This window comes from Pseudoxanthomonas koreensis (genome assembly GCF_041890415.1).
GTDB lineage: Bacteria > Pseudomonadota > Gammaproteobacteria > Xanthomonadales > Xanthomonadaceae > Pseudoxanthomonas > Pseudoxanthomonas koreensis_A.
In genome coordinates, this window is the sequence record NZ_CP169056.1 from 1,740,285 (window position 1) to 1,796,101 (window position 55,817).

Below are 55,817 nucleotides of genomic sequence, written 5' to 3' on the forward strand. Positions count from 1 at the left end.
CGGAACACCGCCGCGTCGGCCTGCATGGTGCGCTGCATGCGGTCGCGGATCACCGAGGTCGGGGTATCCCCCTTGGCGTGGCGCAGGCGGTCCAGCAGCGACAGGGCCTTGTCGCAGGCATCGGAGGCCAGCGGCTTGTGCGGCGCATCCTTCCTGATCGTCTCGGCGCAGCGGTTGGCCACCGCGCGGCCAAACACCACCAGGTCCAGCAGCGAGTTGGAGCCCAGGCGGTTGCCGCCATGCACCGAGACGCAGGCGGCCTCGCCGATCGCGTACAGGCCCGGGACCACCGTCTCCGGGTCGTCGCCGACCTTGCGCACCACCTCGCCGTGGTAGTTGGTGGGGATGCCGCCCATGTTGTAGTGCACGGTCGGGATCACCGGGATCGGCTGCCGGGTGACGTCCACGCCGGCGAAGATGCGTGCGCTCTCGGCGATGCCGGGCAGCTTTTCGTGGATCACTTCCGGGCCCAGGTGGGTCAGGTCGAGCAGGATGTGGTCGTTGTGCTCGCCCACGCCGCGGCCCTCGCGGATCTCGATGGTCATCGAACGCGACACCACGTCGCGCGAGGCCAGGTCCTTGTAGTGCGGCGCGTAGCGCTCCATGAAGCGCTCGCCGCTGGAATTGCGCAGGATGCCGCCTTCGCCGCGCACGCCCTCGGTGATCAGGCAGCCGGCGCCGTAGATGCCGGTGGGATGGAACTGCACGAACTCCATGTCCTGCAGCGGCAGGCCGGCACGGGCCACCAGGCCGCCGCCGTCGCCGGTGCAGGTGTGGGCCGAGGTGGCGCTGAAGTACGCGCGGCCGTAACCGCCGGTGGCCAGCACCACGCCGTGGGCGCGGAACAGGTGCAGCGAGCCCTCGGCCATGTCCAGGGCGAGTACGCCGCGGCAGGCGCCCTGCTCGTCGAAGATCAGGTCCAGGGCGAAGTACTCGACCATGAACCGCGCATCATGTGCCAGCGACTGCTGGTACAGGGTATGCAGCATCGCGTGGCCGGTGCGGTCGGCCGCCGCGCAGGTGCGCTGCGCCGACGGCCCCTCGCCATAGCGGGTTGTCATGCCGCCGAACGGGCGCTGGTAGATCTTGCCGTCCTCGGTGCGCGAGAACGGCACGCCGTAGTGCTCCAGCTCGATGACCGAGGGGATCGCCTCGCGGCACATGTACTCGATCGCGTCCTGGTCGCCGAGCCAGTCGCCGCCCTTGACGGTGTCGTAGAAGTGGTAGCGCCAGTCGTCCTCGCCCATGTTGGCCAGGGCCGCGGCGATGCCGCCCTGGGCAGCCACGGTATGCGAACGGGTCGGGAAGACCTTGGTCAGGCACACCGTCTGCAGGCCCTTCTGGGCCAGGCCGAAGGTGGCGCGCAGGCCGGCGCCACCGGCGCCGACGACAACCATGTCGTACTTGTGTTCGGTGATCTTGTAGGCGGACATCGGATCGGAATTCCTTTGCGTGGCGCGCTCAGCCGGCCAGCGCGATGCGGGCCACGGCGAAGATGCTGACGATGGCGCCCAGCACCGCGATGAACTTGACGCTGACCTGCAGGGCCAGGGCGGCCAGCGAGTTGTGGATGTAGTCCTCCAGGATCACCTGCAGGCCGAGCTGGGCATGCCAGAACGAGGCCACCAGGAAGCCCGCCAGCAGCACCGCGTTCCACGGCCTGGACACCGCGTCGGTCGCGGTGAGGTAGTCGCTGCCGACCAGGCCCAGCACGAAGTACACGAACCAGATGCCCAGGAACACCAGGGCGGTGGCGGTCAGGCGCTGGTGCACGAAGTGCCCGGTGCCGGTCTTGGCCGTGCCCAGGCCACGGGCGTTCTTCAGCGGGGTGCGGAAGCGGGTCACGCGGCACCTCCATTCAGGGCGCAGGCCCAGATCAGCGCGGTGATGAGCAGGCTGCCGACCACCGACAGCCAACTGCTGCGGACGAAGGCCGGGATGCTGAAGCCGTAGCCGAAATCCTGGATCACGTGGCGGATGCCGTTGCACAGGTGATAGGCGAACGCCCAGCTCCAGCCGAACAGGAACAGCTTGCCGTACCAGGCGCCGGCTGCGGCGGTGAAGCATGCCCATTGCGCGGGGCCGAGCATCAGGCACAGCAGGCCGCCGGCGAGGGCCAGGGCGCCGGCGGTCAGGACGACGCCGGTGGCACGGTGCAGGATCGAGGTCACCATCTGGATCTGCCAGCGATACACCTGCAGGTGCGGTGACAGGGGGCGTTGAGTGCTCATTCGATGGCTCGTTGTCTCGGCTGTGCGGCCCGTGGGCACGCGTGGCTGATGGCGCGCGGTGTCAGAAATCGACGCAGCGCCCGTTCTTTTCCCAGTCTCCGTAGCGGGTCGGCTCCGGGCCTTCGCGGCCGCCGATTTCCCGCGCCGGCGCGTTGCCAGCGTCGGCGCCCGTGGTTGGTCGTGTTCCGGACGCGGGCTGCTCGGCCTGCTCGGGAACCACCGGGCTTTGACCTATCATGGGACTCCTTGCAATGCACAAAATATTAAGCCGCCGTCAACGTGCCTGACAACCAGCCATTCGCAATTCCGGCAAATCCAGCGGCATTGTTCGCCCTGGATGGCCATGCCGTGCTCGCGCTGGATGGCCCGGACGCGCTCGCCTTCGCCCAGGCCCAGTTTGCCAACGACGTGACCGCACTGGCCATCGGGCAATGGCAATGGAGCGCCTGGCTCACGCCCAAGGGCCGGGTGATGGCGGTGTTCGCGTTGCTGCGCACCGGCGAGGCCTCGCTGCGGCTGCTGTTGGCCGATGCCGACCCGGTGGAACTGGGCGATACGCTGCGCCGCTTCGTGTTCCGGCGCAAGCTCGCCATCGCCGCGCGGCCGGACCTGCACGCCAGCGGCGACTTCGCCGCGCCCACCCGGGCGCAGGGCGCGACCCTGGCCGGCCACGAGGACACGGAGCTGGAGCTGGATTACGGCGCGCCGGAACTTCCACGCACGCTGCGCCTGTCCACGGCCGCGACGCCGCGCGATGCCGCCGCGGCCGCCGCCTGGGATGGCGCCGACCTGCGCCTGGGCCTGCCGCGCCTGCCTGCCGCCCAGCGCGAACAGTGGACGCCACAGCAACTGGGCCTGGAGCGATTGCGGGCATTCAGCGTGAAAAAGGGCTGCTACCCGGGGCAGGAAATCGTGGCGCGCACCCACTTCCTGGGCCGGGCCAAGCGCGAGGCGCTGCTGTTGCAGGTGGACGCATCGGTCGAGCCGGGAGCGGCGGTAAGCCAGGCCGGCCAGGCCATCGGCAGCGTTGCCTGCACGGCCGGCCACGGGCCGCGCCTGGCGCTGGCGGTGCTGCCGCTGGAACGCACGGCCGAGCCCTTGCATATCGATGGTGCCATCGCCGTGGTGGTGCCCTTCGTCGACGGCCTGGCGCGCTGAGCAAGGCCCTCCGGGCCATCAGGCGTGCAGGCGGGTCCCGTCCTGCGGGTCGAAGAAATGCAGGTGCGCCGGATCGGCGCGCAGTTCCACGTGCGCGCCCTGTGCGGGCAACGCCTGCGGCGGCAGGCGGCTGACCAGCGCCCGGCCGGCCCCATCCAGGTGCAGGTAGGCCTCGCTGCCCACCGCTTCCACCACGTCCACCCGCGCGCCCAGGCCTTCGCCTGCGGCGGGGCGCAGGTGCTCCGGGCGCACGCCCAGCGCCACCGGCCGTCCCAGCCATGCCGCAGGCACCTGGACGCCCGGCAGCGGCAGGCTGGCCGCCGGCAGGCCGTCGGCCGTGGCCAGGGCCAGGCGCAGGCCATCGGCGGCGTGCAGTTCGCCGCGCAGCACGTTCATCGCCGGGCTGCCGAGGAATCCGGCCACAAACAGGTTGGCCGGGCGCTCGTACAGCGCCATCGGCGTGTCGATCTGCTGCACGTGGCCACCGTCCAGGACCACGATGCGCTGGCCCAGGGTCATCGCCTCGACCTGGTCATGGGTGACATAGACCATGGTCGCGCCCAGCCGCTGGTGCAGGCGCGCGATCTCGGTGCGGGTGGAATGGCGCAGCTTGGCGTCCAGGTTGGACAGCGGCTCGTCAAGCAGGAACACCGACGGCTCGCGCACCAGCGCCCGGCCCAGGGCCACGCGCTGGCGCTGGCCGCCGGACAGTTCGCGCGGGCGCTTGCCGAGCATCCCGTCCAGGCCCAGCATCTGCGCCGCCTCGGCCACCCGCCGGTCCACGTCGGCACGGGGCAGGCCGCGCAGGTTCAGGCCGAAGGCGAGATTCCCGGCCACGGTCATGTGCGGGTAGAGGGCATAACTCTGGAACACCATGGCGATGTCGCGGTCGCGGGGCGCCACGTCGTTGACCACCCGGCCGCCGATCCGCAGCGTGCCGGAGGTGATCTCCTCCAGCCCGGCGATCATCCGCAACAGGGTGGACTTGCCGCAGCCGGACGGCCCGACCAGCACCATCAGTTCGCCGTCGGCGATTCCGAAGCTGGCGCCGTGCACCGCAACCTGGCCGTTGTCGTAGACCTTGCGCACCTCTTCCAGTTGCAGGTCCGCCATGCGTCCTCCCGTGCCGCTGCACGACGCCCGGCATGATGTCACGCCGACCGGCGACGGCGCGAACGCCGCCGCGCGGCGCACCTGGCCTCCCCGCCAGGGCATGGTTCCAACCGCAACCACGCCGCGGCGCGATGCGCCCGCGGCCGCGCAAACCCGCCCGCCACCGTGCTTTGCCCTCCTCCGGCACGCAGCGGACGCCGCCCGGACAAGCGCCGGCTACTGGACAAGGACCGCGCTGCGCGGCCATATTTCAATGGTTTCGGCGCAGCCGTGCCGGAATGCTCGCCAGCCCCCCACCCGACCCCGACCGGTCGCGCCCAGGCGCGTCCAGGCGGTGCCACGAGACCTCAAGCGGAAACCCGATGCCACACCCTACGGAAGCCCCCCGGATGCATGACACCCTGCTGCTGTTCGGCGCCACCGGCGACCTGGCGCAGCGCTACCTGTTCCCCTCGCTGCTGCGCCTGCAGGGCGACGGCCTGCTGCCGGAGAACTTCCGCGTCCGCGCCATGGCGCTGTCGCCGCACGACACCGAGAAGTTCCGCGGCATCGTGCGCGAGCGCCTGGGCAAGCTGTCCGGCTACACGCCCACGCCCGAGCAGATCGAGTCGTTCCTGCAGCGCATCGACTACCGCTCGGTGGACATGCGCACCCCCGCCTCGGTGGCCGACGCGGTCCGTGACATGGTCGACCGCCCGTGCGTGAGCTACCTGTCGATCCCGCCGAGCCTGTACATCACCACCTGCGAGGGCCTGGCCCTGGGCGGTGCGTTCGCGGCACCGAACCGGCTGATGCTGGAAAAGCCGATCGGCCACGACCTGGACTCCGCGCGCCAGATCAACCAGACCATCGGCCGCCTGATCGACGAGGACCGGATCTTCCGCATCGACCACTACCTGGGCAAGGCGGCGGTGCAGAACCTGATCGCGCTGCGCTTCGGCAACACCCTGCTGGAGGCGGTGTGGAACCGCGACTACATCGACTCGGTGCACATCCTGGTGTCCGAGAGCGAGGGCGTGGATGGCCGCAACTCCTACTACGCCCGTTCCGGCGCGCTGCGCGACATGGTCCAGAGCCACATCCTGCAGCTGCTGTGCCTGGTGGCGATGGAGCCGCCGGCCTCGCTGGCCTCGGACCGGATCCGCGACGAGAAGGTCAAGGTCCTGCGCGCGCTGCGTCCGTTCAGTGCCGCCGAGGCCAAGCGCCACAGCGTGCGCGGCCGCTACATCGCCGGCACCATCGATGGCGAGCCGGTGCAGGCCTATGCGCCGCCGGATGACAGCGATGTCGAAACCTACGTCGGCGTCACCGCGCACATCGACAACTGGCGCTGGGCTGGCGTGCCGTTCCACCTGTGCACCGGCAAGCGCATGCCGGAGCGCTCCACCGTGGTCACGGTCACCCTCAAGCCGGTGACCCACTGGCTGTTCGAGCGCCCGGACAGCGCGCATGCCGCGCCTAACCGCCTGACCTTCCGCCTGCAGCCGCAGGAGGACATCGAGCTGGGCCTGATGAGCAGCCTGGCCGGCCCCGAATGGGGCACGCTGGAACTGCAGCCGCTGGAGCTGGAACTGTCCGCGCAGACCGGCCAGAACCGGCGCATCGCCTACGAGCGGCTGTTGCTGGATGCGCTCAACGGCAACCATGCCCTGTTCGTGCGCGACGACGAGGTCGAAGTCGCCTGGGCCTGGATCGACAGCGTGGTGGATGCGTGGCGCGATGCCGACGCACCGTTGCAGCCCTACCCCGCCGGCAGCTGGGGCCCGGAAAATTCGGCGGTGTTCCTGCCCGAGCAGTTCGACGCGGTGGCGCGGCCGAAGCAGCGCGGCGAATGAGCATGGCCGACCCGTTCCTGATCGCCGACATCGGCGGCACCAACGCGCGCTTTGCCCTGGCCGACCCCAGCGCGTCCTCGCCGCTGCTGGCCGACAGCGTGCGCGAGTTCGCGGTGGCGCAGTTCCCGTCACTGGCCGAGGCCGCGCGCCATTACCTGGAGCAGGCCGATGCCACGGCCCGGCGCGGCGTGTTCGCCGTGGCCGGGCGGGTGGACGGCGACCAGGCACGGATCACCAACCACCCCTGGGTGATTTCGCGCCAGCGCACCCGCGACATGCTCAGCTTCGACCAGGTCGAGCTGATCAACGACTTCGCCGCCCAGGCGATGGCCATCAGCCTTTATGGCCCCGACGACGTGGTCGCGATCGGCGGCGTGTCGTGGACGCCGGCATCGGGGCAGGATCCACGCACCTATGCCGTGCTCGGCCCGGGCACCGGCCTGGGCGTGGGCGGCCTGGTGGTACGCGATGGCCGCTGCTATCCGCTGGAAACCGAGGGCGGGCACGTCAGTTTCCCGCCGGGCACGCCGGAGGAGATCCGCATCCTGGAAATCCTTTCGGCCCAGTACGGCCGGGTTTCCAACGAGCGCCTGGTCTGCGGCCCCGGCCTGGTCAACATCCATCGCGCCCTGTGCGTGATCGCCGGCGTGGACCCCGGCCTGCTGGAGCCGAAGGACGTGACCGCGCGCGCTGCCCAGGGCGATGTACTGTGCATGCGCGCGGTGGACGTGTTCTGCGCGGTGTTCGGCGCCATTTCCGGTGACCTGGTGCTGACCCTGGGCGCCTGGGATGGCGTGTTCCTCACCGGCGGGCTGGTGCCCAAGATGCTTGATTCGCTGCGCCACTCCGGTTTCCGCCAGCGTTTCGAATACAAGGGCCGGTTCTCGCCGACCATGGGCCAGGTGCCATCGCTTGCGGTGCTGCATCCGCAGGCGGGCCTGCTTGGCGCGGCCGCGTATGCTGTTGATCTTGTACGAAGGGAGAGCCACGCATGATTTCCGATTCCCGCATTGAATGGATCGAGCATTCCGACCCGGAAAGCTGGGTGCATGCCGTGGCCACGGAGATGGAAACGGTGCTGGCCCAGGAGCTGGCCACCCACGGCAGCGCGCGCATGCTGCTGTCCGGCGGGACCACGCCCGCGCCGATCTATGCGCAGCTGGCGGTAGCGCCGCTGCAGTGGCCCAAGGTCACCGTTGGCCTGGCCGACGAACGCTGGCTGTCGCCGCAGGACAGCGCCAGCAACGCCTACCTGGTGCGTGAAAGCCTGCTCAATCTTGCCGAAGTGGGCCGCTTCGAGCCGCTGGTGCGCGAAGGCCTGTCGTTGGCCGAATCGGTGCACGCGGCCAACCTGGAAGCCGAGCATGCCCAGGATCCGTGCCTGGTGGTGCTGGGCATGGGCAACGATGGTCATACCGCCTCGCTGTTCCCCGGCTCGGTGGACCTCGAGCGCGCCCTGGCCAGCGAACAGCCCTATGCGGCGATGGATGCCACCGGCTGCGCGGTTGCCGGCGACTGGACCCGGCGCATCACCCTCACCCCGGCCGGCCTGGCCCGCACCCGCCGCCGCCTGCTGCTGCTGCGCGGCGCGGCAAAGCGCGAGGTCCTGCAGCGTGCACTGGGCGAAGGCGATGCGCGCGAACTTCCGATCCGGGTGATGTTCGGGCTCAAGGGTGAGCCGATGCGGGTACATTGGTGCCCATGACCGCCGTCGCCGGCGGGACCTGACGGGGCCTCCGGCACCGCGTCGGCGCGCACCCGCCGCGCCCCTGGCCTGCCGGACCCGGCACCAGACCCGTTTCCTCCCCTCGTAGCCCTACGCCAATGAGCCTGCATCCCAAGATCGAAGCCGTCACCGAACGCATCCGCAAGCGCAGCGCAGCACCGCGCGCCGCCTACCTGGCCGGGATCGAGGCCGCCCTGCGCGACGGCCCCAACCGCACGCCGCTGAGCTGCGCCAACCTGGCCCACGTGTTCGCCGCCTGCGGCGAGAACGACAAGGCGCGCCTGCGCGGCGGCGCCACGCCCAACCTGGGCATCATCACCGCCTACAACGACATGCTCTCGGCGCACCAGCCCTACGAGCACTATCCCGAGCGCATCCGCACCATGGCCCGCCAGCTCGGCGCCACCGCGCAGGTCGCCGGCGGCGTGCCGGCAATGTGCGACGGCGTCACCCAGGGCCGTGCCGGCATGGAACTGTCGATGTTCTCGCGTGACGTGATCGCGCAGGCCACCGCGGTGGGCCTGAGCCACGACGCCTTCGACGCGGGCCTGTACCTGGGCATCTGCGACAAGATCGTGCCCGGCCTGCTGATCGCCGGCCTGGCCTTCGGCCACCTGCCGGCGATGTTCGTGCCCGCCGGGCCGATGCCGGCCGGCATCCCCAACAAGAAGAAGGCCGAGGTGCGCGAGCGCTACGCCGCCGGCGAGGCCACGCGCGAGGAACTGCTGGAGGTGGAGGCGCAGTCCTACCACTCGCCGGGCACCTGCACGTTCTACGGCACCGCCAATTCCAACCAGGTGATGCTGGAGGCGATGGGCGTGCAGTTGCCGGGCAGCTCGTTCATCAACCCGGGCACCCCGCTGCGCGCCGCGCTGGACGAGGCAGCGGTGCGCCGGGTGCTGGAAATGACCGCGCTGGGCGACGATTACCGCCCGCTCGGCAAGCTGATCGACGAGCGCGCCATCGTCAATGCCGTGGCCGCGCTCATGGCCACCGGCGGCTCGACCAACCACACCATCCACTGGATCGCGGTTGCCCGCGCGGCCGGCATCGCCCTGACCTGGGACGACATGGACCAGATCTCGCAGGTGGTGCCGCTGCTGGCGCGCGTGTATCCCAACGGCGAAGCCGACGTGAACCGCTTCCAGGCCGCCGGTGGCGTGCCGTTCGTGTTCCGCGAACTGCTTGACGCAGGGCTGATGCACGACCTGCCCACGGTTGTTCCCGGCGGGATGCGCGAGTACACCCGCGAACCTCGCCTGGCCGATGGCGGCGTGCTGTCCTCGGAGCCGGCGGCTGCATCCTCGGGCGACGAATCGGTGGTGCGCACGGTGGCCGCGCCCTTCGAGGCCCAGGGCGGCCTGCGCCTGCTGCGCGGCAACATCGGCCGCGGCCTGATCAAGCTGTCGGCGGTCAAGCCCGAGCACCGCTTTGTCGAGGCCCAGGCGGTGGTGGTGGACGCGCCGCAGAAGCTCAACAAGCTGCATGCCGCAGGCGTGCTGCCGCGGGATTTCGTGGCGGTGGTGACCTGGCAGGGCCCGCGCGCCAACGGCATGCCCGAACTGCACTCGCTGGCGCCGCTGCTGGGCATGCTCCAGAACCAGGGCCGGCACGTGGCGCTGGTCACCGACGGGCGCCTGTCCGGTGCTTCGGGCAAGATTCCCGCCGCCATCCACGTCACCCCGGAGGCCGCGCGCGGCGGCGCCATCGGCCGCGTCCGCGATGGCGACATGGTGCGGGTGGATGCCGAGGCCGGCATCCTCGAGGTGCTGGTCGATGCAGCCGAGTGGAACGCGCGCGAATGCGCGCCCAACACCGCGCCCAACGCGCACGACATGGGCCGCAACCTGTTCGCGCACAGTCGAGCCCTGGTTGGCCCGGCCGACCAGGGCGCACTGTCGATCTCCTGCGGTCCGCCGGCGCACGATGGCGGCAACTGGAATTACGACGCCGAGTACGAGCTGGGCGGCGACGCCGAGGCGGCGATGGCGCCGCACGACTCCAAGGACGCCTGATCCCGCGCGGCTGCGTTGCGGGAAGCGGTGCGGCGGGAGGGCTTGTCGCGGCGGCACGGCACGATGCCTGCTGCCGCTCATGTCCCCCGGCTCGCACCACACCGTCCAACGTTCATTGGCCGCCGCATGTAGGAGCCGGTCTTGCCGGCGACCCGCCGCAGGCTGCGGCATCGCGACACACCACCCCGCACCGCGGTCGCCGGCAAGGCCGGCTCCTACAGGAGGCGTCCGGCCGGCCAGGCTGGAACGATTTGGCCTGCTTGAGCACGGCGATGATCTGGCTGTCTGTGAAGCGGGACTTCTTCATGGAACCTCCTCGGGAAAGGGTACGAGAAAATTCCACTTCTGGCGTCAGCTAACCCGCGGGGGGATTACCGTACGTCAACACTTCGCAGGGCGAAGGCGACATGCGTGGCCCGTGGAACAGCGACGACAACTTCGACTACGTGTCCGACCCGGAGCAGTTCACTGCGGTCGATGGCGGCGACGGGATCCCGGGCGTGGCCCTGGACCCGATGGAAGAGCGCACCGTGATGGCAATGGCCGAGCGCACCACGTCGGATCCGGCCTCCAATCCGGTCACTGGCGTGGAGCTTGGCAAGGCCGAGGGCACCATGGCCAAGACCACCAAGGTCCGGCTGGACGTCGATACGCTGGCCCAGCGCAAGTGATGGCACCGCTTCTCCCCGGCCCGGCGCCGGGGAGAACGGCCGGCTGCCGACGCCTGCCGTGGTCGGCTACACGACGCACGCGCTAGAATTGCCGGGATATCCCGCATCCGGAGCCGTCGTCCCACATGAGCATCGCCGATACCCAGGCCAAGGCCGAACAGTTGCTGCGCACCTCCGGCATCCTGCCGGTGGTCACCGCCGACAGCGTGGACGAGGCGCGCAAGCTGTCCGCCGCGCTGCTCAAGGGCGGGCTCACCGCGATCGAGCTGACCCTGCGCACGCCTGCCGCGCTCGAAGCGCTGGTGGCGCTGAAGAAGGATCTGCCGGACATCGCGGTGGGCATGGGCACGGTGACCACCATCGAGCAGATGCGCCGCTGCATCGAGCTGGGCGCCGATTTCCTGGTCACCCCCGGCACCACGGCCGAGCTGGCCGACGCCTTGGCCCAGGCCCCGATCCCGGCCGTGCCCGGCGGCGCCACTCCCACAGAGTTCCTGTCGCTGATGGCGCGCGGCTTCCGCGTGTGCAAGCTGTTCCCGGCCAGCGCGGTGGGCGGGCTGACCATGCTCAAGGGCCTGGCCGGGCCGATGGCCGACCTGAAGATCTGCCCCACCGGCGGCATCACCGAGGACACCGCGGCCGAGTTCCTGTCGCAGCCCAACGTGGTGTGCATCGGCGGCTCGTGGATGGTGCAGAAGTCCTGGCTCAAGGCCGGCGAGTGGGACAAGGTCGAGGCCAGCGCGGCCAAGGCCGCGGCAATCGTGGCAGGCGTGCGCGCCGGCTGATCCGGCGCCAGGACCGGAGCTGCAGTGGAAGGGCGACCCGCGGGTCGCCCTTTGCATTCGGAAGCGCGGCGGTTCACGGCATCGCGATGCGCACCGATGCACCCGCCCTGCCGATGCGCAGTTCGCCATCCTGCCATGCTGCCGGCTGGCCATCGATGACGGTCTTGCCCGGCGTGCCCGGGTACGGCCATGGCAGCACCAGCCCGCCCGGCGGCAAACCGGCGTCGGCGGCCACCTCCAGCCTCAGCTCGCCACCCACGCGCTGCAGCGCATAGCCCAGCCGTCCGTGCGGGGTGTGCAGGCCATCGACCGCGATGCCCTCGCCGTCCAGCCACGCCGCTGGCACGCCGGCGGCCAGCACCAGGCTGCGGTCGCGTTCGCGGGTGTAGGCGAACATGTCCAGCGCCGAGCGCAGGAAGTCCGATGCCACCCAGGCATGCGGCAGGTCGCCGACGAAAAACGGGGTGCGCGGGGTGGATGACACCACCTCGGCCCACTGGTTCCAGGCCGGCGGTGCGCGGTCGGCGAAGAAGTATCCGGTTGCCTCCCACGCCCGCTCGCGCCAGCCCAGGCGCACGAACGCGGCCACGTTGCGCCACTCGTAGGGCGTGTAGTCCTTCCATTGGCGCAGGCCGTCGCGGCGCTGCACGAATTCGTGCCAGTAACGCTCGAAGGTGTTTTCCAGCAGGCCGGCGGGCAGCCAGTCGCGTTCGCCGCCCGGGGCCAGGGCAATCGTGGTGGAGGTGGGATCGAAGTCACCCAGTTCGGCCGCACCCGGCAGGTAGTCGATGCCGTGCGCGGTAGTGGCCGCTTGCAGCGAGGCCGCCAGGTCGGCGCGGAACCGCGCGTGCGCCTGCGCCATGCGGCGCGCGGCGCTGGCCTTGCCCAGTACCCGTGCGATCTCCTCGGCGTCCTTGTAGCCGCGCAGCGCCCAGAAGTTGTCCCAGTACGAATGCATCGGCTTGGCCGAATAGCCTTCGTGGCTGATCGAGGCCGGCATCATTCCGAAGAAGGCCGGGTTGCGGCGGCGGTTTTCCGGCGTGCGCTCGCTGGCGCTCAGCTGCTCCATGTACTCGAACGCACCCAACACGTGCGGCCACATCCGCTCCAGGAATGCGCGGTCGCCGGTGTAGCGCCAGTATTCGGCAATGGCGAACACCAGCTCGCCATGGCTGTCGTTCTCCGGCACCGGGTCGCTGCCGCGCGCATCCACGCAGCACGGCACCTTGCCGTTGGCGAACTGGTAGGGCGCGTACCACTCCAGGTATTCGCGCACCACTTCCGGACGGCCGAGCCGCAACAATCCTTCGGCGATCATCGCGCCATCGCGGATCCAGCTGCGCGAGTACGAGCGCGTGCCCGGCTGCAGGCTGGGGCCGATGCGCGACACCAGCATGTGGCCCAGCGCGGTGTGCACGGTGTCGGCGAAATCCCGGCCAGCCGGCGGCAGGCGCAACTGCACCTGGCCCAGGTGCGCCTGCCACATCGCTTCGGTGGCGGCCGCTGCGTGCGGGGCGTCGAAACCTTCCGGCACGCGCGCCGGCCCGCTCAGCGGCACCACCAGCGCGACCTCGCGCACCTGTCCCGGTGCCAGGCGCCAGCGGTACAGCAGCATGCCCGAGGCCAGTCCGGTCGGGTCTTCCACCGCCGTGTCCGGCGGGAGGTCGCCCGACGCCAGGCGCATCACGTCCAGTCCGGCGTCGAACGTGGTCACGAACGCATCATCCGGCGCCTGCATCGCGAACACCCGCGGCCTGCCATCGACCCGCACCGTGGCGTCCTCGATCGCCAGCCGCTCGATCCTGCTGACGCCACCGACGGTGTTGAGGAACTGGCTGGGCGGATTGACCTGCAATGGCCGGATCGCCAGCGCCAGGGTGCAATCCAGCGACGTGTCCCCCGGGTTGGACAGCCGGTAGCGCGCCACCAGCCTGGAGTCGTCGGGCGTGCCGTGAGCGAAGGCATCCACGTCCAGCGCCAGGCAGGCGCCCTCCCCGTTTGCAGGGGCCTCCCAGGTCACGCCCGGCATCGGCAATCCCTGGCCGCGCAAGTGCTGCGTCGTGCGCACGTCGGCCCAGCTGCGCAGCCCCTGCGGCCCGACGACGAACGGCTCGATGCTGAAGCCGCCGCGCGCCACTTCCACCGCGCCGTCCTCGCCGATCAGGCCCAGCTCGGCCCCCCCATCGATGCCGACGATGGTCCAGTACGGCTGCTGCCCGCTGAACCCGCGCGGCAGCCAGCCACGCGGCAGGTCGGCGGCCACGGCCTTGATGAAGTCATTGGGGTGGGCGGAGAACGCCAGCGGCCGCACCTGCGCTTCGGCCAGCGCGTAGTGCCCGCCCTCCAGCACCAGCGCAATGCGCCGCGCTTCCGCTTCCGGCAAGGCGATCCAGTCGACATCGCCACGGCCGTGCTCGACCCGGCGCACCTCGCGCCAGCGGCTCTCGCCCTCGCCCTCACCATCGTCCAGTTCCAGCGCATAGCGCACAGGGCGCTGGTCCGCGGCCGCCCAGCGCAGCACCAGGCCACCGAACTCGCGCACCTGGCCCAGGTCCAGCTCCAGGCGCTGGGCGCCCTGCGCGCTCCAGACGGTCGAAAGGTCCCCATCGATGGCCTGCATCACCCTCCCGGCGTCGTTGCAACTTCCGGGCACGATGGCCGACACCGGTGCCGGCGGTGTCGCAGGTTCGGCCGGCAAGGGCTCGAACGCCAGTTCGTCGAAGCAGACACTGCCGTGGCCACCGGCATTGTTGTAGATGGTGAACTCGACCTTGGCACTGCGATGCAACGTGCGGTCAGGGTCGGGCCCCCAGGCCTTGTCGATATGGCGCTTGCGGTAGTGCACCTGCTGCCACTGGCGCGGGAAGTCATAGCGCGTGCGGTTGACCCACCACACATTGTCGCCGCTGGCATCCACCAGCTTGAACTGCAGGTCATTGGCGGGCGATTCGGCACGCAACCGGAACCCGAAGCGATAGTTCCCGGGGTAGTCGAGCTCCAGGTCGCGCTGGATGCCGGCATAACCGGACACGCCGTTGAAGTCGTAGTCCAGGCACAGCGCTCCGCCCTGCGCGCCCTCGACCCGGCGGATGCTGCCGCTGACCTGGTCGGACGCAACAACGCGCCAGGCGGAAGCGTCTTCGAAATCATCCAGCACGCGCGTGCTGTTGGAAGCGCCAGCTGGGGCGACGGATGCGAACGCAAAGACGCCGGCTGCCAAGGCAACGGCAACAGCCCTTGCGTGGTGGAGGGCGAAGGTGGCCACGGCAACGGCAACAGCGCTCGCGTGGCTGAGGGCGAGGGTGGCCAGCCTTGGGCGAAACACGCCGTGAATCCATCCATGGAGGCTCGAACGCGCCATCCATGGCGCGTACGGTTTCGCCCAAGGCCGGCCACCCTCGCCTTCATGCGGACATGACGACCGGAACGAAAAGCCGGCAGCATCCCCGCCCGCTCCAACACCACCGCCCATGCCGGCATATGCAGGCCGGATGGAAAGCATCAGCGCCATGTCGCTGCCGACGCTGTTGATGGCGGTGGTGCTGTTGTTGATGCTGTTGCCCCTCCCGTCCGATGACGGAATCACCCGGAGGGTCGGTGTGATGTCCCGGGCCGGGACCGTGCGCGCCATGGATGGCGCGCCCGAGCCTCCATGGATGGATTTACGGCGTGTCCCGGGCCGGGGCATCGCGGCGGCCCCCAAGCCAAGCACGCAAGCCGACGCTTCGGCTTTCGCTTCGGCTTTCGCTTCGGCTTCGGCTTCGGCTTCGGCTTCGGCTTCGGCTTCAGCCTCCGCTTCAGCTTCCGCACCAGCCTCGACCCCAGCCTCCGCCCCGCCCAAGGCTCGCGTCGCCGCCCACTCCAGCCACCGCAATGACATCATCGCCACCCGCATCACCCCTTCACGCTGCCCAGCAACAACCCCTGGATGTAGTAGCGCTGCAGCAGCAGGAACAGCGCCAGCACCGGAATCACCGTGACCACCGCCCCGGCCATCATCATCTCCACATCCTGGATGTGCTCGCGCGAAAGCGACGCCAGCGCCACCGGCAACGTGTAGTGCTCCTGGTCGGCAAGCACGATCAACGGCCACATGAAATCGTTCCATGCCGCCATGAAGGTGAAGATCGCCAGCGTCACCAGCACCGGCTTGAGCATCGGCAACACCACCGAGAAGAAGATCCGCCCCTCGCCGGCACCATCGATCCGCGCCGCCTCCAGCAACTCGTCCGGGATCGAGCGCGCGTACTGGCGCACCAGGAAGATGCCGAACACGCTGGCCAGCGCCGGCACGATCACCCCCCCGTAGGTATTCACCAGCCCCATCTGCTTCATCATCAGGAACAGCGGCAGCATCGCCACCTGCGCCGGCACCACCAGCGCGGCCAGCAGCATCCGGAACATCCGCTCGCGCCCGGCGAAACGCAGCTTGGCGAACGCGTAACCGGCCAGGGTATTGACCAGCAACGAACCCAGCGTGATGCCCGCCGACACCAGCAGGCTGTTGGCGAAGTTGCGGGCCATGCCGGTGCGCGCGAACAGCGCGTGGTAGTTCTCCAGCGTGGCCGCCGACGGCAGCAGTGGCGGCGGGAAACGGCTGGCCTGGCCTGGCGGCATGAACGAGACCGACAGCATCCACAGCAACGGCGCCAGGCTGAGCACGGCCAGCGCCAGCAGCGCACCGTTGACCAGCAGCGCATGCGCGCGCGATTGCCCGACCTCGGCGCTCATGCCGCGCCCTCCCTGCATGGCCGGCTCATACCAGATCCCTCCTGCGCCCGATCCGCAGCATCAGCATGGTTGCCGCCAGGATCACCAGGAACAGCATGAAGGCCACCGCCGAGGCGCGGCCCAGGTTCCACCACTTGAAGCCTTCCTCGAACATGAAGTACAGCACGCTGACCGTGCTCTGCAGCGGGTCGCCGCGGGTCATCACGTAGGGCTCGGCGAACAGCTGGAAATAGCCGGACACGGTGATCACGCCGACCACCAGCAACACCGGCCCCAGCTGTGGCAGGGTGATGTGCAGCAACTGCTGCCAGCGCGAGGCGCCGTCGATGCGCGCCGCCTCGTACAGGTCCTGCGGGATCGCCTGCAGGCCGGCCAGGAAGATCACCATGTTGTAGCCGAAGTTCTTCCACACCGCGAACGCGATGATGGTCGGCATCGCCCAGCGCGGGTCGCCCAGCCAGTCCACCGGCGCGATGCCAACATGGCCCAGCGCCCAGTTCACCAGGCCGTAGCCGGTATGGAACAGGTAGCGCCAGATCACCGCCACCGCCACCAGGGTGGTGACCACCGGTGCGAACAACGCGGTGCGGAACAGCGCCTTGAAGCGCGCCGCCGGCGCATGCAGCAACAGGGCCGCTCCCAGCGACACCGCAATGGACAGCGGCACCCCCAGCAACACGAAGTAGCCGGTGTTCCACAGCGACTTCCAGAAGATCGGCGTGCGCAGCAGCTCCAGATAGTTGTCCAGACCCACGAAGCGCAGGTTGGCCGGGTTGGCCAGCGCATACAGGTCGAAGTCGGTCAGGCTCAGCGCCAGCGCCGACAGGACCGGCAACCCGAAGAACACGCCGATCACCAGCAATGCCGGCGCGGCGAACACCCAGCCGGCGAGCGAACGGGTCATGGCGCGCGCTCCGCAGCGTCCGCACCGGCATCGGCATCGGCACGATCACGCGCCAGCATCCAGCGGCGTTTTTCCAGGATCGCATCGACCCGCGCATCCAGCTCGGCCAGTGCCTGGTCCTGCGCCTGTCCGCCGCGCACGATGCGCTCGGTGGCGATCCGCATCTCCTGCACGATCCGCTCCCACTCCAGCACCTTGGGTGCAGGCCTGGCCCGTTCCAGTTGTTCGCGGAACGCGCGCGAAAGCTCATCGCCCGCCAGCGCCGGATGCTCCCAGGCACTGCGCCGCGGCGGGAGGTCGCCGATCAGGGCGTGGAAGCGCTGCTGGATGTCGGGCCGCGACAGGAATTCGACCAGCTTCCAGGCGTCGTCCTTGCGCGGAGAACCACGGAACAGCACCAGGCTGGTGCCGCCGGCGATCCCGGCGCCGGGGCCGTCCGGGCCGGGCAGCGGCATGGTGCCCCACTGCCCTTCCAGCGCCGGCGGCTGGCGCTTGCGGAACTCGCGGATGTTCCAGGGCCCGGACAGGTAGAAGGCGTAGAAGCCGTTGAAGAATTCGTCCCAGACGTTGGAGATCTGGGTCTCGGACATCTTCGGCGCCCAACCCTGCTCGAACATGTTGGCGTAGAAGCCCACCGCACGGCGGAACCCGGGGCTCTGGAAATTGCCGCGCGTGGCATCGTCGCGCAGCAGCGGGTCGCCCTGCTGCAGGGCCAGCGACAGCTGCTGCTCGAACTCGTTGAGCGGCATCAGGATCGCGTAGCGATCCGGCCCGGCATCGCGCTTGAGCGCAGCCATCGCCTGCTCCCACTGCGCCCAGGTCTGCGGCAATTGCGTGACTCCGGCCTGGCGCAGCAGGTCCTTGCGGTAGAACAGCAGCCGGGTATCCACGTACCAGGGCACGCCGACCAGCTCGCCGTCGATCACCGCGGTGTCCCAGATCCCCGGGAAGTAATCGCCCTGGTCGACCACCGCCGACGCATCCACGTAGGGCTGCAGCGGTTCCAGGCTGCCGAGCACCGCGAACTCGGGAATCCAGGTGTTGCCCAGCTGGCATACGTCGGGCAAGGCGTCGGCGGCGAAGGCGGTCAGCAGCTTTTCGTGCGCCGCGCTCCACGGGATCTGCTGGATCTGCACCGCGATCCCCGATTCGCGCTCGAACTCGCGGACCAGCTCGGCGACCACCTCGGCCTCGCGGCCCATGGCCCAGAACCGCACCGGCTCGCGCCGATGATCGTCCGCGCACCCGACGGCCAGCGCCAGCCATGTGCACAGCAGCAGCCATGCACTGCGCAGCGGCTGCCGTGCCCGTGCGCGGCGCGCACTCACCGTGGTGGCTGCGCGCGGTTGGCCGAGGGGTTGGCGTCCTGGCGTTGCGCGGCCTGGCGCTGGGCCTCGGCCGCGGCCGCGCGCGATTCGGCCATGCCCAGCGCGCGCGCGTTGGCGGCATTGGCGTCCACCTGCATCGGCTCGGCCGGCTCGTCCTCGGGATTGAGCCAGCCACCGCGGAAACCGGCCCGCTCCAGGCCGGTGCGGATGTACGGGCTCTTCTTCATCACCGACCACACGAACTCGTTGCGGTAGTTGGCGATCATCGCCAGGATCGGGCCCTGGTCGATGCCGATGTAGTCGCTGGCCACCCAGCCGCGGCCCGGCACCAGGCGCCCGGTCTTGAGCGGGATGTCGTAGTTGAAACTGGGGTTGAACGAATCCAGGAAGCCGTAGCTGGAGTACAGGTAGTCGCCATAGCGCCGGTGCATCTCCTCGGTGGCGGGGATCACCACCTCCGGTGCGAACACGATCGAGGCGATCGCCGCGGTGGGGATGATGGTGCCGTCGTCGAAGTTCTCGCGCAGGCCGGCGCCACGCGCCGAGTAGTGGCGGAACTCGCGCTCCTCGCCGCGGTAGGTCTGGCGGGTGTTCTGCGGGCCGTCGCCGGCGGTCAGGCCCCAGACGTTCTCGCCGTAGTCCTTCCACTTCATCGGGTTGGCAATGGCGTAGTCGCGCTGGGCCAGCGTGGCGCGGCGGCTGTTGAGGAAGTAGTCGATCCCGCGCTCGCGCATGTACTGGTCCTGGATGTCGCGGAAATCGATCCAGACGTGGCTGTACTGGTGGCCGAACATCGGCCCGAAGCTCAGGTACTCCTGGCCGTAATACACGCCCCAGTCGTTGTTGTAGGTGCGCGCCCACACGGTCCACGCGTCCGGGTCGACCGGGTGGGTCGGCGAGCCCAGCGCCAGCACGTACAGCAGCATGGCCTCGTTGTAACCCATCCAGTCGTGGACGATGAAGCCGCTTTCGGGGAACCAGCCCATCGATACCAGCGGCGCGCGCACCTGCAGCCAGTTCCAGTCGACCCGGCGGTAGATCTGGTCGGCGATCTTGCGGATCTCCACCTCGCGCGGATCGTCGCCCTCGTAATAGGCCTGGGCAAACAGCACGCCCATCAGCAGCAGCGCGGTGTCCACGCTGGACAGCTCCACCCAGCTGTCGTAGCGGTGGCCGTCGCGCATGTCGATGAAGTGGTAGTAGAAACCCTTGTAGGCGCCCTTGCCGGTCGGCTGCGGCCCCTGCGGGATCTCGCGCAGGAAGCGCAGCGTGGTCAGGGTGCGGTCCACCGCCTGGGTGCGGCTGACCCAGCCGTTCTCGATGCCGATCGGGTACGCGGTCAGGGCAAAACCAATCGAGGCGATCGAGGCGAACGGCCGCGACGGGTAGCGATCCGGGGTCAGGCCGTTCTGCTCGTTGGTGGTGTCCCAGAAGAACTGGAAGGTGCGCTTTTCGATGTCGCGGAACAGCGGCGGCAGCTCCGGCCGCGGCGGACGCTCCGGCAGCACCGGTTCGATCAGGATCACATCGGGCTTCGGCGGCGGCGGCGCAGCCGGTTCCGGCGCCGGTGCCGGCGCTGGCCCGCAAGCGGCCAGCAGCACTGCCAGGCCGGCCAGCCATCCCCAGCGCGTTCCCACTGCCTGCAACTTCATCCCGTCATGACCTCCAGAGCCTGGCCCCTATTCTGGCCATCCCGGCGCCCGCTGGGGAATCCCCCACGTGCCGGTGTCCGGACGCCGGTCACGGACGGCGCCGGGTTCACCAGTCGAAACCGATGGACAGCTTGAAGGTGCGGGTCGGCAGGAACTGGCTGTTGGGCGTGCCGAAACCGGCGCTGGGCTCGCCCGGGGCGCCCCACCAGTCGTCGTAGCCGGCGTAGTTCACCCAGTCGAAGACGTTGAGCAGGTCGGCACGCAGGCGCAGGCGCCAGTCCGACCCGGTATCCCACTCCTTGATCAGGGCCAGGTCGAACTGCTTGAAGCCCAGGGTCCCCTCGGGGGTGTACTGGTCGATCACGCAGTCGTTCCAGCCGCCCAGGCAATTGGTGCCGTAGCGCGGGGTCGGCGTGGCCAGGGTCAGCTTGGCCGACAGCGTGGTATTCCACGGGCCATCGTAGATGCCGGTGGCCACCAGGCGGTGCTCGGGCACGCCGCCGGCCTTCTTCCAGCCGAAGTCGGCCAGGTCGGGATAATCCAGGGCGTAGTGCTCGCCGAACTGGCGGTTCTCCTTGGCATCGGTGTAGGTGTAGGCCAGGGTCATGCCCCAGCCGGAGGCATCGGTGTAGGGCTTGTCCAGGCTGACCAGCAGCGAGTTGGCGCGGGTTTCGATGCCATTGGTGCCCAGCAGCAGCGCGCCGTAGCCGGGCACGCCAGCACCCCACGGCGCCCCCCAGGTGGTGCCGGCGGCGAAGAAGCTGCCATCGGGCAGGCGGTTGCCCAGCATGAAGGCGAATCCATCATGCGACTCGATCCGCTGCAGGGTCACCGACGAATTCCATTGCTGGCCCCACAGCCCGAACACATTGCGGATGCCCAGGCTGAACTGGTCCGAGTACGGGGTCTTCAGGTCGTTGTGCAGCAGGTCGATCTCGCGGCCGGCGCCGGGGTTGCCGGCGACCAGCGCGTCCAGCGAGGCCTGGTCCCAGGGCGCGCCGCCCCACGCCAGGCACCCGTCCCCCGCGCAGGGATGGCCGGGTGCGTTGATCGCGTACTCGTAGGAGGGGAAGGTGGCCTTGGTCACTTCCAGTTGCAGCCAGTCGAACAGGGTGCGGTCATAGGCGCGGCCGGCACCGCCGAAGACCACGTGGCGCTGGTCGCCGGACAGGTCGTAGGAAAAGCCCAGGCGCGGCTGCCAGGCGCCGGTGGCGGCACTGCGGTTGTTGCCGGTGCTGATGTAGCGCGCGATGTCGATGCCGCCGCGGGCCAGGCTTTCGGCATAGCTGTGCCCGTCGGCGGCGCGCGGATCGGGCGCATGCAGCGCATCGACCACCGCCTGCGGCGTGGTGTAGTCCAGGTAGGTGGGGCTTTCCTCGTAGTCCCAGCGCACGCCGATGTTCAGGGTCAGCCGCTCGGTGACCTCCCAGTCGTCCTGGATGTACAACCCCACCTGGGTGCTGCGCGAACTGGCGCTGCCGGCGGCGATGCCGGCCAGGCCGGCGCCGAAGCGCACCCGGTACGGCACCGCCAGGCTGTTGTCGATGTCGTAGAAATACTGCGGGTAGTACGGCTGCTGCTCTTGCGCGCCAAGTTCGACCCGCTTCCACTTCACGCCCATCTTCAGCGTGTGCCCGGACCAGCCGGTGAAGGTCAGGTCGTTCTGCAGCGACCAGCCTTCCTGGCCCTTGTTCTGGTAATCACCGCCGGCGCCGGTGCGCAGGATCACCCGACTGATGTCGTTGGGATCGGTGGCGGTGGCGGTGGTGGTCAGCACGTAGCCAAAACCCGCGTTGAGGGGGCGCGGGTTGTAGTTGGACTCCTCGAAGGTCAGGTGCGCATCGTTGAGCCAGTTGCCGCCGCTGAACTGGTAGCGCAGGTCCACCCGGGTCTCGTCGTTGTCGCGGGCGGTGCCGTAGGAGGCGGTGTTGGGGCCGTTGCCGACGTTGGTCAGCTCGGTCTCGTCGCGGTACTTGAGGGTGAGCTCGAGCAGGTGCGCCTGGCCGATGGACCAGTCGATCTTGCCGAAGTACAGGTCCTCCTTGAATGGCGCGGTGGTGTCGTGGGCCAACTCGCGCAGCGCGGGCGGGAGCGCGTCCACGGTGTAGCCCTCGCCGGGAATGATCGCCCTGGGCGAGGTGTATTCCTTGGCCTCGTAGGCCAGGAAGAAATGCGCGCGGTCACGGACGATCGGGCCGCCGAAGGACACGCCGTACTGCTCCTCCTTGGACGGGATCTTGCCGTCGTTGTCGCGCTCGAACTCGGTGGCCCTGCGCCAGTCGGTGCTGGTCCGGTCCCAGAAGAAGCTGCCGTCGAACTGGTTGCCGCCCGAGCGCGTCACCGCGGTGATCGCCGCGCTGCTGAGCTGATCGTACTCGGCCTTGTAGTTGGAGGTGATGACCTTGTACTGGCCGATCGCCGACTGCGGGAACGGATTGCCGCGGCTGGTGTCCTGGCCGCTGACGCCGCCGCGCAGCACGTAGTCCTTCTGGCCCACGCCATCGATGAACACGTTGATGTTGGCCCCGCTTTGCGCACCGGACTGCAGCCGGGTGGAGCCATCGGTGCCGGTGCGGAACTGCACGCCGGGCACGGTGTCGGCAAACGCAAGGAAGTTGCGGGTTCCCTGCGGCAACGCCTCGATCTGGCGCTGGGTGATGTAGCTGGCGATCTCCGAGGTCCGGGTCTCGATCGCCACGCCGGTGACCTGCACCGTATCCAGGGTGGTGGCCGCGCCCGCCGGCGCCGTCTCGGGCAGGCCGCCGACGCCCAGGTCGACGGTTGCGGTCTGGCCGACCTGCACGGTCAGCTCGCGGGTGGCGGCCTGCTCGCCCGCCACCACGTCGATGCGGTACGTGCCCGGCGGCAACCCGGTGAGCACGTAGCGGCCATCGGTACCGGATTGCACGCTGCGGCGCAGGCCGGTGGCGGTATTGACCGCGGTCACGGTGGCTGCCGACGCCGGGGATGCGTCGGCAATGACCTGGCCGCGGATGGTGGCGCCGGTGCTCTGGGCCAGGGCCTGGCCCGCGCACAGTGCCAGGCATCCGGCCAGGGTGGCCGAGAGAATGGTCCGGGCCGGGTGGGTGCCGCGTCGGGGATGCATTCGGGTATTCCTCCAGTGGATGGTTGGAAGGCGCGACCCGGTCCCCTGTGCCCGCGTCAGCCCTCCGGTTTCGGTGCGCGCCGCCGCCCGGTGCGTTCGGGCGGCGGCGCATGGCCGGCGCTGGACGCGCGGACCACCAGCTCGGGCGCAAGCACCTGCCGGTCGACCTGCTCCTGGCCGACCTCCGCATTGCCGGCCTCGACCAGCGCCAGCAGGCGTTCCATCGCGCGTCCGCCCAATGCGGCGATACTCACCCGCATCGTCGTCAAGGACGGGTGAACGAAGCGCGCAAGCGGGATGTCATCGAATCCGGCCAGGGCGATCTGGCCCGGTACCTGCACACCGGCATGGGCGAATGCATACAGGCAGCCCAGCGCCATCATGTCGTTGGCCGCGAACACCGCATCGGGACGCGGCCGCGCAGCCAGAATCGCCTGCCCGGCGCGATGCCCGGAGGCTTCGTCGAATGCGCCGGGATATTCGCTAGCATGCGCATCGGCCTGGGCCGCCATCGCCGCGCGGAAGCCGCGCAGGCGTTCGCGCGCATCATGGTTCGCCTCCGGCCCGCCGATGAAGGCAATCCTGCGGTGGCCAAGTTCCAGCAGGTGCCGGACCATCGCCATCGCACCGGCATGGTTGTCCACTTCCAGCGCCGGGCACAGCGGCTCGGCCTGGTGGGTATTGATCAGCACCGCCGGCAGCGGCTGCGGCAGGTTTTCGGCCAGGAAGCCGGGGCGGTCGGCATAGGGCGACATCACCAGCAGGCCATCCACACGGCCCCGCATCGCGCGCAGTGCCGCGCCCTGCTGTTCCGGGTCGCCATGGCAACTGGACAGCAACAGGTGGCGCCCGCGCCCGCGCGCGACGGTGTCGATGCCGCGGATCAACTCGGAGAAGAATTCACCATGCAGGTCCGGCAGGACCACGCCGATGGTCTGGGTGCTGCGGCTGCTGAGGCTGCGCGCAGCGCCGTGCGGGCTGTAGCGCAGGCGCTGGGCGGCCTCGTGCACGCGCTGGCGTACCGGCTCGGCCACGTTGCTGTGGCCGTTGAGTGCGCGCGATACGGTGGCCACCGAGACGCCTGCCGCCTGCGCGACGTCATGGATGGTGACCGTGGCCCGGGCCATGCGGCGCCGCTCCGGCTCAGGGCAGCACGTGCCGGAACGGGCGTACCTGGACCCGCTCGTAGACGCCGGCGGCCACGTACGGATCGGAATCGGCCCACTGGCGCGCCTGCTCCAGCGAATCGAAGCGCGCGATCACCACGCTGCCGCTGAAGCCGGCCGGGCCCGGATCCTCGGCATCGATCGCCGGGCACGGCCCGGCGACCAGCAGCCGTCCGGCATCGCGCAGTGCATGCAGCCGCTCAAGGTGCGCCGCCCGCGCCTGCGCGCGTCCTGCCAGACCATCCTTGCCGTCGTAGCCCTCGATCACGTACCACATCCGCACTCCACTCCTTCGTTGCAATGGCCGGGTTGCCACCACGGCGATTGTAGACCCGCCCACCCCGCCGTCACGGCCTGCTGGACAAGGGCGCCGGCCAGCGCTTACTCTTTGCCCACCATGCGGTCGCCAAGCAGCGGCCCGTCGGTGCAGGCCACCCAGGCTCCTCCCAGCCCCGAGCGCATCCAGCGCCGCGCCTGGCGCAGGATCCAGGCCCACTGACGACCGTCCCGCTGGCCGGCGAACGGCCGCACGCAGTCCACCCCCGGCCCGTTGGCCGCCGCGCCCCCGCGGCGCCACGACCAGTACTTGATATTGCATGTAAGCGGCGCCCGTCCCGGCCCATCGGCGACGTCCGCCACCGCACGCGTACCCTCGCCGTTGCCGGCGCCTGCGGTGCGCCCCGTTCCGGGCATGGCTTTCGAGCAGAATGAGTTCCGAACCCGCGCAAGACGCGACCCCGCAAACCCAGCCGCCGGCCCCGCTGCAGCAGGAAATGCCGCTGGCGGTGGTGCATGGCCAGCCGCTGCTGCAGATTCCGCAGGACCTGTACATCCCGCCGGATGCGCTGGAAGTCATCCTCGATGCCTTCGAAGGGCCGCTGGACCTGCTGCTGTACCTGATCCGGCGCCAGAACCTGGACGTGCTCGACATCCCGGTGGCCGAGATCACCCGCCAGTACGTGGACTACATCAACGTCATGCAGGACCTGCGGTTCGAGCTGGCGGCCGAGTACCTGGTGATGGCCGCGATCCTGGCCGAGATCAAGTCGCGGATGCTGCTGCCGCGGCCGCCGCGGGAAGACGGCGAAGAGGTCGATCCGCGCGCCGAGCTGGTGCGCCGGCTGCAGGAGTACGAACGCTTCAAGCAGGCGGCCGAGGACATCGACACCCTGCCCCGCCTGGACCGCGACACCACCCTGGCGCAGGCCCATGTCCCCGACCGCCAGGCCATCCGCCTGCCGCCGCCGGTGGACCTGCGCGAGATGCTGCTGGCGCTGCGCGACGTGCTCATGCGCGCCGAGCTGTTCAGCGGCCACGCGATCCGGCGCGAGGCGCTGAGCGTGCGCCAGCGCATGGGCGAGGTGCTGCAACGGCTGGAGGATGGGCGCTTCCATCGCTTCGAGTCGCTGTTCACGGCCGAGGAGGGCCGGCTGGGCGTGCTGGTCACCTTCCTGTCGCTGCTGGAGCTGGCCAAGGAGCAGTTGCTGGACATCGTCCAGGAGGCCCCGCTGGCACCGATCCACGTCAAGTCGCTGGCCGTGGGCAACACCAATGAACCGCTGCAGTTCCACAGCGAGTTCGACGACGGCGACGACGCCGCCGAACCGGCTGCGGGCTGACGCCCTTCCCCCTTCCCCCAGACCCTGCGAGATCCATGGACCAGGCGCTGATCAACCGCATCGTCGAGGCCGCCCTGCTGGCGGCCAACCAGCCGCTGACCCTGGCGCAACTGCACGCGCTGTTTCCGGAGGAGCAACCCGCCCCGCCCGGCAGCGTGGAAGCGGCGCTGGAACGGCTTGCCCAGGACTGCGCCGAACGCGGCGTGGAGCTGGTCGAGGTCGCGTCCGGCTTCCGTTACCAGGTCAAGGCCGACGTGCACGCCTGGGTGGCGCGGCTGTGGACCGAGCGCAAGACCCGCTACACCCGCGCGACCCTGGAAACGCTGGCCCTGATCGCCTACCGCCAGCCGGTCACGCGCGGCGAGATCGAACAGGTCCGCGGGGTGGCGGTGAGCACCAACATCATCCAGGCGCTGGAAGAGCGCGAGTGGATCCGCGTGGTCGGCCACCGCGACGTCCCCGGGAAGCCGGCGCTGTACGGCACCACCAAGACGTTCCTGGACTATTTCGGCCTCAAGCGCCTGGACGAGCTGCCACCATTGTCGGAACTGAAGGACATCGGCGAGCTGGACCCGCAACTGCCGCTGGACCCGGACACCGCACCCACGCCGGCCGGGCTGGGGCCCGCGACGCCGGTCGATGCCGATGCCGATGCGAAGTCCGACGCCGACGCCGACGCCGACACGGGCACGGACACCGATGACACCGATGACGCCGAGGCGCCGGACCAGCACCCCGACGCAGGTGATGCCGCCGACGCACACGCCGACCACAGCGCTGCAGCAAGCGTTGCCGACGACGACGGCCACGTCGCGCACAGCCATGCAATTTCCGGCGCCGCCGACCCGGCCGCCACGCACCTCCAGCCGCAGGCCGATGACGCCTCCGGCATTCCCACCACCCAGGCCGCCGGCGACAACGGCGACCGGAGCAGGACCGATGACTGATTCCACACCCCGCAAACCCCTCGGCAAGCTCTCGCTCAAGCGCGATGAAGCCGCCAGCACCGCCCGCCCCGAAGAACGCCTGCACAAGGTCCTGGCCCAGGCCGGCCTGGGCTCGCGCCGCGCGCTGGAGCAGCGCATCGCCGATGGCCTGGTCAAGGTCAATGGCGAAGTCGCCCGGGTCGGCCAGAGCATCCGCAGCGGCGACCGGGTCGAGCTGGACGGCAAGGCCTTCGTCGCCTCGGCGCTGACCGAGCCGCCGCGCATGCTGATCTACAACAAGCCCGAGGGCGAGGTGACCACGCGCGAGGATCCGGAAGGCCGCCCCACCATCTTCGATGCACTGCCGCGGCTCAAGGGCGCGCGCTGGATCGCCATCGGCCGGCTGGACATCAACACCAGCGGCCTGCTGCTGCTGACCACCGACGGCGAAATCGCCAACGCGATGATGCATCCGTCGTTCGAGGTCGAGCGCGAATACGTCGTGCGGGTGCGTGCGCCGGAAGGCCAGGAGTCGGTGAGCGACAGCCTGGTCGACCGCCTCGCCCGCGGGGTGGCACTGGAGGACGGGCCGGCAAAGTTCGACCAGGTCGAGCGCATCGGCGGCACCGACTCACACGACTGGTTCAAGGTGGTGGTCAAGGAAGGCCGCAACCGCGAAGTGCGCCGCCTGTGGGAGTCGCAGGGCTGCCAGGTCAGCCGGCTCAAGCGCGTGCGCTACGGCGGCGTGAGCCTGCCGCGCGAACTGCTGCGTGGCCATTCGCAGGAGCTTGCGCCCGCGCAGGTGGAAGCGGAGCGCAAGAAGCTCGCGCTGGAGGATGGCGCCGATTCCACCCTGACCTTGCAGCCGGTGATCGGGCAGCGCCGCGCGGCCAAGTCCACGGTGCAGGTCGGCCGCGATGGCAGCCGCAGCCAGGCCTACGTCAATGGCCACAACACCGCCGACGAGGGGCGCGAACTGCGCCGCTTCGATCATGTGCGCGAGGATCGTCGCGGCGGCCGCGGTGGCAAGAAGCCGGGCGGGCTGACCGTCACCGGCGAGGCCGCGGCCCAGCAGATGCAGAAGCCGTTCAAGCAGCGCAAGCAGAAGGGTCCCAAGCCGCTGCCGGATGGCAACCCGGCCGCATTCCGATCCTGGTACGTGCCCGACGGGGTAAGCACCGGCCCCAGCGGCCATCGCAACGCCGGACCGGGCGACAAGCCGCGCGGCGGCAAGCCTGGCGGTGGCCGGCCCGGCGGCGGCAAGCCCGGCGGCAGTGGCAAGTCCGGCGGCCAGGGCGCGGGTGCACGCAAGAACGCGCGGCCGTACGGGCATCCAGGCAGCGCCCCGCACTTCCCGTCCGACCATGCCACTCCGGGTGGACAGGGTGCGCCGGGCCGCGCCCGTGGCCCGGGCCAGGGTCAACGGCCGAACCAGGGCCAGGGCCCGCGCGGCAACGCGCGCCCGGGCGGGCGTCCTGGCGGGGGTGCGCCACGCGGCGGCAATCGCGGCCCGCGCGGCCAGGGCTGAGTCCGCGCCGCGCGGCATCCATGGCTGCACATGATTTCGACCTGCTGGTCGTCGGCGCCAGTTTCGGCGGCGCTGCCTGCGCGATCGCCGCGGCCGACGCCGGGCTGCGGGTGTGCGTGCTCGAGCGCAAGCATGACCCCGGCGAACGCCTGCACACCACCGGCATCGTGGTGCGCGAAGCGGCCGAGGAAACGCTGCTCGGCCAGGCGCCACCCGAATGCCTGCGCCGGGTCGAACGCGTGCGGCTGTACTCGCCGGCGTTGCGCGACATCGCCCTGGCCGCGCCGGGCTATTACTTCCTGACCACCGACACCCCGGCGCTGATGCGCTGGCTGGCGGCGCAGATCCCGCGCCATGGCGCCCAGTTGCGCCTGGGCACGTCGTTTACCTCGGCACAGCGCGTGTCCGACGGCTGGGAGGTCCCGGGGGTCGGACGGGTGCGCTGGCTGGTCGGCGCCGATGGCGCGCGTTCACGGGTGGCCGAACGCACCGGCCTTGGCCGCGTCGGCGATTTCCTCTACGGCATCGAGCACGAGTACGCCGGCCTGACCCTGCCCGAACCCGACGCCCTGCACTGCTTCGTCAGCCGCCGCTTCGCACCCGGCTACATCGGCTGGGTGGCGCAGAACCCGACCGGGGTGCAGGCCGGACTGGCGCTGCGCCATGACCCGGCCAACGCCCGGGTGCCGGATATCGATGGATTCCTCGCCCACGTCGGCGCCCGCGTCGGCATGCCGCCTGGCCTGCGCGCGGACACGATCCGGGCCGGGCTGATCCCCTGCGGCGGGCCGGTGCGGCCGCTGTCGCGCGCGGGCGCCATCCTCACCGGCGATGCAGCCGGGATCGTCTCGCCGGTGACCGCAGGCGGCATCCATTCGGCGTGGGCGCATGGCTGGGCGATTGGCGCGGCCGCCGCGGCGCACCTGCACGGCCGCGGCCCCGCACCCGACATCGTCGCCCGCACCGCCGCACCGCGCTTCCGCAGCAAGCGGATGCTGCGCTGGGCGTTCGACCGGCTGCAGATGGACTGGCCGTTCGACCTGCTGCTGCACTCGGCACCATTGCGCTGGGCCGCCGAGCAGGTGTACTTCCACCGCCGCGGCGTGCGCGGGTAAGCGTGCCGCAACGGCGTCAGCGCGGTTCGATCACGAAGTTGCCGAAGGCCACGCCCAGGTCCCAACCCTTGCCGGTACCGGCAAGGGCCAATGAGACATCACCCTTGGTGACCACCTGGGCCTTGCTCGACTTGACCGCGCCGGCATGCGCTTCGGCCGCCGCATAGGTGCCCAGGGTTTCGCGGATGTTGGCCACGCCTGAAAATTCGCCCTGGCCGTCCTCGATCTTCGACTTGCCGAAGGTCAGGCCGCCACCCTTGGCGCTGATCCGCACCGGCAGGCTGGAACCGTTGTTGCAACGGACCACGCCGGTGCCCTTGACGGTCTTGTAGAAGGCCGACCAGCCGGACATCGTGAAGCTCAATTCACAGTCCAGGTCGGCCGCGCGCGCATCGGGCGCCGGGGCCAGGGCGAGCAGGCCGCACAGTGCGGCGCACGGCAGCAGGCGGGAGAGCTGGGACATGGCGACCTCCATGGCGATCCGGTGGGTGCGCCGAGCATATAGCAGCCCCGCGTGGCCGCCGCGTCATCGCCGGCGATCACGTCCGCCGACGGTTCAGCCAGGCGGCAGGTGCTGGCCGGCCCATTGCATGATCCCGTGCAGCGGCATCGCCCCGGACTGGCGCGCCAGCTCGCGCCCGTGCAGGAACAGCGCCAGGGTGGGAATGCTGCGGATGTCGAAGCGGGTGCCCAGCGCGGGCTCGGCCTGGGTATCGACCTTGGCCAGGCGCACCCGCGGCTCGAGCAGCACGGCCGCCTGCGCGTAAGCCGGCGCCATGGACAGGCACGGCGCACACCACGGCGCCCAGAAATCGACCAGCAGCGGCAGGTCCGAACGCTGCGCGTGCGCATCGAAGCCGGTGCCGTCCAGCGCGAACGGCTCGCCCGCAAACAGCCTGGCGCGGCAGCGGCCGCATACCGGCCCATCGCCGATGCGTGCCGCGGGGACGCGGTTGAGCGCATTGCAGCGTGGGCAGGCAAGCTGGAGTGGATCGGTGGCCATGGATGCGTCCCCGGTCAGCGCAACTGGAAGGCGTCGGCATCCAGCATCGCCGGGAACTTCTCCCGGTGCGCGGCCAGCGCGGCGGCCGAAATCGTACTGGTCGCCACCTGCTCGCTGCCGCGCAGTTCCAGTTGCGCGTGGCCGAGGAAATCCACCACCGCGCTGTCGCCGTCGTAGGCCAGGCCGTTGCCATCGGTGCCGACCCGGTTGACCGCGGCCACGTAGCACAGGTTCTCGATCGCGCGCGCGCGCAGCAGCGTGCGCCAGGCGTGCGCACGCGGCGCCGGCCAGTTGGCGACAAACAGCTGCAGGTCGAAATCCAGGCCGCCGGGGCGTTCGACGTCGTGGCGGTTGCGGCAGAACACCGGAAAGCGCAGGTCGTAGCAGACCTGCGGATTGATCCGCCAGCCCCTCCATTCCACGGTCAGCCGCTCGCGGCCGGCGGCATAGCGCGTGTGCTCGCCGGCATAGCGGAACAGATGGCGCTTGTCGTAGTGCTGCACGCTGCCGTCCGGGGTGGCCCACAGCAGCCGGTTGAACACGCCATCGCCGGTACGCAGCTGCACGCTGCCGGTCACCGCCGCCTGCAGCGCGCGCGCCTGGTCGCGGATCCACGCGACGGTGGGGCCGTCCATGTCCTCGGCCTTGTGGATGGCCTCGTTGGAGAAGCCGCTGGTGAACGTCTCCGGCAGCACCACCAGGTCGGTCGCGCCGCCCAGCGGCGCCAGCAGCGCTGCGTAATGCTCGCGGTTGGCGGCAGGGTCGTGCCAGCGGGTGTCGCCCTGGACCAGGGAAATGCGCAGATCGTTGGTCGGGATCGCGGTCACAGCCTCTCAAGCCTCTCGATCGCCGCATCCAGGGTGGATGCGTTCTTGGCAAAACACAGCCGCACCAGGCGCTGGTCCGCTGGCGGGCTGGCGTAGAACGGCGACAGCGGGATCGCCGCCACTCCCTTCTCCACCGTGAGCCAGCGCGCAAACGCGTGGTCCGGCAGGTCGCTGATGGCCGAATAGTCCACCAGCTGGAAATAGCCGCCGGGCACCGGCAGCGGCCGCAGCCGGGTGCCCTGCAACTGCGCGCGGAAACGGTCGCGCTTGGCCTGGTAGAACGCGCCCAGTTCCTGGTCGTGCTGCGGCTGCTCGCGGATCATCGCCGCGAATGCGTGCTGGGCCGGGGCGAAGGTGCAGAACACGTTGTACTGGTGGACCTTGCGGAACTCCACGCCCAGTGCCGGCGGTGCGATCGCGTAACCCACCTTCCAGCCGGTGCAGTGGTAGGTCTTGCCGAAACTGGACACCACGAACGCGCGCTCGCGCAGCTGCGGCCAGCGCAGCACCGATTCGTGGCGGGCGCCGTCGAACACGATGTGCTCGTACACCTCGTCGGACAGCAGCAGGATGTCGGTGCCCTCCAGCAGCGTGCACAGCGTGCGCATGTCGTCGGCATCCAGCATGGCGCCGGAGGGGTTGTGCGGGCTGTTGATCATCAGCAACCGGGTGCGCGGAGTGATCGCCGCACGCACCCGATCCCAGTCCACCGCGAAGGTGGCCGGGTCCAGCGGCACGTGCACCGCGCGCGCGCCGGCCAGGTCGATCGCCGGCTCGTAGCAGTCATAGGCCGGGTCCAGCACGATCACTTCCTCGTCCGGGCGCACCACCGCGTGGATGGCGTTGAAGATCGCCTCGGTGGCACCGCTGGTCACCGTGACCTCCGTATCCGGGTCGACGGTGGCGTCGTAGCAGCGCAGCGCCTTGGCGGCGATGGCCTCGCGCAGCACGGCGGCGCCGGTCATCGGTGCGTACTGGTTGTGGCCCTCGCGCATGGCCGCGTCCAGCGCGTCCGCCAGCGGCTGCGGCACCGGGAAGTCGGGGAAGCCCTGGCCCAGGTTCACCGCGCCGTGCTCGGCGGCCAGCTGCGACATCACGGTGAAGATGGTGGTGCCCACGCGGGGCAATTTGGTTGGCGGGATCTGCGGCGGCATCACGGCGTGGCGGCGGGTGGAATGGAGAACGGCGAGTGTACGCAATGCCCACGAGGGTGCGGGCCGACCGCTACAATGCGCGCCGATGACCGCCCCCGCTTCCGCCCCGCTTCTGGCCGCCCGAGGCCTGGCGTTCGCCCGCAACGAGGCGCCGGTGTTCGGCCCGCTGGATTTTGTGGTGGATGCCGGCGAGGCGCTGCTGGTCCAGGGCGGCAACGGATCGGGCAAGACCACCCTGCTGCGCGTGCTTGCCGGGTTGCTGCGCGCCGACGCGGGCCAGATCCTGGTCCAGGGGCGGCCTGCCGAAGCGTCGCTGCGCGCGCTCGCCATCGCCTACCTTGGCCACCTGCCGGCACTCAAGGGCGAGCTGTCGGTGCTGGAGAACCTCGAGTTCCTGTGCGGCCTGCAGGGCCGCCGGCCGGGACAGGAAACCTCCAGCGCGCTGGCCGCGGTGGGCATGGCCGGTTATGAGGATGCACCGGCGCGGCAGCTGTCGGCCGGACAGCGCAAGCGCGTGGCCCTGGCCCGGATGTGGCTGTCGCCGGCGCCGCTGTGGCTGCTGGACGAGCCCTACGCCAACCTCGACCTGGACGGCATCAACCTGGTCAACCGCATGATCTCGGCACAGCTGCGCGATGGCGGCGCGGCCCTGGTCACCACCCATGGCGCCTATGCCGCGCCACCGGTGCGCACGCGCATGCTGGAGCTGACGGAGCGCGACGCATGAACCCGGTGGCGCATGCGCCTGCGCGGCGGGGCGTGCCATGAGCGCCACGCCCTCGCTGCTGCAGGCAGGCCGTGCCCTGCTCGTGCGCGACCTGCGCCTGGTCTGGCGCCGGCGCGGCGATGCGCTGCAACCGGCACTGTTCGCGGTACTGGTGGTGGTGGCGTTCGCCCTGGCCCTGGGCGGAGGCCGCCAGTTGCTGCGGGATTTCGTTGCTCCTTATGCGATCTGGGTGGCGGTGCTGCTGGCCGGGCTGCTGTCGCTGGACAGCCTGTTCCGCGGCGATGTCGAGGATGGCTCGCTGGAGCAGTGGCTGCTGGCGCCGGTGCCGCTGGCCTGGCTGGTGGCGGTGCGCGTGTTCGGCCACTGGCTGACCACCACGGTGCCGCTGCTGATCGTGGTGCCGGTGCTGGGTGAATTCCTGTACCTGCCGCATGCGCGGCTGCCGATGCTGATGCTGACCCTGCTGCTGGGCACGCCGGTGCTGAGCCTGCTGGGCGCGGTGGTGGCCGCGCTCACGGTGGGGCTGCGCCGCTCCGGCATCCTGGTGGCGTTGCTGGCGCTTCCGCTGTACGTGCCGGTGCTGGTGTTCGGCGCTGGCAGCGTGGCCGCCAGCGCGCAGGGCCTGGACCCGGCCGGCGCGCTGCTGCTGATGGCCGCGCTGCTGGTGGCCTCGCTGGTGCTGGCACCGCTGGCGGCAGCGGCCGCGATCCGGATTGCGCAGGGCTGAGCGGGCGGCCACCCGTGGTGGCGCGCGGATGCGGCCCCGTCCGGCCCCGCCACGGATAACGCACCGTTTGCGGAGATCGGCGAGGATGGGCACTCCCTCGCACCAGGGTTCACCCATGCAGGCCACTGTTGATGTGCTCCGCCCGGACCCGGCCTGGTCCGGCACCGGCCGGCATGCCGATACGGCCGGCAACCGCCCGGCTGGCCCCGCGGGGTGGACACTTTGTCCTTCGCACGTGGCTTGGCCCGGACGGCGGAGTCTGGAAAAATGCCCCGGACCACGCGCAATTCGAGCCTGTCCGGTGCCGCCACGGCAGGCCGGCGCCATCCAGTGAGCAATGTGACCTCCCCCATGCACCCGGTGATCCGCTGGTTCCACCTGCTCGGCTCGCCCCCGTACTTCGACCGCTTCGCCGCCCGCTGGGCGCCCTGGTGCTGGCTGGCCGCGGTGCTGGTGATGGCGGTGGGGCTGTGGCAGGCGCTGTTCGTGGTGCCGGCCGACTACCAGCAGGGCGACAGCGCGCGGATCCTGTACCTGCACGTGCCGGCGGCGTGGATGAGCATGTTCGTCTATGCGCTGATGGCGCTGTATGCGGCCATCGCCCTGGTGTGGCGGATCAAGCTGTGCGAGATCCTGGCCATGGCCTGCGCGCCCATCGGCGCGGCCTTCACCGTGATCACCCTGGCCACCGGTTCGATCTGGGGCAAGCCGATGTGGGGCACCTGGTGGGACTGGGACCCGCGCCTGACCACCGAACTGATCCTGCTGTTCCTGTACCTGGGCGTGATCGGCCTGTACCACGCCGGCGACGACCGCCGCGCCTCGGCCCGCGCCGCCGGCCTGCTGGCGATCGTGGGCGTGGCCCTGTTGCCGGTGATCCGCTACTCGGTGGAGTGGTGGGATTCGCTGCACCAGGGCCAGACCATCCGCGTGTTCGGGCAATCGAGCATGGACCCGAGCATGATCGCGCCGCTGTGGTGGATGGTGGTCGGCACCAAGTTCTGGTTTGCCGGCTCGCTGCTGGCCCGCGCCCGCGCCGACAACCTGGCGCGCGAGTCCGGCAAGGACTGGGTGCGCCGGGTCGCCGAGGAGCGCGCATGAGTTACCTGCCCTACGTGATCGGTGCCTACGCGGTATTCGTGCTGGTGGTGCTGTGGGATTTCCTGGCGCCGCGCCTGCAGGTGCGGCGCGAACTGCGGGCCGCGCTGCTGCGCGCACGCCGCGAACGCCGGCCGGCCGATGATGCGGAACGGGCCGTGGAGTTGAGCCGATGAATCCGATCCGCCGCCGCCGCCTGCTGCTGGTCGCCGTGCTGGTGCTGGCCTCGGGCCTGGTCACCGCCTTGGTGGCCATGGCCCTGCAACGCAACGTGGCCTACCTCTATACGCCGGTCGAAGTGCTGCGCGGCGACGCCGGCGACCACGCCCGCTTCCGCCTGGGCGGCATGGTCGAGAAGGAGTCGTTCCGCCGCACCAGCGGCTCGCTGGAATCGCACTTCCGGGTTACCGACGGCGATGCGCAGTTGCCGGTGGTCTATACCGGCATCCTCCCGGACCTGTTCCGCGAGGGCCAGGCGGTGGTCGCCACCGGGCGCATGGACGGCGGCACCTTCGTCGCCGAGAACGTGCTGGCCAAGCACGACGAGACCTACATGCCCAAGGAAGTGGCCGACAAGATGGGCATGGCCCACCAGAAGCACGACGTGCAGGTGCCGGCCAGCGGGGCGCCGCAGTGATGGCGCGTCCCGGGTACTTCCGCCGAGGAGCCGCCTGTGCTGCCTGAACTTGGCCAGGTGCTGCTGGCACTGGCATTCCTGGTTTCCCTGCTGCAAAGCGTGCTGCCGCTGGCTGGCGCGCAGCGCGGCAACGCGGCGTGGATGGCGGTTGCGCGCCCTGCTGCCTACGCGCAACTGCTGCTGATGTCCGGGGCCTTCGCCTTGCTGACCTGGGCATTCGTGGTCCAGGACTTCTCGGTCAAGTACGTGGCCGACAACTCCAACACCCTGCTGCCGGTGATCTACCGCTATTCGGCGGTGTGGGGTGCGCACGAGGGCTCGCTGCTGCTGTGGGCGCTGGTGCTTGCGCTGTGGAGCGCAGCGGTGGCACTGCTGTCGCGTGCGCTGCCGCAGGTGGTGGTGGCGCGCGTACTCGGAGTGCTGGGGCTGGTCGCGGTGGGGATCATCGCCTTCATGGTCTTCACCTCCAATCCGTTCGCACGGCTGCTGCCGGCGCCACTGGAAGGCCGCGACCTCAACCCGCTGCTGCAGGACCCGGGGCTGATCTTCCACCCGCCATTGCTGTATGTGGGCTACGTCGGCTTCTCGGTGCCGTTCGCCTTCGCCATGGCCGCGCTGCTGGAAGGGCGCATCGATGCGCGCTGGCTGCGCTGGACACGGCCGTGGACCAACGTGGCCTGGGCATTCCTCACCCTGGGCATCGGCCTGGGCAGCTGGTGGGCGTACTACGAACTGGGCTGGGGCGGCTGGTGGTTCTGGGACCCGGTGGAGAACGCCATCTTCATGCCATGGCTGGTTGGCGCCGCGCTGATCCACTCGCAGGCGGTGACCGAGAAGCGGGGCAGCTTCGCCGGCTGGACCCTGCTGCTGGCGATCGCCACGTTCTCGCTGTCGCTGCTGGGCACCTTCCTGGTCCGCTCCGGGGTGCTGACCAGCGTGCACGCCTTCGCCGCCGACCCCTCGCGGGGCATGTTCATCCTGGTGTTCCTGGCGGCGGCGGTGGGCGCCTCGCTGCTGCTCTACGTGCGCCGCGCCGGGCGGCTGGAACCCGGCGCCGGGTTCCAGCCGGCCTCGCGCGAGACCCTGTTGCTGCTCAACAACCTGTTGCTGGCCAGCGCCTGCGCCATGGTCCTGCTGGGCACCCTGTATCCGTTGCTGGCCGACGCGCTGGGCCTGGGCAAGATCTCGGTAGGCCCGCCCTACTTCGGGCTGCTGTTCTTCGTGTTGATGGTGCCGCTGGTGGCACTGGTGCCGTTCGGCCCGCTGGTGCGCTGGCAGCGCGACCAGCCATCGAAGGTGATGGCACTGCTGCTGCCGTGGCTGGGCCTGGCCACTGCGCTGGGCGTGCTGGCGTGGTTCCTGGCGCCGCAGGGCAAGTGGAAAAGCGCGCTGGGCGTGGCTGGTGCGGCCTGGGTTGCCGGCGGCACGCTGTATTTCGCATGGAAGCGCCTGCGCAACAGCGGGCGGCTCACCGCGGAGATGTGGGGCATGACGCTGGCCCACCTGGGCGTGGCGGTATTCGTGGTCGGCGTACTGCTTGAAGGTGCGCAAAGCCTGGACCACGAAGTGGCGCTCAAGGCTGGCCAGTCGGTCCAGCTGGGCCAGTACGAATTCGTGTTCCAGGGCGTGGACCAGCAACAGGGCCCGAACTACCTGGCCGACCGCGGCCACGTGCAGGTATTGCGCCACGGCCGCGAGCTGGCGCTGCTGCATCCCGAGAAGCGTGCCTATGCCAGCGGCGGCCAGGTGATGACCGAGGCCGGCATCCTCCCTGGCCTGACCGGCGACGTCTATGTCGCCATGGGTGAGCCGCTGGGCGACGGCGCATGGGCGGTGGCGGTCCACATCAAGCGCTTCGTGCGCTGGATCTGGGCCGGCGCGCTGCTGATGGCACTGGGCGGCCTGATCACCGCCGCCGACCGCCGCTTCCGTCGCCCGCCGCAGGAGAAACCCGCATGACCGATCCGCACCACCAGGCGCCGCGCAAGCCGCAGGGCCTGCCCGCGATCGCCGTGGCGATGGGCGCGCTGTTCTTTGCCGGCCTGGTCGGCCTGATGCTGTACGGCGTGGTCCGCTCGGGCGATGCCGACCGCGACGTGCTGCCCTCGGCCTTGATCGGCAAGCCTGCGCCGGACTTCGTGTTGCCGCTGCTGCACTACCCTTCGGTGGAGGTGGGCGCGGCCCAGCTGCGCGGCGCGCCCTACGTGCTCAACGTGTGGGGAAGCTGGTGCGTGGAGTGCCGCGTGGAGCACCCGGTCCTGACCGCATTCGCCCAGACCAAGCGCGTGCGCGTGGTCGGCTACAACTGGAAGGACGAGCCGGAAGACGCACTGCGCTGGCTGGAGCGCTACGGCAATCCGTTTTTCGTGGTGCTGGCCGACAAGGAAGGCCGTTATGCCCTGGACTGGGGCGTGGCCGGCGCACCGGAAACCTTCCTGGTGGACGGCAGCGGCATCGTGCGCTGGAAGCACACCGGCCCGCTGACCGAGCAGGTGGTCCAGGAACGGCTGCTGCCGGCGCTGGAACAGGTGGAGCAGGCGCGATGAGCGCGAGTGTGCTCCCCGTTGCCACCGGCCTGCTGGCTCCGGCAAGGGCATGGCTGGCGCTGGCGCTGCTTGCGCTGTGCTTCACCGCCCAGGCCCAGCCGGCGGGCAATCCGGCGCCGCTGCAGTTCAACGACGCGGCCGAGGAAACCCGCTTCCGCGCGCTCGCCGCCGAGCTGCGCTGCGTGCTGTGCCAGAACCAGTCCCTGGCCGACTCCCATGCGCAGATCGCCCAGGACATGCGCCGCGAAGTGCTGGAACTGATGCGCCAGGGCCGCAGCGACGCGCAGATCAAGCAGTTCCTGGTGGACCGCTACGGCGAGTTCGTGCTGTACCGGCCATTGCTGGAACGGCACACCCTGCTGCTGTGGTTCGGCCCGGCCGGCGTGCTGCTGGTCGGTGCCGCGGTGGTCTGGCGCATCGTGCGCCGGCGTGCGGCCGGGGCGGCGCACGACAATGCAGGCACCGGCGCGGCCAGCGAAGGGGAACAGGAGTGGTGAACACGACCACCGCCATCTTCGCCGCACTGGCCACCGCGCTTACCCTCGGCGTGCTGGGCTGGGTGCTGTGGCCGCTGTGGCGACGCCCGCGCGGGCCGCTGCTGGCCAGCACCCTGGCCCTGGGCCTGGCGGTGCTGGCGCTGTACCGGCTGGTGGGAACACCGGCGGCACTGCAGGAGGCCGCGCTGGCCGCACCGCAAACCCTGGAACAGGCCGTCGTCCAACTGGCCGGGGAATTGCAGCGCAATCCGGCGCAACCGGAGGGCTGGGCCCTGCTGGGCCGTTCGCAGGCCGCACTGGGTGACCACGCCGCCGCGCGCGATGCCTATGCGCGCGCAGTGCAACTGGCCCCGGACCAACCCGCGCTGCTGGTGGACGCAGCCGAGGCACGTGCGCTGGCCGACCCGCAGCGCCGCTTCGACGAACAGGCGGTGGCCTGGCTGCGCAAGGCGCTGGAACTGCATCCGGGCCACTCGCGTGCGACCTGGTTCCTGGGTGTGTGGCAGCGGCAGTCGCGGCAGCCGGCCGAAGCAGCCGCGACCTGGGCCTCGCTGCTGGGCAGCGTGGATGCCGATACCGCACGCAGCCTGCGTGTCCAGATCGACCAGGCGCGTGCCGAGGCCGGGCTGCCAGCGCTGCCCGAGTCCGCTGCCGCACCGGTCGACGCGCCGCACGCGCTCACGGTCAACGTGGCGCTGGACCCGGAGTTCGCCGCCCGTGCCCGCCTGCGCGGCGATGCGGTGGTGTTCGTGATCGCACGCGTGCCCGATGGCCCGCCGATGCCAGTCGCGGTGGAGCGGCACACTGTGGCTGCGCTGCCGCTGGACGTGGTGCTGGACGACGGCGACAGCCCGATGCCGACCCAGACCCTGTCGATGCTGCAGGAAGTGGAGGTATTCGCGCGCATCTCCACCGGCGGCAGCGCCGAGCGCGATGCCGCCGACCTGGAGTCGCCTGCAGTCCGCGTGAGCCTGCCCGCCAGCGGCCCGGTGCACCTGCTGATCGGCGGCCAGCAGCCATAGCAGCGCTGCGCGGAAATCAGTTTCCTGCGATACCCCTGCGAACCACGCGGCCGGAGCCGTTAAACTTCGGCCCCTATGTCCCCGGCCGCCCCCTTTCCCATCGCCCCCGGCGAGCTGTCCCCGCCTGGCAGCCGTTTCCATGCCCTGGCCTCGCCGTTCGCGATGAAACGCGGCGGCGTGCTGCATGGCGCGCGGATTGCCTACGAGACCTGGGGCACGCTGGCACCCGCCCGCGACAACGCCATCCTCATCGTCACCGGCCTGTCGCCCAACGCGCATGCGGCGTCGAACGCGGACGACCCCACCCCCGGCTGGTGGGAAGCGATGCTCGGCCCGGGCAAGGCGATCGACAGCGACCGCTGGTTCGTGGTCTGCGTCAACGCCCTGGGCAGTTGCAAGGGGTCCACCGGCCCGGCCTCGATCGACCCGGCCAGCGGCCGCGTGTACGGGCTGGATTTTCCCGAGCTTTCGATCGAGGACGTGGCCGATGCGGCCGCCGACGTGGTGGTGCGCGGCCTGGGCATCGAGCGCCTGGCCTGCGTGATCGGCAACTCGATGGGCGGGATGACCGCGCTGGCGCTGCTGCTGCGGCACCCGGGTCTGGCCCGCACCCACATCAACATCTCCGGCAGCGCCCGCGCCCTGCCCTTCTCCATCGCGGTGCGCTCGCTGCAGCGCGAGGCCATCCGCCTGGACCCGCACTGGAACAACGGCCAGTACGACGACTCCAACTACCCCGAATCGGGCATGCGCATTGCGCGCAAGCTGGGCGTGATCACCTACCGCTCGGCGTTTGAATGGGATGGCCGCTTCGGCCGCGTGCGCCTGGACGGGACCAGCCCGTTCAGCGACGACGACGATCCCTTCAGCCCGGAATTCCAGGTCGAAAGCTACCTCGAGGGCCACGCCCGCCGCTTCGTGCGCCACTTCGACCCGAACTGCTACCTGTACATGAGCCGCTCCATGGACTGGTTCGACGTGGCCGAGCATGGCGGCGGCGACGTCCGCGCCGGGCTGGCCCGGATCCGCGTGGAACGGGCGCTGGCCATCGGCGCCCGCACCGACATCCTGTTCCCGGTCGAGCAGCAGGAAGAGATCGCCCAGGGGCTGGCCCTGGGCGGCGCCCAGGCCGAGTTCATCGGCATGGAATCCCCGCAGGGCCACGACGCCTTCCTGGTGGACATCGCCCGCTTCGGCCCGGCGGTGCGCAACTTCCTGGGCCGCCTCTGAGCCGCGCCGGCCTGCCGGAACGCTCCTCGTCGGAGCCCGCGCCCGTTATACTGCCCCGCCCTTGCCGAAGTGGCGGAATGGTAGACGCAGCGGATTCAAAATCCGCCGGTGGCAACATCGTGAGAGTTCGAGTCTCTCCTTCGGCACCATCTTCAAGAAGCGCCCCTGGACACCCAGGGGCGTTTTTTCTGGTTTTCGCCCCAACCCCGGGTGCGGTGCCGCGACGCATGGGGCGCCGTTGCAGGAGCGACCTGGCAGATGCTGGAAGGCAGCCGCACGCAACGTCGCCGCACGTTCAGGCGGCCCGGGCCCAGACGAAATCAGGCGGCCGAGGCGGCCGCGGCGTAGTGCCCTGCCGCGCGGTTCTCGAGCAGGTCTTCGCACAGGTTTTCCAGTGCCATGACCCGCACGGTGCCGTAGCGTGCCAGGCGCAGCGTGCGCTCGACATAGATCTCGCGCCCGTGCTCGACGGTTTCGCGCATGGTCTTGGTGAATCCCTGCGGCAGGAAATCACGGGTGCCATCCTTGCTGCCACCCACATATAGGACAATGGACATTCGGCCGTTTCCTCTGTTCTGTATTGCCTTCGGTCGATGCAGGAAGTGTGCACGGGCAAGTGTGAGAATCCCGTACAGCAGAGGTTAGCGGGCGGATATTTCAGTCAGGCTTCCGCGGCGGTACGCGCTGCCATCAGGGCGCCGGCCACGGCCACCAGCCGCGCCCGTGCAGGGCATAGCGGTCGGCCGCGCGCTCGAAGCGGTTGCGCACCGTGATGCCGCCGCACAGGAAGTACAGGGGCACGAACAGCGGCCCGAGCAGCATGTACTGGTAGACGTGGGCGCGCTCGTGGTCGCCAAGGCGCACCGGCGGGTGGGTGCAGCGGCCGGCGCGGTGCTCGTAGGTGCTGCAGTCCACGTCCAGCCCGTGACCACTGCACAGCACCACGTTGCCCAGGGTCATGGCGCCGCCCGGGCCCCAGGGCCAGCGGGTGAAGACCAGGGCGCAATCACGCCGGCTGAAGCGTGCACGCACACCGAATGGCATTGCCGCCACCCCCGCCAGTACCCCGCACAGCGTCCATGGCGCGGCCCACGCCACGCCCAGCGCGAAGGCTGCCGGGCGCAGCAGCCGCCACGCGCGCGCGCGGCGTGTACTCAGTCCGGCGCGTTGGGGATCAACAGCCACGGCAGCAGGTCCACGAGGACGTCGGGAAAAGCAGCCGAGGCGATGGACCCGATCACGCGGCTCAGGTGCCGCCGCGCGTGGCCAGCCAGCGGTGGATCGCCGCCGGCACCTCGCGCTGGGCGCGGCTGGACACATAGATGCCGATATGCCCGCCACGGAAGCCCAGCTCGGTGTAGTCGTCGCTGCCCACCAGGCCGGCCAGCGCGCGCGAGGAATCCGGCGGCACCAGGTGGTCATGTTCGGCAAAGATGTTGAGCACCGGCATGTCGACGAAGCCCAGGTCGACCTCGTGCGCGCCGATCCGGGCGTTGCCCGCGACGAAGGCGTTGCCCTGGTAGAACTGCTTGATGAAGTCGCGGAACGCTTCGCCGGCCTGGTCGGGCGAATCGAAGATCCACTTCTCCATGCGCAGGAAATCCTCGACGGCCTTCGGGTCGTCAAGCGAATCGACCAGGCCCACGTACTTCTGCAGGTTCAGCCGGAACGGCTTGAGCATCAGGTAGCTGGCGTTCATCAGGTCGGCCGGCACATTGCCCAGCGCATCGACGAACAGGTCCACGTCCAGCTCGCGCACCCAGCTGGACAGCATGTTGTCCGGCGTCTGGAAGTCCACGGGCGTGACCATGGTGATCAGGTTGCGCACCTTGTCCCGATGCAGCGCCGCATAGCACAGCGAGAACGCGCCGCCCTGGCACACGCCCAGCAGGTTCACCGGGCCGCCACTGGCCTGGACGAGGTGTTCGACCGCACCATCGATGTAGCGGTTGATGTAATCGTCCAGGGTGAGGTAGCGGTCGGAGCGGTCCGGGTAGCCCCAGTCGATCACGTACACGTCCAGGCCAAGTGCCAGCAGGCCACGCACCAGCGAACGGTCGGCCTGCAGATCCACCATGTACGGGCGGTTGACCAGGGCGTAGGCGATCAGCAGCGGCGGGCCGGACGCGGGCTTGTCGCCGACGAAGCGATACAGCACGGTCTTGCCGTCGCGCCACACTTCCTCGCGCCGGGTGGCACCGTAGTCCACGTCCTCGACCTGGCCCAGCACGTGCACGCCTGCAAACAGGCGCTGCTGGAAGGTCCAGGCTTCCCGGGCCAGCTCCATCGGATCGAACTGCAGCGGGCCGGTGCTCATTTACTGCCTCCTCCACGCTTGCCGGCGCGCGGCGGCGCGGGCGGCAGGTTGCGGCTGACCCAGTCCTTCATCGAGACGACCTGGCCTTGCCTGGCGCCTGCCCGGGCCGGCGCGGCATCACGCTCGGCGGCGGCAACCGCCGGCGCGGCGGGCACGGCTGTGCGCTTGCCGCCGGGAGCAGCCTTGCTCGCCGTTGCAGGGGTCGATGCACCGCGGCCGGTACCCGTGGACGGGGCGCGCCGGGCCGTGACCTTTTTCATTGGTGCCTTCGTTGCAGTCGGCTTCCTTGCGGTCGGCTTCCTTGCGGTCGCCTTCCTTGCGCTCGCCACGGTCGTCTTCTTCGCGCCCGCCTTCTTCGCGGTCGTCGCGTTCGTCTTCTTTGCGGTTGCCTTCTTTGCAGCCGCCTTCGGCGTTGCCTTCTTCGGCGCCGTGTTCCGTGCCGTCTTCTTCGCAGCCGTCTTCTTCGCAGCCGTCTTCTCGACTGCCGGCTTCGCCTCGGCCAGCTTGGCCGCCGCCGGCTTCCTGGCCGCCTGTTTCACCGGCGCGGTGACGCGCTCGACTGCCACGCGGGCGGACTTGCGCGGCACCGGCTTGCGCGATGCCGGCTTGCGACGCGCGCGCGCGACCGGCGCCACGGCAGCCTCGTCAGCTTCACCGCCCACTGCAGCGGGCGACGCTGCGCGTGCCTGCCCGCTCGTCCGCCCCGGCGCGGCCGCGCCGCGCCGCGCGGCGTGCAACGCACGGTCCAGGTCGGCAACCTTGCGATGCAATGCGTCGACCTCGGCGCGCCCGGGCAGGCCCAGCAACGTGCCGAACTGTTCCACCTCGCGCTGCAGGCCCATGCGCAGGCGCATCAGCGCGTTGGTCATTTCCCCGTAGGCGTGGCGGTACTCCTCGGACATCGCGATGCCGGCCCATGCCTCCTCGGCCGCATCGATCCACAGGTCGAACAGCGCGCGCGCCGACTGCAGCCGCTTGCCCGGCGCATCGTGTTCGGCCAGCAGGCGCTCGAAGCGCTCGAAGGCGTCCTGCCCGGCCCTGGTCAGCAGGCGGTTGAATTCTTCGTTGCGCTGCTCCCATTCCTGCCACACCAGGGCCAGTGCCTGCAGGCGCTCCTGGTGCTCGCGCGCCGGGCCGAACGTCGGGCGCTGCAGCCAATCGGCCTGTTGCTGGCGCAGCGGACGCAGCAGCATGTCCAGCAGCGGACGCACCTGTTCCAGCCAGGCACCGCCGGCCAATCCGCCGTGCATCCCGTGCAGGGCGCCGGCGAACGGAGCGGCGTCGCCGCCGAGCATCTCGCGCCAGGCGCGGGCGATGTCGGCCGCATTGGTGCTGCCGCCATTGCCGAACTGGCCGGCCAGTTGCTGGATCCGCGAGAACCAGTCGAAATTGCCCGGGTCCATGCGCGCCATGCCCGGCGGCAGGCTTCCCGCCAGCGCGCTCCAGCCGGTCGGCGCCGCGGAGCGGCCCAGGAGTTCGTTCCAGGTGTTCCAGTACTGCCGCGCCAGCGAGTCGAATTCGCCCTGGAACGGTGAGAACGGTGCGTTGGCCATGAATCCTCCGGTATGCCCGGGATTCTACCAGCGCCCCCGCCGGCCGGCGCTCAGGGCTTGGGGATGCGCAGGGTCTTGCTGATCATCAGCGAGCCCGACAGCGCGAACAGCAGCACCAGCGGATGCAGTTGCCACGGGCCCAATTGCCACTGGCCCCACCACAGCGCATCGCCGATGCGGCCCAGGCCCGCCGCCACCGCCAGCAACACCACCAGGGCCAGGCTGGTGGGGATGGGCGTGCCCTCGAAGTGGGTCACCTTGTCGCCACCGCCGGACATCTGTTCGGCAGTCACGTTGTAGCGCGCCAGCCGGCTCACCCCGCAGCCGACGAAATACGACAGCACCAGCCAGTCCCAGCCGCCCTGCATGCCACAGGCGTATGCCAGCGCCGCCGGCGCCACGCCGAAGGAGATCACGTCGGCCAGCGAATCCAGCTCGCGCCCCAGGGTGGAGGCGGACTTGCGCCAGCGCGCCACCCGTCCGTCCAGGGCGTCGAACACGAAGGCCAGCGGAATCAAGGCCATGCCCAGCAGCAGGTCGCCGCTGCGCCCGTCCTGCAGGAAGCGCATCGCCGCGAAGATCGCGCCGGTGCCGCAGAACGCATTGCCCAGGGTGAACCAGTCGGCCAACCGGAACTGGCGCAACATCGAGAAGTGGCGGGTCATGCGGGCGCCCGGTGCGGTGATGTCGGCCAGCATACCCGCGGCCCGCGTCGACGCGCGGTGGATGCGGCCGGCTGCGCGCACGCCGGCAGCCCGACGCCGACGCCGGCCAGCCTGCCGGCACCGGCGGGCCCTGGCCTGGGTTGCTAGAGTAGTTGCGCCCCCCCCTACGGTCTTTCCCATGCGCAGCATCCTCGTCACCGGCGCAGCCAGCGGCATCGGCGCCGGCATCGCCCGCGAACTGGCCGACGCCGGCCACCACCTGGTCATCAGCGACCTGGACCACGCCGCCGCCGTCGCGGTGGCCGCCGCTATCCGCGACACCGGCGGCTCGGCCGAAGCCGTCGCCCTGGACGTGACCTGCGACGACAGCGTGGCCGACGCGCTGGCGGCGATCAGCCGTCCGGTCGACGTGCTGGTCAACAATGCCGGCCTGCAGCACGTCAGCCCGCTGGAGGAATTTCCGCCAGCCAAGTGGGACTTCCTGGTGCAGGTGATGCTGGTGGGCGTGGCCCGCCTGACCCGCGCGGTGCTGCCGGGCATGCGCGAACGCGGCTTCGGCCGCATCGTCAACATCGGCAGCATCCATGCGCTGGTCGCCAGCCCTTACAAGAGCGCCTACGTGGCCGCCAAGCACGGCCTGGTCGGCTTCTCCAAGGTCATGGCGCTGGAGACGGCCGATGCCGACATCACCATCAACACCATCTGCCCCAGCTACGTGAAAACCCCGCTGGTGGACCGCCAGATCGCCGACCAGGCACGCACCCGCGGCATCTCCGAATCAGACGTGGTGTCGCAGGTGATGCTCAAGCCGATGCCCAAGGGCGTGTTCATCGGCTACGACGAACTTGCCGGCACGACCGCATTCCTGATCTCGCCGGCGGCGCGCAACATCACCGGGCAGACCCTGGTCCTGGACGGTGGCTGGACCGTGCAATAGCGGCATCGGCACCGCACCGTTCACGGACATCGGCTGCCACCCTGTAGGAGCCGGCCTTGCCGGCGACCGGCCTGCATGCCGCGGTCGCCGGCAAGACCGGCTCCTACAGGAGGTGTCCATCAACCCGGGTGATCCACTGGCGCGTGCGACGCGCGGCAACGGCCCACCGGCGCGTATCACACTTGTGCGCGCCCGTGTGCGCAATCGCCGCATCATCCACGCGCGCCTGGCCAAAAATTGGCCATCCATCTTGACAGCCTTGGCACGCAAGGCGAACGCGCGGTTATCCACAACCTTGCCCCACGATCATCCACACCCGGTGTGGACAACCCATGCGCTCACAGGCGCGAGAACGCCCAGGACTGCATGCGGCCATCGCGGTACGGCATGACGCCATGGAACGCGCGCGGATCGGCATCGAACACCAGCGGCAGGAAGTGGCGGTCGCCTTCCCAGAGCGGCAACTCCAGGATGCGATCCACCTCCACCCACTCCAGCGTGCCTTCCGGGTTGCGCTGCAGCGGCGTGCCCTCGAACGCATCGACCACGAACACGAAGCCCAGCCAGTCCTCGCCCTGCTTGCCGAAGCCGGGCCAGCTCACCGTTCCACGCAGGCGCATGGCCGCGCATTCGATTCCGGCCTCCTCGCGGATCTCGCGGCGCATGCCCGCCACCACGTCCTCGTCGCGTTCGATCTTGCCGCCCAGGCCGTTGTACTTGCCCAGGTGCTGGTCACCGGCGCGCGCGTTGCGGTGGATCATCAACACCTGGCGGCGGTCGGGCGAGAGCACGTAGCCCAGGGTGGCGACGATGGGGGTATACGGCATGGCCGATCCTGCACGGAAAGCCCGCGCATTCTACCGGCCGCGGCCGCTACCCGAGCGCATGCCGGTACCCGCTCAGGGCTGTGCCTGCAGCCGGCCCAGTGCAGCGGCCAGTTCCCAGGACTTCAGCCCGCGCGGCCCCAGGTGGTGCGCCAGCACCGCGCGCAGCGGCAGCCGCAGGCTGGCCAGGTCGGCACCATCGGGACGGGTGTCGGCGGCCAGTGCCAGCAATGCGCTGCCGGTGGCCGCGGCGCTGCGTTCGGCCTGGCCGCGATCACTGTGCAGGCGACGCGGGCCGTGCTCGGGGTCCAGCCGGTAGCGGGCGGCCGGGTCGATGGCGGCGCCGTCGCCATCGCAATGCAACTCGAAGCCCACCCCGAGTGCATCCAGCAGATCGCGCTCGAAGCGTCGCAGGGTCCAGGCCAGTGGCTGACAGGCACGCAGGCGCTCGCGGGTACGGGCGTAAGCAGCCGCCAGCTCGGGCAGCGGGTCCTGGCGCGGGGCCAGCCGCATCACAAGTTCGTTGAGGTAGAACCCGGCCAGGTGCGCCTCGCCGGCCAGGCGCGGGGCCGCGTCCAGCGACTCGGCCGCGCGCAATTGCGCCAGCTCGCCGACCAGTACCGCGTCGAAACGGATGTGCTGCAGCGGCTGCAGCGCGGCGCGCAGCGGTTGCCTCCTGGGCGACTGCACCCCGCGTGCGACCAGGCCCAGGCGGCCGTGGCCGGCGCTGAGGACTTCAACCAACAGACTGGTTTCGCGCCATGGCCGGGCATGGAGGACGAAGCCGGTCTCGCCTTCGATCCGCATGGCTCAGGCTGGCACCCGGTTCCCGGCGCCGCTACTCATACCCGAAGGCTTTCAGCGCCGACTCGTCGTCGGACCAGCCCTCGCGCACACGCACCCAGGTCTCCAGGAACACCTTGCAGCCGAACAGCCGCTCCATCTGTTGCCGCGCCTTGCTGCCGATGTCGCGCAGGCGCGCGCCGCCCTTGCCGATGACGATCGGCTTCTGGCCTTCGCGCTCGACCCAGATCACCGCGCCGATGCGCAGCAACGGGCCCTGCTTCTGGGTGCTGTCCACGGCGAAGCGCTCGATCTCCACGGTGGCCGCATACGGCAACTCGTCGCCGAGCTGGCGCATGAGTTGTTCGCGCACCAGCTCGCCGGCCAGGAAGCGCTGGCTACGATCGGTGATCTCGTCTTCCTCGTAGGCCGGCGGCGCATGCGGCAACCGGGCCAGGATGTCGGCGACCAGCGCTTCCAGGCCCTTGCGCTTGAGCGCCGACAGCGGATGCACCGCGGCAAATTCGCGGCCATCGCAGACCTGGGCCAGGAACGGCAGCAGCGTGCTCTTGTCCTTGATCCTGTCGACCTTGTTGACGACCAGCAGCACCGGGATGCCGGCATCGTGCAGCACGCGGTAGGCGTGGCTGTCCTCCTCGTCCCAGCGGCCCGCCTCGACCACCAGCAAGGCCGCGTCCACGTCATCGACCGCGCTGCGTGCGGCACGGTTCATCACCCGGCTCATCGCCGAGGCCTTGAACTTGCCCTGCTCGCGGTGCAGGCCCGGCGTATCCACCAGCAGGATCTGCCCGCCATCCACCGTGGCGATGCCCAGCAACCGGTGGCGGGTGGTCTGCGGCCGGCTGGAAACGATGCTGACCTTGGCCCCGACCAGGGCGTTGACCAGGGTGGACTTGCCCACGTTGGGCCGGCCGACGACGGCAACGCTGCCGCTGCGGTGGGAGGAAGGATCGGGATTGGGGTCGTGCTCGGGAGTCACTCGCTGCCGCTCATGGCTGTGCGCTTTGCGCCAGGAGCGCGAGCACCGCGGCGGCGGCGGCCTGTTCGGCGAGCCGTCGCGAGGTACCCTGCCCTTCGGCGCTGAGCACGGGGTCGCTCAGGGTACACCGGACCAGGAAGAGCTTGGCGTGTTCCTCGCCCCCTTCGGAGACCAGCTCGTAGCTCGGCAAGGGCCGCTGCCGCGCCTGCAGCCACTCCTGCACGCGGGTCTTGGCGTCCTTCTCCGGCTTGCCGACGGGCAGCGCGGCCAGGGCCTGCTCGAACCACGGCAGCACCACGCCGCGGCAGGCCTCGTAGCCGGCGTCCAGGTAGATCGCCGCCACCACCGCCTCCAGTGCATCGGCCAGGATGGAGTCGCGGCGGAAACCGCCGGTCTTCAACTCACCCGGGCCCAGGGTCAGGCGCTCGCCCAGTTCCAGGGTACGGGCGATGGCCGCCAGCGAAGCCTCGCGAACGAGTTCGGCGCGGGCACGGGTGAGCACGCCCTCGTCGGCCTTGGGCCAGCGCGCGTACAGCGCCTCGGCGGCGATCAGGTTGACCACGCCATCGCCAAGGAACTCCAGGCGTTCGTTGTGCGGCGCGCCGGCGCTGCGGTGGGTCAGCGCCTGCGCCAGCAGCGACGGATCGGCGAAGCAATGGCCGATCCGGTCGCGGACGATGGTGCGGTCAGTTGGCACCGCGCCGGGTCAGGTCCTGGGTGGTGCCGAAACGCCCGACCACGTCCAGGTTGCCCACCAGCGGCTTGCGCACCTCGTAGTTCACCTTCATCCGCCAGCCGCCGTCGGTGCGTTCGAACTTGACGTTCTGCGGCTTCACGTTCTCGGAGTAGTTGATGTACAGGCGACGGAAGAACAGGTCCTGGACCTTGGACGGGTCCATGTCGGCCACGCCCGGCTCGCTGGCCAGGCTCTTCATTGCCGTGCGTACCGAGTAGTACTCCTGGTACATCGGGAACAGCTTCATGCCGATGTATGCGGCAAAACCGACCACCGCCAGCACCATCAGGAAACCCACCAGGCTCAGACCGCCTTGCTTGCGCTTCATTGCCATTCCCCTTCGCTGTGTTGCGCCTACTTGATCGAAGTCCCGATCCGCGACGGATCGAAACTGCCCTTGCAGAACCAGCCTTCACAGTTCAGCCAGATCAGGAACGCCTTGCCGCGGAGGTTCTCCTCGGGCAAGAAATTGGTCTGCATCCAGAACCGGCTGTCCTCGCTATTATCACGATTGTCGCCCATGACGAAATAGTGGCCGTCCGGGACGGTCCAGTCACCCTGCCCCGAGGGGTTGGCGCGGTCGATCCACTCCAGTACCTGGTGGCTGCGCCCGGGCAGGTCCTCCACCAGCAGGGTGGCGCCGGTCATCTCCGCGCCGCGCCCGGTGCCGGTGTAGGGGCCGATGGCGCGGTATTGCACCGCTTCGCCGTTGACGTACAAGGTGTCGCCGTGGAACCCGATGCGGTCGCCCGGCAGGCCGATCACGCGCTTGATCCAGTTCTGGTCCGGATCGTGCGGCGGCTTGAACACCGCCACGTCGCCGCGCGCCGGCTCGCCCAGCGCCACGAACTTGCGGTTGGTCACCGGCAGGCGCAGGCCGTAGGCGAACTTGTTGACCAGGATGAAGTCCCCGATCAGCAGGTTGGGCATCATCGAGCTGGACGGGATCTTGTAGGGCTCGGCGATGAAGCTGCGCAGCACCAGCACCACCGCCAGCACCGGGAAGAACGCGCGCGAGTAGTCCACCACCACCGGCTCGTCGTCCAGCAGCCCGCCGCGCGCGGCGCGGCGACGTGCGAAGAACAGCTTGTCCAGCAGCCAGATGATGCCGGTGGCGAAGGTCAAGGTGACCAGCCCGATCTCAAACCATTTCATAGGTACTCCCCTGCAGCGGCTGTTGGCCGGTCACGGCCTCAGGAATCACGGCTGGTGCTCAACACGGCCAGGAAGGCCTCCTGCGGGATCTCGACCCTGCCCACCTGCTTCATGCGCTTCTTGCCTTCCTTCTGCTTTTCCAGGAGCTTCTTCTTGCGGCTGATGTCGCCGCCGTAGCACTTGGCCAGCACGTTCTTGCGCAGTGCCTTGACCGAGCTGCGGGCAATGATCTGCGAACCGATCGCGGCCTGGATCGCGACGTCGAACTGCTGCCGCGGGATCAGCTCCCTCATCTTGTCGGTCAGTTCGCGCCCGCGCCGGTCTGCATGGCTGCGGTGGACGATGATCGACAGCGCGTCGACCTTGTCGCCGTTGATCAGCGTGTCCACGCGCACGAACGGACCGGCCTCGAAGCGCACGAAGTGGTAGTCGAGCGAGGCGTAGCCGCGCGACACCGACTTGAGCTTGTCGAAGAAATCCAGCACCACCTCGGCCATCGGCAGCTCGTAGCTGATCTGCACCTGGCTGCCCAGGTACTGGATCGCGATCTGGCTGCCGCGCTTCTCCTCGCACAGGGTGATCACGTTGCCCACGTAATCCGGCGGGGTGAGGATGTTGGCGCGGATGATCGGCTCGCGCACTTCCTGGACAAGGTTGGCCTGCGGCAGCTTGGCCGGGTTGTCCAGCGGCATCACCTCGCCGTCGGTGCGCAGCACCTCGTAGACCACGGTGGGCGCGGTGCTGATCAGGTTGAGGTCGTACTCGCGCTCCAGGCGCTCCTGCACGATCTCCATGTGCAGCATGCCCAGGAACCCGCAGCGGAAACCGAAGCCCATGGCCTCCGAGCTTTCCGGCTCGAAGCGCAGCGCGGCGTCGTTGAGGCGCAGCTTTTCCAGCGCCTCGCGCAGGTCCGGGTAGTCGTCGGCGTCGACCGGGAACAGGCCCGAGAACACCCGCGGCTGCATCTCCTGGAAGCCCGGTAGCGGGTGCGGCGCCGGATCGCCGGCAAGGGTCAGGGTGTCGCCCACCGGCGCGCCGTGCACGTCCTTGATCGAGGCGTTGATCCAGCCCACCTCGCCGGCGCGCAGCGCCGCGGTTTCCTTGCGCTTGGGGGTGAACACGCCGACCTTGTCGACCTGGTGGGTGCGGCCGGTGGACATCACCAGCATCTTGGCACCGGCCTTGATCTCGCCCTGCATGACACGCACCAGCGAGACCACGCCCAGGTAGTTGTCGAACCAAGAGTCGATGATCAGCGCCTGCAGCTTGTCGGTGTCGCGCGGCTGCGGCGGCGGGATGCGGTGCACGATCGCTTCCAGCACCTCCTCCACGTTGAGCCCGGTCTTGGCGCTGACCGCGACCGCCTCGCTGGCGTCGATGCCGATCACCGCCTCGATCTCGGCCTTGGCCCGCTCGATGTCGGCGGTGGGCAGGTCGATCTTGTTGAGCACCGGCACCACTTCCAGGCCCTGCTCGACCGCGGTGTAGCAGTTGGCGACCGACTGCGCCTCCACGCCCTGGGCGGCATCGACCACCAGCAGCGCGCCTTCGCAGGCGGCCAGCGAGCGGCTGACTTCATAGCTGAAGTCGACGTGGCCGGGGGTGTCGATGAAGTTGAGGTGGTAGGTCTGGCCGTTGCGCGCGGTATAGGGCACCGACACCGACTGTGCCTTGATGGTGATGCCGCGCTCGCGCTCGATCGGGTTGTTGTCGAGGACCTGGGCTTCCATCTCGCGCGCGGTCAGCCCGCCGCACAGCTGGATGATGCGGTCGGCAAGCGTCGACTTGCCGTGGTCGACGTGGGCGATGATGGAGAAGTTGCGGATGGACCGCATGGAATCGGAAGACATGGGGAGCGGCGGCGGGACCGTCGTCGGACAGCCGCGGATTATCGCATGCCGCGGCAGTCTTCACCGGCCCCGCACCTGCTGCGGGAGCCCGGGCCATCGCTCCGGGCGCAGCCGGCGGCAGCCAGGCCGGCCGCCGCCGCCTATCCACCCCTGGCGAAGTGGCCGGCAGGGTGCCGGCCACCTGACCCGGTTCAGTCCCCGGCGCCCACGGCAAGGGCAACGAAACTGGTGGCACCAGACGGGTTGCGCACCAGCAACATCGCCACCTCGCCCTTGCCCACGCCCCGCAGCTCGCGCTCGAGCATGGCCACGCTGGACACCGGCGTGCGCCCCACCCTGAGGATCACCATGCCCGGGCGCAGGCCTGCTTCGCGGGCCTCGGCACTGTCCACGCCGATGATGCGCACGCCCTCGTTGGCCTCCAGGCCAAGCTGGCGGCGCGCGGCCGCGTCAAGGTCGGCCACGCGCAGGCCGATCAGTGCCAGCGGTTCGGCCGCCGCACCAGCACTGCTGCCGGCCGCCGGGCCGCTGGCCAGGCGCTGCACATCCGAGGTGAGTGCATCCAGGGTCACGTTCACTTCGCGCGACTTGCCGTCGCGGACCACGCCGATCCTGGCCTTGGTGCCCGGGGGCAGCATGCCCACCATCGGCGGGAGGTCGGCGTGGCTGTTCACCGGCTGGCCGTTGATCGACACGATCACGTCGCCGATCTCGATGCCGCCCTTGGCCGCCGCGCTGCCGCCCTCGACGTTGTTGACCAGGGCGCCACGGCTGCTGTCCAGGCCCAGGGCCTTTGCCTTGATCGCATCCACCGGTTCGATGGTCACCCCGAGCATGCCGCGACTGACCTTGCCCGAGGTCTTGATCTGCGCCACCGCGCTCATCGCCAGGTCGATCGGGATGGCGAAGCTCACGCCCATGTAACCGCCGGAATTGCTCAGGATCTGCGAGTTGATGCCCACCACCTCGCCGGCCGTGTTGAGCAGCGGGCCGCCGGAGTTGCCGCGGTTGATCGCCACGTCGGTCTGGATGAAGGGCACGTACTGCTGGCCGCGCCCGCCACTGCGGCCCAGCGCACTGACGATGCCGGCCGTGACCGACTGCTCCAGGCCCAGCGGCGAGCCGATCGCCACCACCCACTGGCCCTGCTTGAGCGTCGAGGAGTCGCCCAGGCGCAGGCTCGGCAGGTCCCTGGCCTCGACCTTAAGCACCGCCACGTCGTAGCCCTCGTCGCTGCCGACCAGGGTGGCGGCGAACTCGCGGCGGTCGTCCAGACGCACGGTGATGGTGTCGGCGCCATCGACCACATGGTGGTTGGTGAGCACGTAACCGTCGCCGATCAGGAAGCCCGAACCCAGCGAGCGCCCGGGCATGGCATCGGGCGATGGCCCCGGCATGCCGAAGCCCGGGCCGAAGAAGCGTCGGAAAATCTCCGGGACCTGCTGCTCGTCGGGCATGGCGCCGCGCGCAGGCGCGCGCGGGCTGGTGCGCGCCTCGATGTTGACCACGCCCGGCGCCACCTGTTCGACCAGGCGGGTGAAATCGGGCAGGCCGGTGACCAGCGGCACGGCCGGCACGGTCTGCGCGGCCACGGCGGGCACGGCGGCGGCCGCTGCCGTGGTGGCCGGCTGCGGATCACGGGCGCAGGCCACCAGCGGGACGGTCAGGACAAGAGCGGCGAACAGGCGATTGCGGACACGTGGATTCATCAGGTAGGGGACCTCGTATCGTGCGGGGGAATCGTGCGGGGGAATCGCGCTTGGAACGGCCGGCCAGCGCAGGGCGCGACGACAAAGCCGCCAGCAGCGCAACCGGATGGAACGCGCAGGATCACATGCGCGTGGATCGAGCACACAGGCACCGGCCCGCGCCAGGATCAGCGCGGAGCATCCCAGGCCGGAGACGGCGCGCGCGCGGATGCATCCTCTCCCGCCGCGGGCAGCCGCGGCTCGAACGGATAGAAGGTGCGCGTGGCGGTGCTCTCGCCACCGAAGCTGGCGGTATACGCGCCGCTGGCCTGCTGCGGCAACGCCGCGCGCGGCCACGGCCGCGCATCCGGCGGCACGGAGGCGAAAGGCTCGTGCGCATCGGCCGTGGCCGATGCCGCCACCCGGGCGAGGTCGGTGTGCGGCCGCCCGTCAGGGTTGCCGGCAGGACCGGCATCGGCTGCCGTCGCCGTCGCCGTGATCGTGGTGCGGGCGACAGGATGCATCGTCGCCACCGGCAGCGGCTCGCGCACCACCGCTTGCGGACGCTGGCTGCGGGGTCGGGCACGCACGCTGGGCGCCGGCGCGACCGCGGCCAGCGCGGCCGCCGGCTCGGCGGCAACCGGCGCCTCGACGTGCGCAGGCACGGCGGGCATGGCCGCCACGGCCGGTACCTCTGGCGCGGCATCCACCGGCGCCGGCCTGGCCGCCAGCACTGACGGCGCCGTGGCCGGGGCATCCGGCAGCGGCGCCTGCGGACGGCTTACCAGCAGCGCCACCGCGGCCACCGAGGCAGCCAGTGCGGCGGCACCACCGCCCCACCGGGTCCACGCATTGCGGCCACCGGCGGCGGCATGCACCACCGGTGCGGCACTGGCCTCGTCTTGGATTGCAGCGGCCACGCGCGCACCGAAGTCCGGCGCGGCCAGGCACTGGAACTGGCCGCGCAGCACCTGGCCACTCAGCTGCCAGCGCTCGTAGCAGCCGGCCAGTTCGCGGTCGTGCTGCAGCCGGCGCAGCAGGAAGCGCGCCTGGTCAGGCACCAGCGCGCCATCCACCAGTGCAGACAGCTGCTGCCGATGATGGAGTTCGAGCTTGTCGGTGCCTGGATCGGGATTGGAGGAATCTTGGCTCATGGACGGCTCCGCTCGCGGGTAGCACTTTGGACATCGAGCAGCGGACGAAGTTCGGCATCGATGGCTTCACGTGCGCGG

54 protein-coding genes and 1 tRNA gene (2 of these 55 cut by a window edge) are annotated in these 55,817 nt (G+C 70.0%); 23 read left to right on the forward strand and 32 right to left on the reverse strand.

All coding sequences use genetic code 11. The features are described 5' to 3' along the window. From sdhA to ACEJ41_RS07975, 4 genes are all read right to left on the reverse strand, one after another. On the reverse strand, nt 1-1,433 hold the 5' portion of the coding sequence (gene sdhA, locus ACEJ41_RS07960) for a succinate dehydrogenase flavoprotein subunit (protein WP_374011761.1). 358 nt of this gene lie to the left of the window's left edge; 1,433 of the gene's 1,791 nt are visible here — the first part of the coding sequence; its start codon is at nt 1,431-1,433; its stop codon lies beyond the left edge, outside the window. A 28-nt stretch (nt 1,434-1,461) separates the two neighbouring features. Continuing rightward, nucleotides 1,462-1,845, reverse strand: coding sequence for a succinate dehydrogenase, hydrophobic membrane anchor protein (gene sdhD, locus ACEJ41_RS07965; protein ID WP_374011762.1), 384 nt, complete (start codon nt 1,843-1,845; stop codon nt 1,462-1,464). After that, complete coding sequence (gene sdhC, locus ACEJ41_RS07970; protein ID WP_374011763.1) at nt 1,842-2,231, reverse strand: succinate dehydrogenase, cytochrome b556 subunit; 390 nt, start codon at nt 2,229-2,231, stop codon at nt 1,842-1,844. The genes sdhD and sdhC overlap by 4 nt, the downstream gene beginning before the upstream one ends. A gap of 61 nt (nt 2,232-2,292) precedes the next feature. Continuing rightward, nucleotides 2,293-2,469, reverse strand: a complete 177-nt coding sequence (locus ACEJ41_RS07975) for a DUF1674 domain-containing protein (RefSeq protein ID WP_374011764.1) — start codon at nt 2,467-2,469, stop codon at nt 2,293-2,295. A 41-nt stretch (nt 2,470-2,510) separates the two neighbouring features. Here ACEJ41_RS07975 and ACEJ41_RS07980 point away from each other — a divergent pair, with 41 nt between their 5' ends. After that, nucleotides 2,511-3,389, forward strand: coding sequence for a folate-binding protein YgfZ (locus ACEJ41_RS07980; RefSeq protein WP_374011765.1), 879 nt, complete (start codon nt 2,511-2,513; stop codon nt 3,387-3,389). 18 nt (nt 3,390-3,407) lie between these two features. Here the strand turns inward: ACEJ41_RS07980 and ACEJ41_RS07985 are convergent, their stop codons facing one another. Beyond that, nucleotides 3,408-4,502, reverse strand: coding sequence for an ABC transporter ATP-binding protein (locus ACEJ41_RS07985; protein WP_374011766.1), 1,095 nt, complete (start codon nt 4,500-4,502; stop codon nt 3,408-3,410). A 389-nt stretch (nt 4,503-4,891) separates the two neighbouring features. Between ACEJ41_RS07985 and zwf the strand changes: the two genes are divergently transcribed. From zwf to eda, 6 genes are all read left to right on the forward strand, one after another. Next, a complete protein-coding gene (gene zwf / locus ACEJ41_RS07990; RefSeq protein WP_374011767.1) occupies nt 4,892-6,337 on the forward strand; it encodes a glucose-6-phosphate dehydrogenase in 1,446 nt (481 codons plus the stop codon). Between the two features lie 2 nt (nt 6,338-6,339). After that, nucleotides 6,340-7,332, forward strand: a complete 993-nt coding sequence (glk, locus tag ACEJ41_RS07995; RefSeq protein WP_374014095.1) for a glucokinase — start codon at nt 6,340-6,342, stop codon at nt 7,330-7,332. Then, entirely contained in the window at nt 7,329-8,042 is a 714-nt protein-coding gene (gene pgl, locus ACEJ41_RS08000; RefSeq protein WP_374011768.1) for a 6-phosphogluconolactonase, read from the forward strand. The genes glk and pgl overlap by 4 nt, the downstream gene beginning before the upstream one ends. Nucleotides 8,043-8,161: 119 nt before the next feature. After that, nucleotides 8,162-10,078, forward strand: coding sequence for a phosphogluconate dehydratase (gene edd, locus ACEJ41_RS08005; protein WP_374011769.1), 1,917 nt, complete (start codon nt 8,162-8,164; stop codon nt 10,076-10,078). Nucleotides 10,079-10,485: 407 nt separating this feature from the next. Beyond that, nucleotides 10,486-10,749, forward strand: a complete 264-nt coding sequence (locus ACEJ41_RS08010; RefSeq protein ID WP_374011770.1) for a hypothetical protein — start codon at nt 10,486-10,488, stop codon at nt 10,747-10,749. A 125-nt stretch (nt 10,750-10,874) separates the two neighbouring features. After that, the gene (gene eda, locus ACEJ41_RS08015) at nt 10,875-11,534 is read left to right on the forward strand and encodes a bifunctional 4-hydroxy-2-oxoglutarate aldolase/2-dehydro-3-deoxy-phosphogluconate aldolase (RefSeq protein WP_374011771.1); all 660 of its coding nucleotides are present in this window, start codon (nt 10,875-10,877) and stop codon (nt 11,532-11,534) included. 73 nt (nt 11,535-11,607) lie between these two features. On the opposite strand, the gene ACEJ41_RS08020 is transcribed toward eda, so the two are convergent. The 8 genes from ACEJ41_RS08020 to ACEJ41_RS08055 all read right to left on the reverse strand — a co-directional run bounded on the left by ACEJ41_RS08020 (nt 11,608) and on the right by ACEJ41_RS08055 (nt 24,698). After that, nucleotides 11,608-14,691, reverse strand: a complete 3,084-nt coding sequence (locus ACEJ41_RS08020; RefSeq protein ID WP_374011772.1) for a discoidin domain-containing protein — start codon at nt 14,689-14,691, stop codon at nt 11,608-11,610. 737 nt (nt 14,692-15,428) lie between these two features. Beyond that, entirely contained in the window at nt 15,429-16,265 is an 837-nt protein-coding gene (locus tag ACEJ41_RS08025) for a carbohydrate ABC transporter permease (RefSeq protein WP_374011773.1), read from the reverse strand. A gap of 25 nt (nt 16,266-16,290) precedes the next feature. Beyond that, on the reverse strand, nt 16,291-17,169 hold the full coding sequence (locus tag ACEJ41_RS08030; RefSeq protein WP_374011774.1) for a carbohydrate ABC transporter permease: 879 nt from the start codon (nt 17,167-17,169) through the stop codon (nt 16,291-16,293). Beyond that, nucleotides 17,166-18,449, reverse strand: a complete 1,284-nt coding sequence (locus tag ACEJ41_RS08035; RefSeq protein WP_374014096.1) for a sugar ABC transporter substrate-binding protein — start codon at nt 18,447-18,449, stop codon at nt 17,166-17,168. Before ACEJ41_RS08035 ends, ACEJ41_RS08030 begins: the two co-directional genes overlap by 4 nt. Nucleotides 18,450-18,493: 44 nt before the next feature. After that, entirely contained in the window at nt 18,494-20,149 is a 1,656-nt protein-coding gene (locus ACEJ41_RS08040; protein ID WP_374011775.1) for a glucoamylase family protein, read from the reverse strand. Nucleotides 20,150-20,255: 106 nt separating this feature from the next. Further along, entirely contained in the window at nt 20,256-23,255 is a 3,000-nt protein-coding gene (locus ACEJ41_RS08045) for a TonB-dependent receptor domain-containing protein (protein ID WP_374011776.1), read from the reverse strand. 56 nt (nt 23,256-23,311) lie between these two features. Then, nucleotides 23,312-24,382: a LacI family DNA-binding transcriptional regulator gene (locus tag ACEJ41_RS08050; protein WP_374011777.1), complete on the reverse strand. Its 1,071-nt coding sequence runs from the start codon at nt 24,380-24,382 to the stop codon at nt 23,312-23,314. A 16-nt stretch (nt 24,383-24,398) separates the two neighbouring features. Continuing rightward, a complete protein-coding gene (locus tag ACEJ41_RS08055; RefSeq protein WP_374011778.1) occupies nt 24,399-24,698 on the reverse strand; it encodes a YciI family protein in 300 nt (99 codons plus the stop codon). 430 nt (nt 24,699-25,128) lie between these two features. Between ACEJ41_RS08055 and ACEJ41_RS08060 the strand changes: the two genes are divergently transcribed. From ACEJ41_RS08060 to ACEJ41_RS08075, 4 genes are read left to right on the forward strand one after another with little or no spacing between them, the layout of a single operon-like run. Continuing rightward, on the forward strand, nt 25,129-26,040 hold the full coding sequence (locus ACEJ41_RS08060; RefSeq protein ID WP_374011779.1) for a ScpA family protein: 912 nt from the start codon (nt 25,129-25,131) through the stop codon (nt 26,038-26,040). A 35-nt stretch (nt 26,041-26,075) separates the two neighbouring features. Next, entirely contained in the window at nt 26,076-26,987 is a 912-nt protein-coding gene (gene scpB / locus ACEJ41_RS08065) for an SMC-Scp complex subunit ScpB (RefSeq protein ID WP_374011780.1), read from the forward strand. Further along, nucleotides 26,980-28,494, forward strand: coding sequence for a pseudouridine synthase (locus ACEJ41_RS08070; RefSeq protein WP_374011781.1), 1,515 nt, complete (start codon nt 26,980-26,982; stop codon nt 28,492-28,494). Before scpB ends, ACEJ41_RS08070 begins: the two co-directional genes overlap by 8 nt. A gap of 20 nt (nt 28,495-28,514) precedes the next feature. Next, a complete protein-coding gene (locus ACEJ41_RS08075) occupies nt 28,515-29,609 on the forward strand; it encodes an NAD(P)/FAD-dependent oxidoreductase (protein WP_374011782.1) in 1,095 nt (364 codons plus the stop codon). A gap of 16 nt (nt 29,610-29,625) precedes the next feature. On the opposite strand, the gene ACEJ41_RS08080 is transcribed toward ACEJ41_RS08075, so the two are convergent. From ACEJ41_RS08080 to ACEJ41_RS08095, 4 genes are all read right to left on the reverse strand, one after another. Then, a complete protein-coding gene (locus ACEJ41_RS08080) occupies nt 29,626-30,072 on the reverse strand; it encodes a hypothetical protein (protein WP_374011783.1) in 447 nt (148 codons plus the stop codon). 93 nt (nt 30,073-30,165) lie between these two features. Continuing rightward, nucleotides 30,166-30,612, reverse strand: coding sequence for a thioredoxin TrxC (gene trxC / locus ACEJ41_RS08085; RefSeq protein WP_374011784.1), 447 nt, complete (start codon nt 30,610-30,612; stop codon nt 30,166-30,168). Nucleotides 30,613-30,626: 14 nt separating this feature from the next. Continuing rightward, nucleotides 30,627-31,430 (reverse strand): amidohydrolase, encoded by an 804-nt coding sequence (locus ACEJ41_RS08090; protein WP_374014097.1) that lies wholly within the window; start codon nt 31,428-31,430, stop codon nt 30,627-30,629. A 5-nt stretch (nt 31,431-31,435) separates the two neighbouring features. After that, nucleotides 31,436-32,593, reverse strand: coding sequence for a pyridoxal phosphate-dependent aminotransferase (locus tag ACEJ41_RS08095; protein WP_374011785.1), 1,158 nt, complete (start codon nt 32,591-32,593; stop codon nt 31,436-31,438). Between the two features lie 85 nt (nt 32,594-32,678). Between ACEJ41_RS08095 and ccmA the strand changes: the two genes are divergently transcribed. The 11 genes from ccmA (at nt 32,679) to ACEJ41_RS08150 (ending at nt 41,226) form a co-directional block, all read left to right on the forward strand. Next, nucleotides 32,679-33,320, forward strand: coding sequence for a heme ABC exporter ATP-binding protein CcmA (ccmA, locus tag ACEJ41_RS08100; RefSeq protein ID WP_374011786.1), 642 nt, complete (start codon nt 32,679-32,681; stop codon nt 33,318-33,320). Between the two features lie 37 nt (nt 33,321-33,357). Beyond that, on the forward strand, nt 33,358-34,047 hold the full coding sequence (ccmB, locus tag ACEJ41_RS08105) for a heme exporter protein CcmB (protein WP_374011787.1): 690 nt from the start codon (nt 33,358-33,360) through the stop codon (nt 34,045-34,047). A gap of 351 nt (nt 34,048-34,398) precedes the next feature. Further along, the gene (locus tag ACEJ41_RS08110) at nt 34,399-35,148 is read left to right on the forward strand and encodes a heme ABC transporter permease (RefSeq protein WP_374011788.1); all 750 of its coding nucleotides are present in this window, start codon (nt 34,399-34,401) and stop codon (nt 35,146-35,148) included. Further along, nucleotides 35,145-35,321, forward strand: coding sequence for a heme exporter protein CcmD (ccmD, locus tag ACEJ41_RS08115; protein WP_374011789.1), 177 nt, complete (start codon nt 35,145-35,147; stop codon nt 35,319-35,321). Before ACEJ41_RS08110 ends, ccmD begins: the two co-directional genes overlap by 4 nt. Then, a complete protein-coding gene (gene ccmE / locus ACEJ41_RS08120; protein WP_374011790.1) occupies nt 35,318-35,782 on the forward strand; it encodes a cytochrome c maturation protein CcmE in 465 nt (154 codons plus the stop codon). The genes ccmD and ccmE overlap by 4 nt, the downstream gene beginning before the upstream one ends. 36 nt (nt 35,783-35,818) lie before the next feature. Further along, nucleotides 35,819-37,741: a heme lyase CcmF/NrfE family subunit gene (locus ACEJ41_RS08125; RefSeq protein ID WP_374011791.1), complete on the forward strand. Its 1,923-nt coding sequence runs from the start codon at nt 35,819-35,821 to the stop codon at nt 37,739-37,741. Then, on the forward strand, nt 37,738-38,328 hold the full coding sequence (locus ACEJ41_RS08130; RefSeq protein ID WP_374011792.1) for a DsbE family thiol:disulfide interchange protein: 591 nt from the start codon (nt 37,738-37,740) through the stop codon (nt 38,326-38,328). Before ACEJ41_RS08125 ends, ACEJ41_RS08130 begins: the two co-directional genes overlap by 4 nt. Next, nucleotides 38,325-38,825, forward strand: a complete 501-nt coding sequence (locus tag ACEJ41_RS08135) for a cytochrome c-type biogenesis protein (RefSeq protein WP_374011793.1) — start codon at nt 38,325-38,327, stop codon at nt 38,823-38,825. Before ACEJ41_RS08130 ends, ACEJ41_RS08135 begins: the two co-directional genes overlap by 4 nt. Then, nucleotides 38,819-39,847 carry a tetratricopeptide repeat protein gene (locus ACEJ41_RS08140; protein WP_374011794.1) on the forward strand — a complete coding sequence of 343 codons (1,029 nt, stop codon included), beginning with the start codon at nt 38,819-38,821 and terminating at the stop codon, nt 39,845-39,847. The genes ACEJ41_RS08135 and ACEJ41_RS08140 overlap by 7 nt, the downstream gene beginning before the upstream one ends. Nucleotides 39,848-39,922: 75 nt before the next feature. Next, a complete protein-coding gene (locus ACEJ41_RS08145) occupies nt 39,923-41,077 on the forward strand; it encodes a homoserine O-acetyltransferase (protein ID WP_374011795.1) in 1,155 nt (384 codons plus the stop codon). A gap of 63 nt (nt 41,078-41,140) precedes the next feature. Further along, nucleotides 41,141-41,226, forward strand: a tRNA-Leu gene (locus ACEJ41_RS08150). Between the two features lie 171 nt (nt 41,227-41,397). On the opposite strand, the gene ACEJ41_RS08155 is transcribed toward ACEJ41_RS08150, so the two are convergent. From ACEJ41_RS08155 to ACEJ41_RS08175, 5 genes are all read right to left on the reverse strand, one after another. Continuing rightward, nucleotides 41,398-41,634 carry a hypothetical protein gene (locus ACEJ41_RS08155; RefSeq protein ID WP_374011796.1) on the reverse strand — a complete coding sequence of 79 codons (237 nt, stop codon included), beginning with the start codon at nt 41,632-41,634 and terminating at the stop codon, nt 41,398-41,400. Nucleotides 41,635-41,767: 133 nt separating this feature from the next. Further along, the gene (locus tag ACEJ41_RS08160; RefSeq protein WP_374014098.1) at nt 41,768-42,205 is read right to left on the reverse strand and encodes a hypothetical protein; all 438 of its coding nucleotides are present in this window, start codon (nt 42,203-42,205) and stop codon (nt 41,768-41,770) included. A gap of 118 nt (nt 42,206-42,323) precedes the next feature. Next, the gene (locus ACEJ41_RS08165; RefSeq protein WP_374011797.1) at nt 42,324-43,394 is read right to left on the reverse strand and encodes a class III poly(R)-hydroxyalkanoic acid synthase subunit PhaC; all 1,071 of its coding nucleotides are present in this window, start codon (nt 43,392-43,394) and stop codon (nt 42,324-42,326) included. Beyond that, nucleotides 43,391-44,947 (reverse strand): poly(R)-hydroxyalkanoic acid synthase subunit PhaE, encoded by a 1,557-nt coding sequence (locus ACEJ41_RS08170; protein WP_374011798.1) that lies wholly within the window; start codon nt 44,945-44,947, stop codon nt 43,391-43,393. Before ACEJ41_RS08170 ends, ACEJ41_RS08165 begins: the two co-directional genes overlap by 4 nt. A 50-nt stretch (nt 44,948-44,997) precedes the next feature. Then, entirely contained in the window at nt 44,998-45,612 is a 615-nt protein-coding gene (locus tag ACEJ41_RS08175) for a phosphatidylcholine/phosphatidylserine synthase (RefSeq protein ID WP_374014099.1), read from the reverse strand. A 178-nt stretch (nt 45,613-45,790) separates the two neighbouring features. Here ACEJ41_RS08175 and ACEJ41_RS08180 point away from each other — a divergent pair, with 178 nt between their 5' ends. Beyond that, nucleotides 45,791-46,549 carry a 3-hydroxybutyrate dehydrogenase gene (locus ACEJ41_RS08180; RefSeq protein WP_374011799.1) on the forward strand — a complete coding sequence of 253 codons (759 nt, stop codon included), beginning with the start codon at nt 45,791-45,793 and terminating at the stop codon, nt 46,547-46,549. Between the two features lie 338 nt (nt 46,550-46,887). Here the strand turns inward: ACEJ41_RS08180 and ACEJ41_RS08185 are convergent, their stop codons facing one another. From ACEJ41_RS08185 to rpoE, 10 genes are all read right to left on the reverse strand, one after another. After that, entirely contained in the window at nt 46,888-47,376 is a 489-nt protein-coding gene (locus tag ACEJ41_RS08185; protein ID WP_374011800.1) for an NUDIX domain-containing protein, read from the reverse strand. Nucleotides 47,377-47,448: 72 nt separating this feature from the next. Then, nucleotides 47,449-48,180: a DNA repair protein RecO gene (gene recO / locus ACEJ41_RS08190; RefSeq protein ID WP_374011801.1), complete on the reverse strand. Its 732-nt coding sequence runs from the start codon at nt 48,178-48,180 to the stop codon at nt 47,449-47,451. A gap of 31 nt (nt 48,181-48,211) precedes the next feature. Next, on the reverse strand, nt 48,212-49,156 hold the full coding sequence (gene era / locus ACEJ41_RS08195) for a GTPase Era (RefSeq protein WP_374011802.1): 945 nt from the start codon (nt 49,154-49,156) through the stop codon (nt 48,212-48,214). Nucleotides 49,157-49,166: 10 nt separating this feature from the next. Further along, nucleotides 49,167-49,853, reverse strand: a complete 687-nt coding sequence (gene rnc / locus ACEJ41_RS08200) for a ribonuclease III (protein ID WP_374011803.1) — start codon at nt 49,851-49,853, stop codon at nt 49,167-49,169. Next, nucleotides 49,843-50,220 (reverse strand): DUF4845 domain-containing protein, encoded by a 378-nt coding sequence (locus ACEJ41_RS08205; RefSeq protein WP_374011804.1) that lies wholly within the window; start codon nt 50,218-50,220, stop codon nt 49,843-49,845. Before ACEJ41_RS08205 ends, rnc begins: the two co-directional genes overlap by 11 nt. Before the next feature lie 26 nt (nt 50,221-50,246). Then, on the reverse strand, nt 50,247-51,047 hold the full coding sequence (lepB, locus tag ACEJ41_RS08210; RefSeq protein ID WP_374011805.1) for a signal peptidase I: 801 nt from the start codon (nt 51,045-51,047) through the stop codon (nt 50,247-50,249). A 38-nt stretch (nt 51,048-51,085) separates the two neighbouring features. After that, complete coding sequence (gene lepA / locus ACEJ41_RS08215; protein ID WP_374014100.1) at nt 51,086-52,882, reverse strand: translation elongation factor 4; 1,797 nt, start codon at nt 52,880-52,882, stop codon at nt 51,086-51,088. 206 nt (nt 52,883-53,088) lie between these two features. Further along, nucleotides 53,089-54,606 (reverse strand): DegQ family serine endoprotease, encoded by a 1,518-nt coding sequence (locus ACEJ41_RS08220; protein WP_374011806.1) that lies wholly within the window; start codon nt 54,604-54,606, stop codon nt 53,089-53,091. A 167-nt stretch (nt 54,607-54,773) separates the two neighbouring features. Next, the gene (locus ACEJ41_RS08225; RefSeq protein ID WP_374011807.1) at nt 54,774-55,739 is read right to left on the reverse strand and encodes a sigma-E factor negative regulatory protein; all 966 of its coding nucleotides are present in this window, start codon (nt 55,737-55,739) and stop codon (nt 54,774-54,776) included. Beyond that, a protein-coding gene (gene rpoE / locus ACEJ41_RS08230) for an RNA polymerase sigma factor RpoE (RefSeq protein WP_374011808.1) crosses the window boundary here: on the reverse strand, nt 55,736-55,817 show its final stretch. The gene runs 548 nt beyond the window's last position; 82 of the gene's 630 nt are visible here — the last part of the coding sequence; its start codon lies off the right edge, out of view; it ends in the stop codon at nt 55,736-55,738. Before rpoE ends, ACEJ41_RS08225 begins: the two co-directional genes overlap by 4 nt.

Excerpts from the sequence above, each read along its gene's own strand:
- ACEJ41_RS08070 (WP_374011781.1), top strand. The coding sequence starts at position 26,980 with ATGACTGATTCCACACCCCGCAAACCCCTCGGCAAGCTCTCGCTCAAG.
- ccmA (WP_374011786.1), top strand. The coding sequence starts at position 32,679 with ATGACCGCCCCCGCTTCCGCCCCGCTTCTGGCCGCCCGAGGCCTGGCG.
- ACEJ41_RS08170 (WP_374011798.1), bottom strand. The coding sequence starts at position 44,947 with ATGGCCAACGCACCGTTCTCACCGTTCCAGGGCGAATTCGACTCGCTG.
- ACEJ41_RS08165 (WP_374011797.1), bottom strand. The coding sequence starts at position 43,394 with ATGAGCACCGGCCCGCTGCAGTTCGATCCGATGGAGCTGGCCCGGGAA.
- scpB (WP_374011780.1), top strand. The coding sequence starts at position 26,076 with ATGGACCAGGCGCTGATCAACCGCATCGTCGAGGCCGCCCTGCTGGCG.
- ACEJ41_RS08010 (WP_374011770.1), top strand. The coding sequence starts at position 10,486 with ATGCGTGGCCCGTGGAACAGCGACGACAACTTCGACTACGTGTCCGAC.
- glk (WP_374014095.1), top strand. The coding sequence starts at position 6,340 with ATGGCCGACCCGTTCCTGATCGCCGACATCGGCGGCACCAACGCGCGC.
- ccmE (WP_374011790.1), top strand. The coding sequence starts at position 35,318 with ATGAATCCGATCCGCCGCCGCCGCCTGCTGCTGGTCGCCGTGCTGGTG.
- ACEJ41_RS08135 (WP_374011793.1), top strand. The coding sequence starts at position 38,325 with ATGAGCGCGAGTGTGCTCCCCGTTGCCACCGGCCTGCTGGCTCCGGCA.
- ACEJ41_RS08095 (WP_374011785.1), bottom strand. The coding sequence starts at position 32,593 with ATGCCGCCGCAGATCCCGCCAACCAAATTGCCCCGCGTGGGCACCACC.
- ACEJ41_RS08050 (WP_374011777.1), bottom strand. The coding sequence starts at position 24,382 with ATGGCCCGGGCCACGGTCACCATCCATGACGTCGCGCAGGCGGCAGGC.
- ACEJ41_RS08110 (WP_374011788.1), top strand. The coding sequence starts at position 34,399 with ATGCACCCGGTGATCCGCTGGTTCCACCTGCTCGGCTCGCCCCCGTAC.
- ACEJ41_RS08030 (WP_374011774.1), bottom strand. The coding sequence starts at position 17,169 with ATGACCCGTTCGCTCGCCGGCTGGGTGTTCGCCGCGCCGGCATTGCTG.
- ACEJ41_RS08055 (WP_374011778.1), bottom strand. The coding sequence starts at position 24,698 with ATGTGGTACGTGATCGAGGGCTACGACGGCAAGGATGGTCTGGCAGGA.
- ccmD (WP_374011789.1), top strand. The coding sequence starts at position 35,145 with ATGAGTTACCTGCCCTACGTGATCGGTGCCTACGCGGTATTCGTGCTG.
- recO (WP_374011801.1), bottom strand. The coding sequence starts at position 48,180 with ATGCGGATCGAAGGCGAGACCGGCTTCGTCCTCCATGCCCGGCCATGG.
- ACEJ41_RS08045 (WP_374011776.1), bottom strand. The coding sequence starts at position 23,255 with ATGCATCCCCGACGCGGCACCCACCCGGCCCGGACCATTCTCTCGGCC.
- ACEJ41_RS08040 (WP_374011775.1), bottom strand. The coding sequence starts at position 20,149 with ATGAAGTTGCAGGCAGTGGGAACGCGCTGGGGATGGCTGGCCGGCCTG.
- ACEJ41_RS08175 (WP_374014099.1), bottom strand. The coding sequence starts at position 45,612 with ATGACCCGCCACTTCTCGATGTTGCGCCAGTTCCGGTTGGCCGACTGG.
- ACEJ41_RS08025 (WP_374011773.1), bottom strand. The coding sequence starts at position 16,265 with ATGAGCGCCGAGGTCGGGCAATCGCGCGCGCATGCGCTGCTGGTCAAC.
- ACEJ41_RS08225 (WP_374011807.1), bottom strand. The coding sequence starts at position 55,739 with ATGAGCCAAGATTCCTCCAATCCCGATCCAGGCACCGACAAGCTCGAA.
- ACEJ41_RS08075 (WP_374011782.1), top strand. The coding sequence starts at position 28,515 with ATGGCTGCACATGATTTCGACCTGCTGGTCGTCGGCGCCAGTTTCGGC.
- ccmB (WP_374011787.1), top strand. The coding sequence starts at position 33,358 with ATGAGCGCCACGCCCTCGCTGCTGCAGGCAGGCCGTGCCCTGCTCGTG.
- ACEJ41_RS08130 (WP_374011792.1), top strand. The coding sequence starts at position 37,738 with ATGACCGATCCGCACCACCAGGCGCCGCGCAAGCCGCAGGGCCTGCCC.
- ACEJ41_RS08060 (WP_374011779.1), top strand. The coding sequence starts at position 25,129 with ATGAGTTCCGAACCCGCGCAAGACGCGACCCCGCAAACCCAGCCGCCG.
- ACEJ41_RS08220 (WP_374011806.1), bottom strand. The coding sequence starts at position 54,606 with ATGAATCCACGTGTCCGCAATCGCCTGTTCGCCGCTCTTGTCCTGACC.
- eda (WP_374011771.1), top strand. The coding sequence starts at position 10,875 with ATGAGCATCGCCGATACCCAGGCCAAGGCCGAACAGTTGCTGCGCACC.
- trxC (WP_374011784.1), bottom strand. The coding sequence starts at position 30,612 with ATGGCCACCGATCCACTCCAGCTTGCCTGCCCACGCTGCAATGCGCTC.
- ACEJ41_RS08145 (WP_374011795.1), top strand. The coding sequence starts at position 39,923 with ATGTCCCCGGCCGCCCCCTTTCCCATCGCCCCCGGCGAGCTGTCCCCG.
- pgl (WP_374011768.1), top strand. The coding sequence starts at position 7,329 with ATGATTTCCGATTCCCGCATTGAATGGATCGAGCATTCCGACCCGGAA.
- ACEJ41_RS07975 (WP_374011764.1), bottom strand. The coding sequence starts at position 2,469 with ATGATAGGTCAAAGCCCGGTGGTTCCCGAGCAGGCCGAGCAGCCCGCG.
- edd (WP_374011769.1), top strand. The coding sequence starts at position 8,162 with ATGAGCCTGCATCCCAAGATCGAAGCCGTCACCGAACGCATCCGCAAG.
- ACEJ41_RS08205 (WP_374011804.1), bottom strand. The coding sequence starts at position 50,220 with ATGAAGCGCAAGCAAGGCGGTCTGAGCCTGGTGGGTTTCCTGATGGTG.
- ACEJ41_RS08185 (WP_374011800.1), bottom strand. The coding sequence starts at position 47,376 with ATGCCGTATACCCCCATCGTCGCCACCCTGGGCTACGTGCTCTCGCCC.
- ACEJ41_RS08180 (WP_374011799.1), top strand. The coding sequence starts at position 45,791 with ATGCGCAGCATCCTCGTCACCGGCGCAGCCAGCGGCATCGGCGCCGGC.
- ACEJ41_RS07985 (WP_374011766.1), bottom strand. The coding sequence starts at position 4,502 with ATGGCGGACCTGCAACTGGAAGAGGTGCGCAAGGTCTACGACAACGGC.
- lepA (WP_374014100.1), bottom strand. The coding sequence starts at position 52,882 with ATGCGGTCCATCCGCAACTTCTCCATCATCGCCCACGTCGACCACGGC.
- sdhC (WP_374011763.1), bottom strand. The coding sequence starts at position 2,231 with ATGAGCACTCAACGCCCCCTGTCACCGCACCTGCAGGTGTATCGCTGG.
- ACEJ41_RS08080 (WP_374011783.1), bottom strand. The coding sequence starts at position 30,072 with ATGTCCCAGCTCTCCCGCCTGCTGCCGTGCGCCGCACTGTGCGGCCTG.
- lepB (WP_374011805.1), bottom strand. The coding sequence starts at position 51,047 with ATGAAATGGTTTGAGATCGGGCTGGTCACCTTGACCTTCGCCACCGGC.
- zwf (WP_374011767.1), top strand. The coding sequence starts at position 4,892 with ATGCATGACACCCTGCTGCTGTTCGGCGCCACCGGCGACCTGGCGCAG.
- ACEJ41_RS08155 (WP_374011796.1), bottom strand. The coding sequence starts at position 41,634 with ATGTCCATTGTCCTATATGTGGGTGGCAGCAAGGATGGCACCCGTGAT.